A 57,671-nucleotide genomic window follows, 5' to 3' on the forward strand; every position below is an offset into this window, starting at 1 on the left:
GAAGAAAAAACATCTTTTGATGTTGTTTTAACTTCTGCAGGTGCTGCTAAATTACAAGTTGTTAAAGCTGTTAAAGAATTGACAGGTTTAGGCTTGAAAGAAGCAAAAGAATTAGTTGACGGTGCTCCTAAAGCAGTAAAAGAAGGAGTAGCTAAAGACGAAGCAGAGGCGCTTAAAAAGCAACTTGAAGAAGCTGGAGCAGAAGTTGAATTAAAGTAATAAGTTGATCCTGAAAGGGTTAACTGATTTCTGCCCAAGAAATTAGGCCTGGTCCCCGAGAACGATTTTTCGTTTTCGTGGTCAGGTCTTTTCCTGTTTGTACTAATTTATGAAGCAGGATAGTGCTTTTTAGCACTTTTAAGAATTACAAAAACTTTAAATATTCAGAGCCTTGGCTAATATAAATCAATCTGAAAGAATCAATTTCTCGTCAATTAAAACAGTAATTGATTACCCTGATTTCCTTGATGTTCAACTCCAATCTTTCCAGGATTTCTTCCAATTGGAAACTCCCGCTGAAAAACGAGCTGAAGAAGGAATTTTTAAAGTATTTCAAGAAAACTTCCCGATCTCCGATTCCAGAGAGAATTTCGTACTGGAATTTGTTGATTATCTTGTAGATCCACCAAAATATGATATTGATGGATGTATTGATAGGGGGTTAACTTATTCTGTTCCTTTAAAAGCAAAACTACGTTTGATTTGCAATGATGAGGACAATGAAGACTTTGAAACCATTGAGCAAGAGGTATTCTTAGGGAATATCCCTTACATGACCGAAAAAGGCTCATTTATTATTAATGGAGCTGAGCGTGTAATTGTTTCTCAGTTACACAGATCTCCTGGTGTTTTCTTTGCCCAAAGTAAGCACACTAACGGAACGAAATTATATTCTGCAAGAATTATTCCTTTCAAGGGTTCTTGGATTGAATTTGCTACCGATGTGAATAATGTCATGTATGCTTACATCGACAGAAAGAAAAAATTCCCTGTAACTACTTTGTTACGTGCCATCGGTTATGGTTCTGATAAAGATATTTTGGATCTCTTCAACCTTTCTGAGGAAGTTGACGGTACTAAAGCAGCCCTTAAAAAAGTGATCGGTAGAAAACTAGCCGCTAGAGTTCTTAAGACTTGGACTGAGGATTTCGTGGATGAGGATACTGGTGAAGTGGTATCAATCGACAGAAATGAAGTTCTTTTAGAAAGAGATTCTGTTATAGAAGAAGAAGATATAGACTTAATTATAGATGCAGGTGTTAAATCCATCATTCTTCACAGAACTGATGTGAATATCACTGATTATAGCATTGTTTATAATACACTTCAGAAGGATAACTCTAACTCAGAAAAAGAAGCGGTAGAGCAAATTTACCGTCAATTAAGAAATACAGAGGCTCCTGATGAAGCAACAGCTAGAGAAATTATTCAAAATCTTTTCTTCTCAGAGAAAAGATATGACTTAGGTGAAGTTGGTAGATATAGAATCAATAAAAAATTAGGTTTAGATATTGATGCTGAAACTAAGGTATTGACTAAAGTGGATATCATCCACATCGTGAAATACCTTATCGGTTTGATTAACTCTAAAGCCATTGTTGATGATATCGATCACTTAAGTAATAGAAGAGTTAGAACAGTAGGGGAGCAGTTATATGCTCAGTTTGGTGTTGGTTTAGCTAGAATGGCTAGAACAATCCGTGAAAGAATGAATGTAAGAGATAATGAGGACTTCAAGCCTGTTGATTTGATCAATGCTAGAACATTGTCCTCAGTGATTAATTCATTCTTCGGAACCAACCAGCTATCTCAGTTCATGGATCAAACGAATCCATTATCTGAGGTAACGCATAAAAGAAGAATGTCAGCCTTAGGGCCAGGTGGTCTTTCCAGAGAGCGTGCAGGTTTTGAGGTTCGTGATGTTCATTACACTCACTATGGTAGATTATGTACCATTGAAACACCAGAAGGACCAAACATTGGTTTGATTTCTTCATTGTGTGTACACGCCAAGGTTAACGGTATGGGATTCATTGAAACTCCATACAGAAAAGTTGAAGGTGGTAAAGTGGATATGAGTGGTAATGTATTATACCTTACTGCAGAGGAAGAAGATGACCATAACATTGCACAGGCAAATGCACCTATCGATGATTCTGGTAAATATCTTAACGATAGAGTAAAAGCAAGATTTGAAGGTGACTTCCCAGTATTAGAGCCAAAAGAGCTTTCTTACATGGATATTGCACCTAACCAAATTGTATCGGTTGCAGCTTCTATGATTCCTTTCTTGGAGCATGATGATGCAAACAGGGCTTTGATGGGATCAAACATGCAGCGTCAAGCTGTTCCTTTGTTAAGACCAGAGGCACCAATTGTAGGTACTGGTCTTGAAGGAAGAGTTGCCAGAGACTCTAGATCAATGATAGTAGCGGAAAAAGACGGAGTTGTAACTTTTGTTGATGCTACAAAAATTGTCATCAAGTATGACATGAATGATGAAGAGGAATTGGTTTCTTTTGATGATGACGAAAGAGTATATGACTTAATCAAATTCAGAAGAACTAACCAAAACACCACTATCAACCTTAGACCACTGGTTTATAAGAATGATAGAGTTAAAAAGGGTCAAATCCTTTGTGATGGTTATGCAACAGAGAAAGGTGAATTAGCTATTGGTCGTAACATGAAAGTGGCATTTATGCCATGGCAAGGTTACAACTTTGAGGATGCGATTGTAATCTCTGAAAGAGTTGTTAGAGAAGATATATTTACTTCTATTCATATTGAAGAATTTGAACTAGAAGTTAGAGATACTAAGCGTGGAGAGGAAGAATTAACTTCTGAAATTCCAAACGTTAGTGAAGAAGCAGTTAAAAACCTTGATGAAAACGGTATCATTAGAACGGGTACTGAAATCAAAGAAGGTGATATCCTAATTGGTAAAATTACTCCTAAAGGTGAAACTGATCCAACTCCTGAAGAAAAACTATTAAGAGCTATCTTTGGTGATAAAGCGGGTGATGTTAAAGATGCTTCTATGAAAGCTTCTCCATCTTTAAGAGGTGTTGTAATTGATACCAAGCTTTTTGCTAGACACAAAAAAGATAAGGACGGAAGAGCTGATGCTAAGAAAGAAGTTGTTGTTTTAGCTAAAGAATATAGCCGTCAATTATTGAAATTAAGAAATCTTAAAATCGAGAAATTAGCTACTTTACTTGAAGGTAAAACTTGTCAAGGAATCAAGCATAAGTTTGGTGACGAGATCATGAGTAAAGGTGTTAAATTCACTCAGAACAACATTGAAAAGAACTTATTCCCTGAGAAAAACATTTACAGAGATGAAAGTAACTACAATGTTCCAGAAGAAGTGAATTTGATTTCTGATTTGATTTTGGATAATTGGACTAATGATGATAACACGAATAAGCTTATCGTTGATTTAGTTAGAAATTATAACAAGAGAAGAAACGAAATCGCAGGTAAATTCAAGAGAGAAAGATTCACTATTGAAGTGGGAGATGAATTACCAGCAGGAATCGTTCAACTTGCTAAAGTTTATGTTGCTAAAAAACGTAAACTGAAAGTAGGGGATAAAATGGCGGGTCGTCACGGAAACAAAGGTGTAGTAGCCAAAATTGTTCGTGATGAAGATATGCCATTCCTAGAAGATGGAACACCAGTAGATATCGTATTGAATCCATTAGGTGTACCTTCAAGGATGAATATTGGTCAGATTTATGAAACAGTATTAGGCTGGGCAGGATTAAAATTAGGAAGAAAGTATGCTACTCCAATTTTTGATGGTGCATCTTCTGATGAAGTTTCTGCAGAATTAGCTGAAGCTGGATTACCTGAATTTGGTAGAACTCATCTTTATGACGGTTTAACTGGTGATATTTTTGATCAGAAAGTTACCGTTGGGGTGATTTATATGCTGAAATTAGGTCACTTAATTGATGACAAAATGCATGCTCGTTCTATCGGACCATACTCATTAATTACACAACAACCATTGGGTGGTAAAGCTCAGTTTGGTGGTCAGCGTTTTGGTGAGATGGAGGTTTGGGCATTGGAGGCCTTTGGTGCTTCCCATGTTCTTCAAGAGATTCTTACAATCAAATCGGATGATGTGATTGGAAGAGCTAAAGCCTATGAAGCTATTGTTAAAGGTGAAAATATGGGTAAACCAAATATTCCTGAATCATTCAATGTATTGGTTCACGAATTAAGAGGTTTGGCATTAGAAATCACTTTAGACTAATTTCAATTGTTTTATCGGGGCTTTAACCGGCCCCATTTAGATACATTTATTATGGCGTTCAAAAAAAATAAAAAAATTAACACTGACTTTTCAAAAATCACCATTAGTTTGGCTTCTCCAGAATCTATTTTGGAAAGCTCTCATGGTGAAGTCACTCAGCCTGAAACCATTAACTACCGTACTTATAAGCCGGAGATGGGTGGTCTATTCTGTGAAAGAATATTGGGCCTGTTAAAGACTGGGAATGTCATTGTGGAAAATATAAAAGAATCAGGTATAAAGGCATCATTTGCGATAGATGTGGTGTTGAAGTAACTGAAAAGAAGGTACGTAGAGAAAGAATGGGCCATATCGAGTTGGTTGTGCCTGTTGCTCATATCTGGTACTTCAAATCTCTTCCTAACAAAATTGGCTATCTATTAGGCTTACCAACTAAAAAGCTTGATCAGATTATCTATTACGAAAGATATGTAGTTATCCAGCCAGGTACTAAAGAGGAAGACGGAATAGCGTACATGGATTTCTTAACGGAAGATGAGTACTTAGATATTCTTGACAAACTTCCAAGAGAGAACCAGCAATTGGATGATGACGATCCAAACAAATTCATAGCCAAAATGGGTGCTGAAGCATTGGATATGTTATTAGCTAGAATCCAACTGGATGAGCTTTCTTATGAACTAAGACATCAGGCGGCTACTGATACTTCTCAGCAAAGAAAAGCAGAAGCTTTAAAAAGATTGAGAGTAGTAGAGGCTTTCCGTGATGCTAGAACAAGAATTGAAAACCGTCCTGAATGGATGATTATCAGAATGGTACCAGTAATTCCACCTGAATTGAGACCATTAGTGCCTCTTGATGGCGGTAGATTTGCTACTTCTGATTTAAATGATTTATACAGAAGAGTTATCATCAGAAACAACCGTTTGAAAAGGTTGATTGATATCAAAGCTCCTGAAGTAATCCTTAGAAATGAAAAAAGGATGTTACAGGAAGCGGTAGATTCATTATTCGATAACTCTCGTAAGGTAAACGCTGTAAGATCTGATGGAAACAGAGCCTTGAAATCACTTTCTGATATGTTGAAAGGTAAGCAAGGTAGATTCCGTCAAAACTTATTAGGTAAAAGGGTTGATTATTCTGGTCGTTCAGTAATTGTTGTTGGACCTGAATTGAAAATGCACGAATGTGGTTTGCCTAAGAATATGGCAGCTGAGCTTTTCAAACCTTTTATCATTAGAAAATTAATCGAAAGGGGAATTGTTAAAACTGTTAAATCTGCTAAGAAGATTGTTGACAGAAAAGACCCTGTGGTTTGGGATATTTTGGAGAATGTGATGAAAGGACATCCTGTATTATTAAACAGGGCGCCAACGCTTCACAGATTAGGTATCCAGGCTTTTCAACCAAAATTGATTGAAGGTAAAGCAATTCAGTTACACCCATTAGCGTGTACTGCATTTAATGCCGATTTTGATGGTGACCAAATGGCGGTTCACGTTCCTTTAGGACATGAAGCTATTTTAGAAGCCTCAACTTTAATGCTTTCTTCTCATAATATTTTGAACCCTGCAAATGGTGCTCCTATCACTGTACCTTCTCAGGATATGGTATTAGGTCTTTATTATGTATCTAAAGGTAGAAAATCTACTAAAGAAGAGCCAGTAGTAGGAGAAGGAAAGAGATTCTACAGCGCAGAAGAAGTTATTATTGCAATCAATGAGAAAAAACTTTCAAAGCATGCCAATATTAAGTTAAGAACTAAAGTTCGAAATGCTGATGGTGAGCTTGAAACTAAAATTATTGATACTGTTGCTGGTCGAGTAATATTCAATGAAAGCGTTCCTGAAGAGGTGGGTTACATTGATCAATTATTGACCAAGAAGAACTTACAAGGTATAATTGCTCATGTTTATAAGTTAGCAGGTTCTGCTAAAACAGCTAATTTCTTAGATAACATCAAAGAATTAGGTTTCCAAATGGCTTATAAAGGTGGTCTTTCAATGGGACTTGGCGATATTATGGTTCCTGAAGTTAAGGATACTCTAGTCGAGCAAGCCAAAGAAGAAGTAGATGCAGTTTGGAACAACTACTTGATGGGTCTTATCACAGATAATGAGCGTTATAATCAGGTAATTGATATTTGGACTAGAATTAACTCTCAATTGACTAATACCTTGATGCAACAATTGGAAGAGGACAATCAAGGATTTAACTCTATCTATATGATGATGCACTCAGGAGCTCGTGGTTCAAGAGAGCAGATTCGTCAGTTGGGTGGTATGAGAGGTTTGATGGCTAAGCCACAGAAAAACCTAGCAGGTTCAGTAGGAGGTATTATTGAAAACCCAATTCTATCTAACTTCCGTGAGGGATTAGATGTTATTGAGTACTTTATCTCGACTCACGGTGCTAGAAAAGGTCTTGCCGATACTGCATTGAAAACTGCCGATGCTGGTTACTTAACCAGAAGGCTTGTTGATGTAGCGCAAGATGTTGTAGTCAATGATGTGGATTGTGGAACTTTAAGAGGATTGAATGTTTCGGCATTAAAAGATAATGATGAAGTTGTTGAGTCACTTTATGAGCGTATTCTTGGTAGAGTGAGTGTACATGACGTTTATCATCCACAAACAGAAGAATTGATAGTAGAATCAGGTGAAACTATCACTGATGATATTTGTGATAAAATTGATGAAGCTTTAATTGAAGAAGTTGAAATAAGATCTGTATTAACTTGTGAAACTCGTCAAGGAGTATGTAGCAAGTGTTATGGTAGAAACTTAGCAACATCTAAGATTGCTCAAAAAGGTGATTCAGTTGGTGTAATTGCGGCACAATCTATTGGTGAGCCGGGTACTCAGTTAACATTGAGAACCTTCCACGTTGGGGGTACTGCATCTAACATTGCTGTTGAAGCTACTATCAAAGCTAAAACGGCTGGTATAGTAGAATTCGAAGACTTAAGAGCTATTCAATCTACGGATGATGAAGGCGAATCAAGAACTGTTGTGATGGGAAGATCTGGTGAGATTAAAATCATCGATCCGAAAAGCAAAAAAGTATTGATGAGTAATCACGTTCCTTATAGTGCTACTCTTAAGGTTAAAGAAGGAGAAAAAGTTGAAAAAGATCAGGAACTATGTTTCTGGGATCCATATAATGCTGTAATCCTTTCTGAATTTGAAGGTGTTACTGAATTCGAGAGTATCGAAGAAGGTATTACTTATAAAGAGGAATCTGATGAACAAACAGGACACAGAGAGAAAGTTATTATCGATACTAAAGATAAAACTAAGAACCCTGCTGTTATTGTAAATACAAAAGGTCAGGATCCAAAAACTTACAATATTCCGGTTGGAGCTCACTTGTCAGTAGATGAGGGTGCTAAAATTAAACCAGGACAGATTTTGGCTAAAATTCCAAGGTCAACAAGTAAATCTAAAGATATTACAGGGGGTCTACCTCGAGTAACCGAGCTGTTTGAAGCAAGAAACCCTTCAAACCCTGCAGTAGTATCTGAGATTGACGGTGTTGTAACTTTTGGAGGCATCAAAAGAGGTAACAGAGAAATATACATCGAATCTAAAGATGGTGTTAAGAAAAGATACTTAGTATCTCTATCTAAACACATCTTGGTTCAGGATAATGACTTTGTGAAAGCAGGTTATGCATTATCTGATGGTGCTACTACGCCTTCTGATATCTTGTCAATTAAAGGTCCAACTGCTGTTCAGGAATATATCGTGAATGAAATTCAGGAAGTTTACCGATTACAAGGTGTGAAAATCAATGATAAACACATTGAAGTAATCGTAAGACAAATGATGCAGAAAGTTCAGGTATTAGAATCAGGAGATACTACATTCTTGCCTAATCAAGTCGTTGATAGATTTGTTTTCAGAGAAGAAAACGACAGAGTATTAGATATGAAAGTGGTTACTGATTCAGGTGATTCACCTAATTTGAAACCAGGTCAAATCATTTCAGCTAGAAAATTAAGAGATGAAAATTCTACACTGAAAAGAAAAGACTTGAAATTGGTGAAAACTAGAGATGCTGAACCAGCTGTTTCTAAACCAACATTGCAAGGTATCACGCAGTCATCTTTAGGAACTGAAAGCTTTATTTCAGCTGCATCATTCCAAGAGACTACTAAAGTGCTAAGCGAAGCTTCTATTAGAGGTAAAGCTGATCATTTGAATGGTCTTAAAGAGAATGTAATTGTAGGGCATTTAATCCCTGCTGGTACTGGACTGAGCGATTGGAGTGAAATGATTGTAGGGTCTCAAGACGAGCTTGACAGTATGAAAGAAAGTAAAGTAACAGAAGAAAAGACTGAAGCTTAATTCAGTCTTTCTTTCAATATAAATCCAATTCATAATATGGAGGATAAGAAAGAGAATAAGAAACAACAAAACCAGATTAACATTGAACTTCCTGAAGATGTAGCGGAAGGAGTTTATGCAAATTTGGCAATGGTTGCGCACTCAAACAGTGAATTTGTGATTGACTTTATTCGTTTGATGCCAGGAGTACCAAAAGCAAAGGTGAAATCTAGAGTTGTAGTTACTCCGGAACACGCAAAAAGGCTTTTGAATGCTCTAAAGGATAACATTAACAAGTATGAAAGTAATTTTGGTCCGATAAAACAATCGGATGAATCACCAAAATTTCCGATGAATTTCGGATCAAATGTTGGAGAAGCCTAAGCTTATTCCTTATAAATTAGGACTTTGTGAAAATAATTAATCAGATGTGTTTGGATAATGCATCTGATTTTTTACCTTTGCAGTCCTAAAAATCTCAAGTAGTAATAGAAGATAAAGTTATAATAAATGCCTACTATACAACAATTAGTTAAAAAGGGTAGAAAGAAATTGACTTCAAAGTCAAAATCTCCTGCTTTGGATTCTTGCCCACAAAGAAGGGGTGTATGTACTCGTGTTTATACCACCACTCCAAAAAAGCCAAACTCAGCAATGAGAAAAGTGGCTAGGGTTAGGTTGACCAATCAAAAAGAAGTAAACGCTTATATCCCTGGTGAAGGTCATAACCTTCAAGAGCACTCTATAGTGTTAATCAGGGGTGGTAGAGTTAAAGATTTGCCCGGTGTGAGATATCACATCATTAGGGGTGCATTGGATACAGCTGGTGTAAACGGCCGTACTCAAAGAAGATCGAAATATGGAGCAAAAAGACCTAAGAAATAAAAAACGATGAGGAAAGCAAAACCTAAAAAAAGATATATTCTTCCAGATCCTAAATTTGGAGATACCTTAGTTACAAAATTTGTTAACTATTTAATGGTAGATGGTAAGAAAAGTATTGCCTACAACATCTTTTATGAAGCCTTAGAAATGGCTGAAGAAAAGACTAAGGAAAATGGATTAGAAGTTTGGAAAAAAGCTTTAGCTAACATTTCTCCTGCCGTTGAGGTGAAAAGTAGAAGAGTTGGTGGAGCAACATTCCAAGTACCTCTTGAAGTTCGTCCAGAAAGAAAAACTTCTCTTGGTATCAAGTGGATGATTACATTCGCTAGAAAAAGAGGTGAAAAAACCATGACCGAACGTTTAGCTGGTGAAATCATCGCTGCTTCCAAAGGTGAAGGAGCTGCTATCAAAAAGAAAGATGATACGCACCGTATGGCTGAAGCAAATAAAGCATTTTCTCATTTTAGATTTTAAAAGCTAGTATAATGGCAAGAGATCTCAGACTAACACGTAATATAGGTATCGCAGCACACATCGATGCCGGAAAAACTACTACTACTGAAAGGATTTTATACTATACAGGTGTAAGTCATAAATTAGGTGAAGTTCATGATGGTGCAGCTACAATGGACTGGATGGAGCAAGAGCAGGAAAGAGGTATTACTATTACCTCCGCAGCTACTACTGTATTCTGGCCTTATAAAGATGAAGAATATCATATTAATATTATCGATACTCCAGGTCACGTTGATTTTACTGTTGAGGTAAATAGATCATTAAGAGTATTAGATGGTTTAGTTTTCTTGTTTAGTGCTGTTGATGGTGTTGAACCTCAATCAGAAACTAACTGGAGACTAGCTGATAATTATAATGTTTCCAGACTTGGTTTCGTTAACAAAATGGACCGAGATGGGGCTGATTTCTTAAACGTGTGTAAACAGGTTAAAGAAATGTTAGGTACTAAGTCAGTACCATTGCAATTGCCTATCGGTGCAGAAGGTAATTTCAAGGGAGTAGTTGATTTAGTGGAAATGAAAGCCTTTGTTTGGAACGAAGAAGATCAAGGTATGACTTGGGAAGAGGTAGAGATACCTGCTGACATGCAAGATGAAGTAAGCGAATATCGTGAGCACTTATTAGAGTCAGTTGCAGAGTATGACGAATCTTTAATGGAGAAATACTTTGAAGATCCTGAGTCTATAAGCAAAGATGAAGTGATTGCTGCATTAAGAGCTGCTACTTTAGATTTGGCATTTGTTCCGATGTTGTGTGGTTCTGCCTTTAAAAACAAGGGTGTTCAAACTTTATTGAACTATGTGATGGAACTTTTACCTTCTCCATTAGATAGAGATAAAATTGTTGGAACCAACCCTGATACTGACGAGCCAACCTCTAGAAAGCCAACGTCAGATGATCCGTTTGCAGCATTAGCATTTAAAATCGCTACTGATCCATTTGTAGGTCGTTTATGCTTTGTTAGATCTTATTCAGGAACATTAGATTCAGGTTCTTATGTATTCAATACAAGAACTAACAAGAAAGAAAGAATTTCTAGAATCTTTCAAATGCACGCTAATAAACAAAACCAAATTGATACACTTCATGCTGGTGATATTGCTGCAGTTGTAGGATTTAAAGATATAAAAACAGGGGATACACTTTGTAACGAGAAACATAAAATTATTCTTGAATCAATGAATTTCCCTGAGCCAGTTATTGGCTATGCTATTGAGCCTAAAACTCAAGCAGATGTTGACAAGATGGGTATGGCGATTGCTAAATTAGTGGAAGAGGATCCAACTCTTTTAGTAAACACTGATGAAGAAACTGGTCAAACAATCCTAAGAGGTATGGGAGAGTTGCACTTAGATATCATCATGGATCGTTTGAAAAGAGAGTTCAAGGTTGATATTAACCAAGGGGCGCCACAGGTAGCGTACAAAGAAGCAATAAGTACTTTGGTTGACCATAAGGAGGTTTATAAAAAGCAATCTGGTGGTAAAGGTAAATTTGCAGACATCGTCTTTAAGTTGTCTCCAGCAGAACCTAATGAAAAGGGTGAGATTGAACCTGGATTACAATTTGATAATAAAATTACTGGTGGTGTAATCCCTAAGGAATTTATACCGGCAATTCAAAAAGGATTCACAGAGGCTATGTCAAATGGTCCTTTAGCTGGATATCCAATTGAAGCAATGAAAGTTGAATTATATCATGGAAGTTTCCACGATGTCGATTCAGATGCATTATCTTTTGAATTAGCGGCAAGAATTGGTTTTAAAGAGGCTGCGAAAAAAGCTGGCCCCCAATTGTTAGAGCCTGTTATGAAAGTAGAAGTACTTACTCCAGAAGAATATACTGGTTCAGTTACTGGTGATTTGAATAAGAGAAGAGGATTAATGAAGGGAATGGATCCTAAAGGTGCAGCGCAAGTAATTAGAGCTGACGTTCCATTGTCTGAATTATTTGGATATGTTACTGACTTAAGAACAATTAGTTCTGGTAGAGCAACTGCATCCTTAACTTTTTCACACTATGACCCAGTTCCTCGAAATATTGCGGAAGAAGTAATTGCAAAATCTAAAGGGGAGACTGTTAAATAATTAGGAATCATGAATCAGAAAATTAGAATAAAGTTAAAATCATACGATCACAATTTAGTAGACAAGTCTTCTGAGAAAATTGTGAGAGCTGTAAAAACAACAGGTGCAGTAGTGAGTGGTCCAATTCCTTTGCCTACTGAGAAAGAAATTTTTACAGTATTGCGTTCTCCGCACGTGAATAAAAAATCTCGTGAACAATATCAACTATGTACGTTCAAAAGACTAGTAGATATTTATTCAAATAGCGCTAAAACAGTTGATGCTTTAATGAAACTTGAGCTTCCTAGTGGAGTTGATGTTGAGATAAAGGTGTAATTGAATATTATTTAAAATTAGAAAAACCAATGGTCTGGATATCATTGGTTTTTCTTTTTTATAATTTTGTATTTTTTAATGTTGTAAGTTTTGTAGCTTATAATATTTTACTAACTTTGCAGTCCTTTCGGGAAAAGCTACGGTAAAACCCGTTAAAAGGTTGTTAATCAAATTAATAATGTCAGGAATAATAGGAAAGAAAATCGGAATGACTAGCATCTACGGTGTCGATGGACGAAATGTCGCATGCACGGTGATAGAGGCTGGTCCTTGTGTGGTTACACAAGTAAAAAAAGAGGAAACCGATGGTTATTCTGCTATTCAATTGGGCTATGAAGAGCGCAAGGAGAAGAATACACCAAAAGCATTGCAAGGGCACTTTAAAAATGCTCAAACAACGCCTAAGAAAAAGCTAGCTGAGTTTCGTGAATACGAAGGTTATGACACTTTCGTAGATAACTACAGTCTGGGTCAAACCGTGACTATCAGTGATGTTTTTGAAGAAGGTGATTATGTAGATGTTGCAGGTTCTTCAAAAGGTAAAGGATTCCAAGGTGTTGTAAAACGTCATGGTTTCGGTGGAGTTGGTCAAGCAACTCATGGTCAGCATAATAGACAAAGAGCGCCTGGTTCAATAGGTGGTGCTTCTTATCCGGCAAGAGTATTTCCGGGTATGCGTATGGCTGGTAGAACAGGAGGGGAAAGAGTTAAAAATACTAACTTAAGAGTATTGAAACTTATCCCTGAGAAAAACTTACTATTAGTGAGTGGATCAATACCGGGTGCTAAAAATTCATTTGTAATAATAGAGAAATAAAGATGGAGCTTTCAATTTTAAAACATACAGGCGAAGACACCGGAAGAAAAGTTTCTTTATCGGATGCCATCTTTGATATAGAGCCTAATGATCACGCTATTTACTTAGATGTGAAACAGAAAATGGCTAATGCGAGACAAGGAACGCATAAATCTAAAGAGAGAGCAGAAATTTCTGGTTCAACTAGAAAGATCAAAAAGCAAAAAGGTACTGGTACAGCCCGTGCGGGTAGTATTAAGTCTCCGATTTTTAAAGGTGGTGGTAGAGTATTTGGTCCAAGACCAAAAGACTACAGCTTTAAATTAAATAAGAAGTTAAAGGTAGTTGCTAGAAAATCTGCTTTAACTTATAAAGCAAAAGATCAGATGATATCTGTGCTTGAAGGCTTTACTTTTGACGAAGTAAAAACTAAAAGCTATTTAGAAATGCTGACTAAGTTGTCTTTAAATGATAAAAAGACACTTTTAGTTCTTCCAGAAATCGATAAGAACGTTGTTCTTTCTGGTAGAAATGTTAAAAATACGCAAGTAACTACAGTTGATTCATTAAATACGTATGATGTACTTCATGCTGATCAGTTGCTATTCGTTGAAGGTTCTATAGAGAAAATTGAAAACTTATTTAAGTAAAAGATATGAGCGTTTTAATAAAACCACTTGTAACGGAAAAAGTCTCAGCCCTCAACGAAACAGGTAAATATGGATTTGTTGTAGATATTAATGCAAACAAAATCCAAATTAAAGCTGAGGTTGAAAAAACTTACGGTGTAAACGTAGAGAGCATCAATACTATGAAGTATTTAGGCAAACAAAAATCTCGTTACACTAAGTCTAGGATTCTTACTGGTAGAAAACCTAGTTTCAAAAAAGCAATTGTAACTGTAGCAGAAGGAGAGGTAATCGATTTCTACAGCGAAATTTAATGATCTGAAAAATGGCAGTTAAAAAATTAAGACCAGTTACAGCTGGACAAAGATATAGGTTAGCACCGGTTTATACTGAGCTAAGTAAAGTGGCTCCTGAAAAGTCATTGCTTGCTCCAAGTAAGAAATCAGGTGGAAGAAACAATTCCGGACGTATGACTATGCGCTACTTAGGTGGTGGTCATAAACAAAGTTTGAGAATTGTTGACTTTAAGAGAAACAAATTTAACATCCCTGCTAAAGTTGCTACTTTGGAGTATGATCCGGGAAGAACAGCTTTTATTGCTTTATTGCATTATGCTGACGGTGAAAAAAGATACATTTTAGCACCAAATGGTTTGAAAGTTGGTGAAACTATTGTGTCTGGTAAGGGCATCGCTCCTGAAGTAGGAAATGCATTGCCACTATCTGATATACCATTAGGAACAATAGTGCATAATATTGAAATCAAGCCTGGTGCAGGTGGAGCTATGTCAAGAAGCGCTGGTTCTTATGCACAGTTATTGGCTAGAGATGGTAAATACGCAACATTGAAATTACCCTCTGGCGAGATGAGATTAGTATTGGCAACTTGCATGGCAACGGTTGGTACTGTTTCAAATGCCGATCACATGATTGTGAAGTTAGGTAAGGCAGGCCGTAAGCGTTGGTTAGGTCGTAGACCTAGAACAAGAGCGGTTGTTATGAACCCAGTTGATCACCCAATGGGTGGTGGTGAAGGTAAGTCTTCAGGAGGTCACCCAAGATCAAGAAAAGGTTTATTGGCGAAAGGTTTAAAAACCAGAACGCCTAAGAAATATTCCAATAAATTAATTATCGGTAAAAAGAAATAATAGATGGCTAGATCGTTAAAAAAAGGACCTTATATCGACTTTCGTCTTGAAAAGAAAGTTGATAATATGAATGACTCCGGTAAGAAATCGGTTATCAAAACTTGGTCAAGAAGATCTATGATTTCTCCTGATTTTGTTGGTCATACTTTTGCAGTTCACAACGGGAATAAGTTTATCCCTGTTTATGTAACTGAAAACATGGTAGGACATAAGCTAGGTGAGTTTTCTCCTACTAGAAACTTCAGGGGTCATATAAACAAAAAAGATAAAGGTAAGAGATAATGGAAGCAATAGCTAAATTAAATAACGTACCTACGTCTCCTCGAAAAATGAGGATGGTAGTGGATCTTATCAGAGGTGAAAAAGTGAACCGTGCTTTAAATATTCTTAAGTTTGAATCTAAGCATGGAGCAGCTAGAGTTGAAAAATTATTGCTTTCTGCAATTGCCAACTGGCAACAAGCTAATCCAGAATTAGATCTTGAAGATGCAGATTTATATGTGAAATCTGTACAAGTTGACGGTGGTAGAGTTTTAAAAAGATTAAGACCTGCACCTCAAGGTAGAGCTCATAGAATTAGAAAAAGATCAAACCATGTAACTTTGATTGTTGACAGTGCTGCGGATCAAGCGGTATTGGCTGAAACTGATAACGCTGAAAATAAATAACAATGGGACAGAAAGTTAATCCAATAGGTTTTCGTTTAGGTATCGTTCGCGGTTGGGAATCCAACTGGTACGGAGGAAAAGGTTTATCTTTTTCTGATAAGCTAATAGAAGATCAAAAAATCAGAGAATATATATTAGCACGTATTCCAAAAGGTGGAATCTCTAAAATTGTTATCGAAAGAACTTTAAAAAGAATCACATTGACCGTACATACTGCTAGACCAGGTGTTGTTATCGGTAAAGGTGGTAGTGAAGTTGATAAATTAAAAGAGGAGCTTAAGAAGTTGACAGGTAAAGATGTTCAAATTAATATTTTTGAGATCAAAAGACCTGAGTTAGACGCCAAATTAATTGGGGAGTCTATCGCACAACAATTGAAAGCGAGAATTTCCTACAGAAGAGCAATGAAGCAAGCAATTGCTTCCGCTATGAGAGTAGGAGCTCAAGGTATAAAAATTAAAGTTTCAGGTCGTTTAGGCGGGGCTGAAATGGCACGAACTGAGATGTATAAAGAAGGTAGAATTCCTTTGCATACATTGAGGGCAGATATCGACTATGAAATAACTGCTGCACATACAATATATGGTACTATTGGTGTGAAAGTATGGGTTTTCAAAGGAGAGGTTTTCGGCAAGAGAGACTTGTCGCTTAATGTTGGGGCAGGCGCACCTGGTAATAAAGGTGGTGGCCCGGCTAATAATAGAAGAAGTGAACGTCCTAAAAGAAAGCGTAAATAAGCGCTTTCTTGGTAAAAGATTTTTAAAAAATGTTACAGCCAAAAAGAACAAAATTTAGGAAAAAGCAAAAAGGTAGAGTAAAAGGAATTGCTCAAAGAGGGCATAGAATTGCCTTTGGAAGTTTTGCTTTAAAGTCACTGGAGCCGGGTTGGATTACCAGTAGACAGATAGAGGCAGCAAGGATTGCCATGACTAGAGCTATGAAAAGGCAAGGTCAGGTTTGGATCAGAATTTTCCCTGATAAACCAATTACAAAAAAGCCTGCTGAAGTAAGGATGGGTAAAGGTAAAGGTGCTCCTGAGTATTGGGTAGCAACTGTTAAGCCTGGAACCATTATGTTTGAAGCTGGTGGTGTATCTATGGCGGATGCTAAAGAAGCACTTAGACTAGCTGCGCAAAAATTGCCTGTGAAAACCAAGTTTTCAGTTAGAAGGGATTACTCAGAAAATATAGTATCATGAAAAACACTGATATTAAAAAATTATCCATTGACGAGCTCAATGAGAATATTAAAGTTGAAGGACAAAAACTTCACAAGTTAAAGTTTGCGCACGCAATTTCTCCTATTGAGAATCCTATGCAAATCAGAGATACTCGTAAGAATATTGCTCGTTTGCAGACTGAACTAAGAAGTAAAGTACTTGCTAAATAATTGCTAAGATGGAAAGAAACCTTAGAAAGGAAAGAGTAGGGTTAGTTGTTAGTAACAAAATGGATAAGTCCATTACCGTTTCTGTAGAAAGAAAGGTTAAACACCCTATGTATGGTAAATTCGTAAAGAAAAATACCAAATTCATGGCTCATGATGAGGCTAATGATTGTACGATTGGCGATACCGTCAGAATACAAGAAACTAGACCCTTGAGCAAGAATAAAAAATGGAGATTAGTAGAAATCGTAGAAAGAGCTAAATAACCATGATACAACAAGAATCAAGATTAAGTGTAGCGGATAATAGTGGTGCCAAAGAGGTATTGTGTATCCGTGTATTGGGCGGTACTAAGAAAAGGTATGCTTCCATTGGTGACAAAGTGATTGTAACTGTTAAGTCTGCTCTTTCTTCAAGTAGTTTGAAAAAAGGTACCGTTTCTAGAGCTGTAATTGTACGTACTAGAAAAGAGGTAAGAAGAAAAGATGGTTCATATATTCGCTTTGAAGATAATGCAGCTGTATTATTGAACCCTAATGATGAGCCAAGAGGTACTCGTATTTTCGGACCTGTTGCTAGAGAATTGCGTGAAAAGCAATTCATGAAAATTGTTTCTTTAGCACCTGAAGTATTATAATATTATGGAGAGGAGAAAAAACAAACAAAAGAAATTTCATATCCGCAAGGGTGACACTGTTAAAGTTATTGCTGGTAATGCTAAAGGCAAAACAGGCAAAGTGTTAGAAATGATAGGCGAGAAAGATAGAGCGATAGTTGAAGGAGCTAATGTTGTAACAAAACATAATAAACCTTCTGCTAATAGCCCTCAAGGTGGTATTGATAAAGTGGAAGCACCAATCCACATCAGTAATTTGATGTTGGTTGATCCTGCAACAGGTGATGCTACTAGAACTGGTCGTAAACTTGACGATAAAGGTAAATTGCAAAGATATTCAAAAAAAACGGGGGAGGTAATCAACAATGGCTAATCCAAGAATAAAAGAATTATACCTGGGTGAAATAATTCCCGCTTTGAAAGAAAAGTTTCAATATAGCTCTGCTATGGAAGTTCCTAAGCTTACAAAAATTGTAATTAATAAAGGTATCGGAGCAGCTACAGCTGATAAGAAACTTGTTGATACTGGCGTTGAGGAATTGACGATGATAACAGGTCAAAAAGCTGTACCTACTTACGCAAAAAATTCAATTTCGAATTTTAAGTTAAGAGAAGGAATGCCGATTGGAGCTAAAGTTACACTAAGAGGTGAAAGAATGTATGAATTCTTAGACAGATTATTGTCTGTTTCTTTACCACGTGTACGTGACTTCCAAGGAGTAAAAGATAAAGGTTTTGACGGAAGAGGTAATTATACTCTTGGTGTTAAAGAACAAATTATTTTCCCGGAAATTAGTATTGATAAAGTATCAACAATCTCCGGTATGGATATTACATTTGTAACCACTGCAAATTCGGATGAAGAAAGCTATGAGTTATTGAAAGCTTTCGGAATGCCATTTGCCAGTAAAAACAATAAATAATTATGGCTAGAAAAGCAGTAATTGCCAGAGAAAAGAAAAGAGAAAGATTAGTCGCTAAATATGCAGCCAAAAGAGCTGAGCTAAAAGCAAATGGCGACTATGAGGCTTTAGATAAATTACCTAAAAATGCATCTCCAGTAAGATTACATAACAGATGTAAATTAACTGGTCGTCCAAAAGGATATATGCGTAAATTTGGAATCTCAAGGGTGACTTTCCGTGAAATGGCTTCACAGGGAAAAATACCAGGGGTAACCAAAGCAAGTTGGTGATTTTTAAAATTTTATTTTTATAAACAAATTAATTTCTTAACTTTGCACGCCTGTTTCGGCAGGGCAAATAGAAATTATAATTAATTAAGAGATGGTAACTGATCCAATAGCTGATTTTCTTACAAGGGTTCGTAATGCTATAAAAGCAAGACACCGAATCGTAGAAGTACCGGCATCAAACTTGAAAAAGAGTATGACCAAAGTACTTCATGAAAAAGGTTATATCCTGAATTATAAATTTGAGGAAGATAACGCACAAGGTAACATTAAAATTGCCTTGAAATATGATCCTGAAACAAAAACTCCAGCTATTTCTAACTTGGAGAGAGTATCAAAACCAGGGCTAAGGAAATACTCTGATTCTGAAAACTTGCCAAGAGTTTTAAATGGTTTGGGTGTTGCAATTATGTCAACCTCAAAAGGAGTAATCACTGATAAAGAAGCAAGAACGCTTAAAATTGGTGGTGAAGTATTGTGCTACGTATATTAAAGAATAGAAATGTCACGAATAGGTAAAAGTCTTATAAATCTACCTCAAGATGTAACACTTGAAATTGCTAAGGATAACTTAGTAACGGTAAAGGGTTCTAAAGGTACTTTAACACAGCAAGTTGATTCTGCTATTTCTGTTAAAAATACAGAAGGTGTAATACAGCTAGAAAGAGCTACAGAATCTAAAAGACATAAAGCTATGCACGGTTTGTACAGAGCTTTATTGAATAATATGGTTACTGGAGTATCTGAAGGCTACAAAAAGCAATTAGAACTTGTAGGTGTAGGTTACAAAGCTACAGTTCAAGGAAATATTTTAGAGTTAAACTTAGGTTATTCTCATAGTATATTTTTAGGATTGCCTGAAGAGGTGAAAGCTACTGCTGAAACGGTTAAAGGACAAAATCCTATCGTTACTTTAGAAAGCTTTGATAAACAATTAATTGGACAAGTAGCTGCTAAAATCAAGTCCTTACGTACAGTTGAACCGTACAAAGGAAAAGGAATTAGATTTGTTGGTGAACAAGTTAGACGTAAAGCAGGTAAAACTGCCGCTAAATAATATTAAAAATGGCTATTAGTAAACAAGATAGACGAGCTCGAATTAAATTAGGAATTCGTAGAAAGATTTCCGGAACTGCTGAAACACCTCGTTTGACGGTATTTAAAAGTAACCGTGCCATTTATGCACAAGTAATCGATGATTTGAAAGGTCATACTTTGGTTGCAGCTAATTCATTAGAATTAGGAGCTAAAAGTAACGCTGACATCGACACTGCTTCTAAGGTTGGAGAAACTCTAGCTGAAAGAGCTAAGGATGCTGGTATCAAAGCAATTGTTTTTGATAGAGGTGGTTACAGATTTCATGGTAGAGTAAAAGCATTGGCTGACGGTGCTCGTAAAGGTGGCTTAAAATTCTAAAAATATGTCTCAGAGTAATATAAAATCTGTTAGAGCAAGCGAAATCGAACTGAAAGAGAAAGTAGTAGCCATTAAAAGGGTTGCTAAGGTTGTGAAAGGTGGTAGAAGATTTAGCTTCTCTGCAATCGTGGTTGTAGGAGATGGTAATGGTGTAGTAGGGTACGGATTGGGTAAAGCCAATGAAGTAACTGATGCGATTACTAAAGGAATTGATGATGCTAAAAAGAATTTGGTAAAAGTACCTATTCTTAAAGGTACTGTTCCGCATGAACAAATTGGTAAATATAGTGGCGGTTTCGTATTAGTGAAACCAGCTTCACCAGGTACTGGTGTAATTGCTGGTGGTGCAATGCGTGCTGTTTTCGAAAGTGCTGGTGTTCATAACGTTTTAGCAAAATCTAAAGGTTCTTCTAACCCACATAACGTAGTGAAAGCTACTTTTGATGCGCTACTTAAATTAAGAGATCCTTATACTGTAGCGAAAGATAGAGGAATTGCACTTTCTAATGTATTTAATGGGTAATTACAATGGCTAAGAAAATTAAGGTAACACAAACCAGAAGTGTAATAGGAAGACCTAAAAACCAGAAGCTTACAATTGAGGCTTTAGGTTTAGGAAGAATTAATAAAACAGTGACTAAAGATTCAACTCCTCAAATCGAAGGAATGTTGAGAAAAGTAGCTCACTTAGTTAATGTAACTGAAGGATAAGATGAAATTACATACATTAAAACCAGCAGAAGGTTCTATTAAAGATAGAAAGCGTATTGGTAGAGGTCAGGGTTCTGGTGCTGCCGGTACTGCAGGAAGAGGTCATAAAGGAGCTAAATCTAGAAGTGGATATTCTTCAAAACAAGGTTTTGAAGGTGGACAAATGCCATTGCAAAGAAGAGTTCCTAAGTTTGGTTTCAATAACATCAATAGAGTTAACTACAAAGCTATTAACTTGAGTGATTTACAAACGCTTCAAGAAAAATATAGTGTTGACACTATTGATCTAGATTTATTGAAAAGCAAAGGACTTGTTGCTAAAAATGACTTGGTTAAAATTTTAGGAAACGGAACCTTGAAGGCTAAATTGAATGTTACTGCTAATGCATTTTCGAAAACTGCATTAGAGGCAATCGAGAAAGCTGGAGGAACTGCATCAAAAATATAATATGAATCGTTTTTTTTCTACCATAAAGAATATTTTCTCCATAGAGGAGCTTAGAGATAGAATTTTAAATACCATTGGGTTTTTAATTATATTCCGTTTAGGCTCTTTCGTGGTTTTACCTGGTGTGGATCCTTCTAAGTTGTCAGGAGATGCCCAAGGTATTTTTGGCCTTTTAGATACCATTTTAGGTGGGGCATTTTCAAATGCATCCATCTTTGCATTAGGTATTATGCCATATATCTCTGCTAGTATCGTTATACAGCTTTTAACAGTAGCTGTTCCTTACTTTCAGAAAATGCAAAAAGAAGGTGAGTCTGGTAGGAAGAAAATTACACAAATTACTAGAGTATTGACCATCGCCATCACCTTCGTTCAAGGTGTAAGTTATGTAGCTGGAACTATTCCAAGTGAAGCTATTATGATGAGTCAGACGTTCTTTACTTTCACTTCTGTTATTGTCTTAACCGCAGGTACAATTTTTTGTATGTGGTTGGGTGAGAAAATCACAGATAAGGGTATTGGAAACGGTATTTCTATGCTAATTATGATAGGAATTATTTCTCGATTCCCTGGGTCAATAGTTGCTGAAGCAATTACTTTAGGAATGAGTGGTTTATTATTCTTCATTCTTGAAATTGTAGCTTTATTCTTCGTGGTTATGGTAACAGTAATGTTAGTTCAGGCTACAAGAAGAATACCAGTACAATACGCAAAGCAAGTCGTAGGAGGAAGAGTATATGGTGGTCAACGTCAGTACATTCCTTTAAAAGTGAATGCATCAGGTGTAATGCCGATTATATTTGCACAGTCTTTAATGTTCTTACCTGCTTTGTTAGCAAACCTATGGGCAGATGATAGTGATACTGCTGCTTATATTGGTAATGTATTCTCTGATTTCCAGAGCTGGCAATATAACTTGACATTTGCTTTATTAATTATAGTATTTACTTTCTTATATACAGCTATTACGATTAATCCTAGTCAAATAGCTGATGATATGAAAAGAAATGGTGGTTTCGTTCCGGGTATTAAACCAGGTAAAGAAACTTCTGATTTTATAGATAATATTTTAACTAAAATAACTTTACCAGGCTCCATATATTTAGCACTTATTGCAATTTTACCTGCATTCGTTGCTAGAGCTGGAGTAGGTACTCAGTTCTCTCAATTCTTTGGTGGAACATCCCTAATCATTATGGTTGGTGTGATCCTAGATACCTTACAACAAATTGAGAGTTATTTATTGATGCGTCATTATGAAGGAATGATGAAATCTGGTAAAGTAAAAGGTAGTTCATCACAAAGAACAGCAGTAGCTTAATTTATTAATTATGGCAAAACAAAGTTCAATAGAGCAAGATGGAACAATAACGGAAGCGTTATCAAACGCTATGTTTCGTGTTGAATTAAGTAATGGTCATGAGGTAATAGCTCATATTTCGGGGAAAATGAGAATGAATTATATTAAAATTCTTCCTGGAGATAAAGTAAAGTTAGAGATGTCACCTTATGATTTAACAAAAGGTAGAATAGTATACAGATACAAATAAAAAGATTATGAAAGTTAAAGCTTCAATCAAAAAGAGAAGTGTTGATTGTAAAGTAGTCCGAAGAAACGGTAAGCTTTATGTGATCAACAAGAAGAATCCACGTTTCAAACAAAGACAAGGGTAATTATGGCAAGAGTTTCCGGAGTAGATATTCCTGATAATAAAAGGGGAGTTATATCATTGACCTACATATTTGGTCTAGGTAGAAGTTCATCAGCAAAGATTTTAGAAATGGCTGGTGTTGACGCTGATAAAAAAGTAAGTGATTGGACTGATGACGAAGCGAATAGCGTAAGAACTGTCATTAGTGAAAACTTCAAAACTGAAGGTGTTTTAAAGTCTGAAGTTCAAATGAGCATCAAGCGATTATTGGACATTGGATGTTACAGAGGTTTACGTCACAGAAAAGGGCTTCCATTAAGAGGACAGAGAACTAAAAATAACTCTCGTACTCGTAAAGGAAAGAGGAAGACTATTGCAAATAAAAAGAAAGCTACTAAGTAATCATTAGATCATGGCTCAAAAGAGAAAAGATAAAGCTAAAAAAAGAGTTGTTAATGTTGAAGCTATCGGACAAGCACACATCAGAGCTTCGTTCAATAACATCATCATTTCATTGACAAACTCTACAGGTCAAGTTATTTCCTGGGCATCTGCCGGAAAGATGGGATTTAAGGGTTCTAAAAAGAACACTCCATATGCTGGACAAGTAGCAGCTCAAAATGCTGCGCAGACTGCCTATGATTTAGGTCTTAGGAAAGTTGAAGTATATGTAAAAGGACCTGGAGCAGGTAGAGATTCTGCTATCAGAACTATACAGAATACTGGTATTGAAGTAACGGTGATTAAAGATGTTACTCCATTACCACATAATGGATGTCGTCCACCTAAAAGACGTAGGGTTTAATTCATCGCTTAAGTAATTAAAGAAAATGGCTAGATATAAAGGACCAAAATCCAAAATAGCAAGAAGGTTTAATGAACCAATTTTTGGTGCAAGTAAAGCATTATCCAAAAAAGCTTATCCTCCTGGGCAACATGGCAGAGGAAGACGTAGAAAACAGTCTGAATATGCTGTACAGCTTATGGAAAAGCAAAAGGCTAAATACACTTATGGTGTATTAGAAAAGCAATTTGCTAACTTATTTGATAAAGCTTCTAGAAAGAAAGGTATTACTGGTGAGGTATTACTTCAATTGTTGGAAAGCAGATTAGATAATGTTGTTTTCAGATTAGGTATAGCACCTACTAGAAGAGCAGCAAGACAATTGGTAGGTCATAAACATATTTTGGTAAATGGTGAGATATTAAATATCCCATCTTACCAAGTAAAAGAAAGTGATGTGATTGGTGTTAGAGAGAAGTCAAAATCTTTAGAGGCTATTACTGATAGTCTTTCATCTAATACAGCATCAAAGTATTCTTGGTTAGAATTTGATAAGTCTTCAATGTCAGGAAAATTTGTTAATATTCCTCAAAGAGAAGATATTCCAGAGAATATTAATGAGCAACTAATTGTCGAGTTGTACTCAAAATAAACAGTTAATTTAAAGAAATTTTATAATATGTCCATTTTAGCATTCCAAATGCCTGAAAAGGTTGCAATGGAAAAAGCAGATGATTTTCACGGGCTTTTTACATTCAAACCATTAGAAAAAGGATATGGTGTTACTGTAGGTAATGCCCTAAGAAGAATTTTGTTATCTTCACTTGAAGGTTATGCTATAACAGGTATTAAAATTCCTGGTGTATTGCATGAGTTCTCTGCAGTGGAAGGTGTAGTTGAGGATGTTTCTGAACTAATTCTAAATCTTAAAATGGTAAGATTTAAGAAAATAGCTGAAACTGCTGATAACAAAATTAACATTTCTCTAAAAAATACTAAGGAATTCAAAGCTGGTGATATAAATAAATTCACAACTTCTTTTGAAATCTTAAATCCAGATTTATTGATTTGCCATATGGATGAATCAATCAATTTTGAGATAGAACTAACTATCGAAAAGGGTAGAGGATATGTTTCTTCTGAAGAAAACAATGTTGTTGATCAAGCTACGGACTATATTGCGATTGATTCAATTTTTACCCCGATTAAAAACGTTAAGTATAGCGTTGAGAATACAAGGGTAGAGCAAAAAACTGATTACGAACAATTAGTTTTGGATATTGAAACTGATGGTAGTATTCATCCGGAAGTAGCATTGAAAGGTGCAGCAAATATCCTGATTAAACACTTCATGTTGTTTTCTGATCAAAACATGGTATTGGATGCTGGTGGATCTGATGAGCCTGAAGCTGTAGATGAGGAAATGTTGCATATGCGCAAATTGCTTAAAACAGCTTTAAATGACTTAGATCTTTCCGTTAGAGCTTACAATTGCTTGAAAGCTGCTGATGTTAAATCATTAGGAGACTTAGTAGCACTTGAAATCTCCGATATGATGAAATTCAGGAATTTCGGTAAGAAATCTTTAGCTGAATTAGAGCAATTGGTAGCTGATAAAGGTTTAACCTTTGGAATGGATTTATCCAAATACAAACTTGACGAAGAATAAGGACAATGAGACACGGTAAGAAATTTAATCATTTAAGTAGAACTGCTTCCCATAGAAATGCGATGTTATCTAACATGGCAGGTTCTTTAATCCTTTCTAAAAGGATTACAACCACTGTTGCGAAAGCAAAAGCATTAAGGAAGTATGTTGAGCCTTTATTGACGAAGTCTAAAGAGGATACTACTCACAATAGAAGAATCGTTTTCTCTTCTTTGAAAAATAAAGAAGTACTTAAAGAGCTTTTTGACGAAGTAGCTACTAAAATTGCAAACAGACCTGGAGGTTATACTAGAATTATCAAGTTGGGATCTAGATTAGGTGATGATGCTGAAATGGCATTAATCGAATTGGTAGATTACAACGAGATGTTATTAGGTGGAGAGAAGAAGGAGAAGAAAACTACTAGAAGAAGCCGTAGAGGTGGTGGTTCTAAATCTGCTTCTGCAAAATCTGAAAGCACTTCAACTGAAGCAAAAGAAACTAAAGAAGCAGCTCCTAAGAAAGAAGCCAAAAAAGAAGAGACTCCAAAAGCTGAAGCTAAAGAGGAAGAAGCTCCTAAGGCTGAAACTAAAAAGGCTGAAGCTAAGAAAGAGGAAGCTCCTAAAGCTGAGAAAAAAGAAACTAAATCTGACGATAAAGCAGATGAGAAAAAGGGAGATGAATAATCTTTCTACTAATAGATTTAATAAAAGGGATTGGATATTTATTCAATCCCTTTTTTTTATTTATTTTTGTCTCACAATAAAAATAGCTCCATTTCATTTTCAATTTCAGAATGATATCTGATGAAGTATAAAAACAAAAACAAAGCAATTTTACTTTTAGAAGACGGAACTGTCTTCCACGGCAAATCAATCGGTTTTTCAGGTACTAAGGGTGGTGAAATCTGTTTCAATACAGGAATGACAGGTTATCAAGAAGTATATACCGATCCATCATATTATGGTCAGATCATGGTAAATACTAATGCACACATAGGTAACTATGGTGTTCATCCTGATGAGTCTGAATCTGATAGTCCCAAAATATTTGGGGTGGTTATCAATGCCTTTTCTGATGATTACAGCAGAGGTCAAGCAGTTGATAATCTCAATAATTATCTGATTAAGCATGAAATTCCTGGGATTTGCGATGTGGATACACGAAAGATTGTGAGGCATATCCGTAACAAAGGAGCAATGAATGCTATTATTTCTTCTGAAATATCTGATATAGATGAATTGAAGAGGGAATTAGCCAAAGTCCCTTCAATGGAAGGATTAGAACTTTCCTCTTATGTTTCTACCAAAGAGCCTTATGAAATGGGGCTAGAAGGGGGTATTAAATTAGCTGTGATGGATTACGGTATAAAAAGTAGCATCCTAAAGCAGTTAATCCAAAGAGGATTTAGGTGTAAAGTATTTCCATCGAATGCTACTTTCAAAGATACGGAGGAATGGAATCCTCAAGCCTACTTTTTGTCAAATGGCCCAGGTGATCCGGGCGTGATGACAGATGCTATTAATAATAGTAAGCAAATAATTGAAAGCGGTAAGCCTTTATTTGGTATTTGTTTAGGACATCAGTTAATTGCATTAGCAAATGGAATTAAGACCTTTAAAATGCATAATGGGCATAGAGGTTTGAATCAACCAGTGTTGAATACAGAATCTGGCAGAAGTGAGATTACTTCTCAAAATCATGGGTTTAGTATAGTAACTGAAGATGTAGAAAAATCTTCCTTAGTAGTAGCCACGCATTTAAATCTAAATGATAACACAGTGGAAGGACTAAGAATGAAGGATAAGAAAGTGTTTTCAGTACAATACCATCCGGAATCTTCTCCAGGCCCCCATGACTCCAGGTATTTATTCGACCAATTTATTTCACTAATCAACTAATAAAACTATGAGTATAATAGAAAACATTCACGCAAGACAAATATTGGATTCAAGAGGAAATCCAACAGTAGAAGTTGAAGTATTTACAACTAATGGAGGTTTTGGAAGAGCAGCAGTTCCATCTGGTGCAAGTACTGGTATACACGAAGCTGTTGAATTAAGAGATAAAGATAAATCCATTTTCATGGGAAAAGGGGTTTTGAAAGCTGTTGATAATGTAAATGGCGCCATTGCAGAAGAGCTAATAGGTTTTTCTGTATTTGAGCAAAATCTTATCGACAAAATCATGATTGAATTAGATGGTACTGAAAACAAAGCTAAATTAGGTGCTAACGCTATATTAGGTGTTTCCATGGCATGTGCTAAAGCTGCAGCTCAGCTTTCAGGTCAGTCTTTGTATAGATATATCGGTGGGGTAAATGCTAATACATTACCAGTTCCTATGATGAATATCTTGAACGGAGGTAGTCATGCGGATAATAAAATTGATTTTCAGGAATTTATGGTAATGCCTGTTAATGCTGAATCATTTTCTGAAGCTTTAAGAATGGGGACTACAGTGTTCCATCACTTGAAAGAAGTATTGAAAAGCAAAGGCTTGTCTACCAATGTTGGAGATGAAGGTGGTTTCGCACCAAATATCGAATCCAATGATCAGGCTATCGAGGTGGTATTAACCGCTATTGAAAAAGCTGGTTTCAAGCCAGGTGAAGATATCTTTATTGCATTAGATGCAGCAGCTTCTGAATTTTATGATGAAGGCAAAAAGAAATATGTGTTTGAAAGTACTGGTGAAGAGCTGACTTCTGATGAGATGGTAGCTTATTGGAAAAACTGGTGCGATAAATACCCTATTCTTTCAATTGAGGACGGAATGCAAGAAGACGATTGGGAAGGTTGGGAAAAACTAACCCGTGAAATCGGTAGAACTGTTCAGTTGGTAGGAGATGATCTTTTCGTTACTAACACAAAGAGATTACAAAGAGGTATTGACGAGAAAATCGGAAATTCAATTCTGATTAAAGTAAACCAAATTGGTACTTTAACCGAAACTATCAATGCCATCAGAATGGCGGACAAAGCCTCTTATAAAAATATCATTTCTCACCGTTCTGGGGAGACAGAAGATACTTTTATTGCTGATTTAGCAGTAGCTATGGGTTCAGGTCAAATTAAGACTGGTTCTGCTTCTCGTTCTGATAGAATGGCGAAGTACAATCAATTATTAAGAATTGAAGAAGAATTAGGTGAAATGGCTTATTTCCCTGGTATTAACTTCTAAAATTATACATTTTCATTAAAAGGCTATTGGTGTATTCGCCAATAGCCTTTTTTACTTTTAGGCGAAATCATTTTTTTATATTACTTTTAATGTATCAATAGCAATGAGTATCATGGATAGGATTCCAAAAATATTTAAGAATTTTTATTTCATAGCAGGAGCTGTATTTCTGATCTGGATGTTATTCATTGATGGCAATGACTTAATTTCTCAATGGAAACTTGCTTCCAGGTATAGTGATTTGCAAAAAGAGAAAGAGTATTATCAGGAGATGATAAAAGATGTTGAACAGGATAGAGAAGGCCTCTTAAGTGATGATGAATTACTAGAAAAATTTGCCAGAGAAAGATACCTCATGAAAAAAGAATCCGAAGATCTTTTCGTTATTGTTGAAAAAGAATAATCCTTGAAAAAGCAAACCTTAATATTTCTTATAAGCCTAATCCTAGGGGCATTATCAGTTGAAAATGCAGCAGCACAAAAGTATGTGGACGAAGGTTCTGGATTTGTAGACCGACTATACTTTGGAGGAAATTTCGGCCTTCAGTTTGGTACTTTTACTCATATAGAAGCTTCCCCAATTGTGGGTTATATGATTAATGACAAGCTTTCAGTTGGTGTTGGAGCAATTTATCAGTATTTTAGAGTAAGGGGAGGCAATAGGGTTGCTGATTATGAAACCAATATTTATGGTGGTAAGTTATTTGGGAGATATAATTTTTCCCAACAATTTTTCGGGTATACTGAATATGAGAACATCAACCTTGATGTGATTTTTAACACCTCAAATGGCTATGAATTTGGAAGAGCTTGGGTACCAGCTTATTTTATAGGAGCAGGTTATTTCCAACCCATTGGAAATAGAGCAGGAGTAACTGTCATGGCTTTGTACAATTTACTTTATGATGTTTCTCGCTCACCTTATAATTCTCCTTTTGTTTTAAGGGTAGGCTTTACGATATAGATTTTTGGACAGAGAAAGGTAGCCAAAGGCTACTAATACTTTAACCACAGAGTGACACAGAGGCTTTCACTAAGGGTACAAAAATAAAACAGTAAAGCTGATTAGTTCTTAGAAATATTCTCTAGATGTTTTGGGAAAAGTTAAGAAAGCCTCTGGGTAACATTGTGGTTTAACTTTGTTTCTTTGTATGTCTACATTCATTAATAAATATAGTATTATTAATTGAGCAATTTAGTAAGACAAGGACTCATCAACAGCTTTAGCTGTTACTTTGCGCCCTTTGTGAAATTCTTAGAGAAACTTTGTGGTTAAAAGAAAGCAGCCTTTGGCTGTCCTATTTTAATCTATTGTTATTGTGGTGAAGTAAAGTAGTCTTGAAACTTCAAGCCGAATTTTTTGCCAATTTCACCTAAATTCTCAACCACTGGAGGCAATAATGGAATTCCATTTGCTTTCCTATCTGCACTCATTTCCCTTTCCGGATCTCCTGGAATTAATACCTTGTCATTTTCACTGGTCGTTTCAGATTTTCGGAATGTATCAATCCAATTATCCATATGGGATTTAAAATCTTCCGCAGGTCTAAAAGCATCAATTCGCATAGCGCCTAAGAAATGACCTAAGCCTTCACCTACAGGATTTTCCTTTAAAGGTAAAAAGCTAACGAAAGGAGGAGCCCAAGGACCATAATTTGCACCCGAGAGTACTGCTGAGAAGATATCGACTATAGATCCAAGAATATAACCTTTATGACCTGAGTGTTCTCTAGAACCTCCTAATGGCAACATGCTACCACCTTTTTTCAAGGCATCTACATCGGTTGTTCCTTTTCCATCTTTATCTTGTACCCAGCCTAAAGGAGCCTCTTCATTTTTTCTTTTTAAAACTTCCAATTTGCCATTCGCAACAGTAGTAGTGGCAAAATCCGCTACATAAGGAGGTTGGTTTTTAGTAGGAATAGCAATGGAAATCGGGTTAGTACCCAATAATCTTTCTTTGGAGAAAGTAGGGGAAACTAAAGGGCTTGCATTCGTCATAGACCATCCAATCATGTCCTTATCCAATGCCATCATGCTGTGATGACCAGCTATGCCATAGTGATTAGAATTTTTAACCGATACCCAACCTGAGCCTACTTTTTCTGCTTTTTCCATGGCGATTCGCATGGCAAAAGGCGCTACTACCAAGCCCAATCCTTTATCGCCATCAACAACTGCAGTGCTGGGCGTTTCATGAATAATTTTAATATCAGGCTTTGCATTAATTCTTCCTTCTTCCCATAATCTGATATAGCCGTGTAATCGGGCTACTCCGTGAGAGTCAACTCCACGTAAATCAGCATTCACTAAAACTTCCGCAGCTTCTTCAGCCTCATTTGAAGGACAACCCATTTGAATGAATACATCCTTAACGAAATTTTGTAAAGCTTTGTAATCAAATAAACCCATTAGGATAATTTTATTTCATCTGATATAATGGCATCCAATAAACCTTCCTTCAAAGCATAAGTGGATACTTTAATGTCAATAAATTCATTGTTTTCAATCAGGAATTGAATCAAACAAACGGCTACCACTATCATATCCACTCGCATTTCTATCATGCCTGGAATAGCCATTCTTTCATCTCTGGTTTTGTGGATTATTTCATTGAACATACGATCGAAATCTTCCAGGGATAGAGAATAAGAAACATCATCAGGCTTTTCAATTTCTTTTTCCTGATAATTGATATCTATCAAGGTGTCAAAAGTTCCGGAAGAACCAATCAGGTGGTGTGGTTGATAAATATCCATTTTTACTTTGAGCTCGGCTAGCTCTTTTCTCAAAAAGTCATCAAGTTTCTCTATGTCTTTAGGTAAAATAGGATCGTGTTTATGAAATTTATCCAAGAGTCTTTGAGCGCCAATCTCAAAACTTTGCATCCAGAAGACTTCAATATGGTTGCAAATGATAAACTCAACGCTGCCACCTCCAATATCCATGATTAAGGCAGGCTCAGGGCCAATTTCTAAAGCTTTTTTAACTCCTTTATGAATGAATTTAGCTTCATCCATACCAGAAATCAATTGTATGGATATACCTGTGACATCATAAATTCTTTGAATCACCTCTTTTCCATTGCTAGCATTTCGCATAGCAGATGTGGCACTAGCAAAAACTTGATCTACCTTTTCTTCATTGATCTTATCTTTGAAATAGAGCATAGTCTTTATTGCACGCTCCTCAGCAGCTTTGCTGATGTTGCCTTCGCTTATTCCACCTTCACCTAGCTTAACAGCTATTTTCTCCTTGTGAATAATTTTCTCTTCTCCATCTTTAACTTCTACAATGAGTAAGTGAAAAGTATTCGTGCCTAAATCTATAATGGCTATTTTATCCATAGTTATATACCTGCCTAAAAACAATGCGCAATATACTATTTAGCGGGCAATTGGCAATTCAAATTGTCTTAATGGTTTGTAATTATGGAATCATTACAGGATCTAACTCTAAAAGTAGCGACTGGTAATCCTTATTGACTTTTTTGAAGATATGAGCAACTGTTTGTCTGCTTGAACCTGTTAAGTCAGCAATGTCTTTCTGGGAGAATAGGCTAAAAATATTAACGGACTTACCATCCGCATCTTTGATTTTTACATTGAACTCTCGATAAAGTCTTTTTATCCTTACAGAGGTTTCTTCAGAAATTACAGTGAAAAACCTTGTCTCCGCTCTGGACCATCTGCGGACAATATATTTAGTAAATAATTCAGAAATGTGAATATCAGTAAAGATTAATTTCTTGATATAGGCTAAATCATATTCTCTTACTTTTACACTAGTAAGTGGTTTGGCAAATTCTTGGAAATTACCATCCAATAAACGGTAATTTCCAAAAAAGTCGCCTGGTTTTAAGATGTCATAGCAATGTTCGGTTCCGTCAATGGCATAGTTGCCTACTTTTACGGTTCCTGAAATGACTTCATAAATAATATGGGGTTCTTCTGATGGCTTATAAATGTATTCGCCTTTTTTAAATTTAGCTATGCTTATATGCTTTTGGAAGCAGTTTTTGTACTGCTCATGCTGATTTAAATAGTCGAATAATTCAAAAGTTTTAGCCATAATTATTTCTATTTTTTTAGTATCCCAGGATATAATATCCCTTCTGTGTTTTCTAGTTTTAAACCAAGAATCTCAGCTATAACAGGAGCCACATCAGTTAAATACATTTCTTTTAGCACGGTCTTTTCTTCGGCTTTTCCACCAAATGCAATAAAGCCTGTATAGATGTTTTTGTGTTCAGGGAAGAATCCATGTGTACCACCACTTCCTTTTCTTATTAATTCCCCATCAGACTTAGAAGTCATACTAAGGCCTTCATTTGGTGCAATGGCAAGCATGGCATTAGGGTCAGCACCAATTTTATTTAATTCCTCCTTTTCTACTATTCTGAAAAGCTTTTGCTGATTTGCGGGCAATGCTTCTAAAAGTTGTTTTACTTTTTTTACTGATTCCATATCATCTGGATTTTCCAAATGAAGAAAAGCTGCAGCTCCAGAAGTATGGAATTTGGCAGTCCATTTTTTTCCATCTTCAGCGATTAACCCATTTTCTTTTAGTAAAACATTGGGTGCCATAGTAGAATGAATATCCACAAAGCCATGGTCACCTGTTATGATAAAAGTGGTCGTTTCTAGTTTACCTAATCTTTCCACAGTTTCTAAAATTTGACCTATGGCAGCATCAACTGCGCTTACTGCTCTTTTAGGCATAAAGCCTTCTCTTCCATCGGTATGTTGGAAATGGTCAGCTGAGAGTAAATGAACAGCTAATAAATCAGGATTGTATTTTTCAAATATGTAAGAAGCAGCAGAAGCAAACTTTTGCTCTCGGGCAAAATAGCCTTCATTTCCAAAATTCGAAACATTTATTTTTCCTGTTGCATGGGTCTCAATTTCCTCCACAAAACCCTTTGGAGTTGCATTCTTTTTCATAGGAGCAAATCGATCTTCTCCTTCTTTAAGAGACCATATCTCAGGAATATTATAATCAATAGGAGCACCAACGGTCACTGGCCATGAAATAGAGGCTGAAGTTAAGCCTGCATTTTTGCATAAAGAAAAAAGGGTAGGGACTTTGATGCTTTCATGTTCCCAATACCATTTGCCGGTTGCTCCATCAGGTTCAAATGGAGTATTATAATAAATACCATGTTCTGAAGGGGGCATTCCACTCACGATAGTAGTATGAGATGGATAAGTAACGGATGGGAACATTCCTTTTACAGCTTCTGCATGAGTACCGTTTTCAGCCATATGTTGAAGAATAGGGGCTGGCCAATCATTATCTAAATAGAAATCTGGTCTTAATCCATCAATTGAAATTAATATGACTTGTTGTTTTTGAGCTAAAACTGAAAAGCTTAAGAAAATTGAAATGAAAATAAATGAAATTTTATAAATGCGAGTCATGTCTTATTATTTAAGAGTTGTGAAGTTAGTCTGTTATTGTAAAAAAAAAGTTAAGAGAACATTATGCTTATGTTCCCCTAACTTTAAAATCAAAAAAAATGAAGAAAAAATTAACCCGAAAATTCATGTGAATTTTCGTCCAAAGGACAGACAATTTATAAAAACCAAGTTATTAGATAATTACATTGTGTAATTCACATTAAAACTTGAATTTTAAAAACACCCAAATTTGGGCTAAAAGGTTTTTATAAATTATCGAGGTTAACCCTTGAGTAATTAATTGATAATCAGTTAATTTAAATTAATTATTTTCATTATTCATAACTTTCTCACGAATAATGCGGGTTAAAATGAATAACGCAAGCCTACTTGCAATCTCCATGGTGTTCCGTTAATAGGAAGTGCACCAACATTGCTCTCAACGTTATACTGATAGTTCTGACTACTTGGATCAAAACCTGCTATTCTTAATAGGTTTCTGTTCCCGAAATTATTGTTTACGCCCCATTCAGGATTCAGTAAATTAGCTAAATTGAAAAGGTCAGCTGATAATTCGAAATTATGTCTGTTGATAATGGTGAAATTCTTGATCATCCTTAAATCAATGGTGTAGAAGAAAGGATTGACTCCTCCATTTCTTTCCGCAATCTGGCCTAAATTATTATTGATATAATCTTTCACACTTTGCGATGTTTCAGGATCATTCAAAATTCCATTGATGCCTTCCCTAATGTTAGCTGGAGTGTTCGGGTCATTAGGATCATAAACATATGCTAAGTCATTTCTTAAGTTAAAATCACCATTAAGACTTCCGTTTGTCGTTAAGAATGAATAGCGAGTTCCACCAATTCCATTTAATGTTGCACCAAATGTGAATCCAGCAAATGAGGGAGAAACACCATTTACTACTACTTTATCAGAAAAATGATTATCTGAATATCCATAATTCAATTCTCTTGGATCATCTTCAATAGGAAGGAAAGTAGAAGTATTAGCTACACAGCAATTGTAAGAGGAATTGTCTTTCGCTTGGTTTCTGGTGTAGCTAACATTCAAACTACCGTCCTTTCCTAATCTTAAGCTGGCATCTATAACAGCAGCATATTGAGTCAATTCTCCGTCAGATTGAAGTACTAAAGCACGACCAACTTCATTTGATTTTCGTGAATCTAACCAGCTTGATTGTCCATTTTCTGGATTTATGGCTGAGGCTGGAACAAAAACGCCTCTATCATTTTCATTGCTTAATCTGAAATATGGATTGTCAACCAGATTAGCCTCTTGGTAGACATAGTTGTTAAAGGTTTTGCTGTATAATAAATTAACACCAACTCTTAATCTATCTCCAAAGAACTTATTGTAGTTGACATTAGCTTTCAAAGTATTAGGTACCTTAAAATCTTCACCTACCGCATTAATGGTAGCTATACCAGCTGTAGCTCCTTCAGGTATTCCAGGAACAGATGATGGATCCTCTCGGTATCTAACAAAATCCGGAGTTGGAATTAAGTTAGGATCTGTTACATCAATGGAAGCAAGCATTTGACCACTATTCTGGATATTGTTCACCTGTGCATAGTAATGAGGCTGAGCTGAAAATAAACCTGCACCAAATTTGATGATATCTTTATTTTCCCCTTTTACATTCCACAACGCTTGGAATCTTGGTTGAAGATTAAAGAAGTCTGATGGCTTTCTATCTGTTTTGATTCCTAACTCTTCATCTACTGTCGGATTGTATTGAGCAGGAGTGGAGAAAATAGTGGCATCATATCTTAGTCCAAAAGTGGTGTTGAAATTTGGAAGCATTTCAAAATCCACTTGACCAAATAATGAAACATCATAAACGGTTTGTTTCACTATTGGTAATCCTTGAGTCGGTACTTCTCTTGCGTATCTTATCGGAGTCATATTTTCTAAATCTTGCAGACTGTTAAAGAAAAACCGTCCGTTTTGCTCATTGGAAAGTAAGGTTTCTAAATAAGTCACCATATTATCAGTTCCGAAAGTAAAGTTGTATTTGCCTTGAGTCAAATAGGTGGTGTTTACCAAATGAAGCTGTCTTTCCAGATTAGTTTCAGGAGTATAGCGTTGACCACCAAATTGTAATGAGCGTGATTGGGTTGCATTCGGGTTGCTTTCCGTAGGAAAAGGGCTTTGCACCTGAACAATCGCTCTTGGTATATTCTGACTTGGTAGTTGTGGATTCGTTCCAAATTCTCTTTCAGCATGCTGAAATTGAGCTTTCAACTCATTGGTTAAATTAGGACTTACCGCAGTTCTTAAGGATAGCAATAAACTATTTTCTCTAGATGAGAAGCTTCCCCAAGTTTCTGCTAATTCAATATTGGAATTATCGCTGATGCTCAATGGGTTATTCCAGTCTGTGTAATTGTTCCTTAATGTTAATCGATTTTTTTCATTTAACTGCCAATCAACACGAGTGAAAAGTGTATTGGCTACAGAGGTTCTTTGAAATTCACCTACTTGTTGCTCATCACTTACCCCATACAAATCCCTGGCAATTTGAATGGCTTTATCCAAAGTATCTTTTCTGATGCCTAATCTTCTTTCGTCAGCCTCATTATTAATGTCGCCAATAAAGACAGGTTGACCTGAGTCTTGTCGGTCATAAGCCATGTAAAAGTGAACTTTATCCTTTATAATAGGGCCTCCCAAACTGAATCCCCATTGATAATTGGAAAACTCCTGATCTCTTTCATTTCCTCTAATGTCCAACTGGCTTGCTAATTGGTCATTTCTGTGGTACATAAATGCAGAGCCTTCAAACTCATTCGTTCCTGATTTAGTTACTGCATTCAAAGCACCACCTGCTTGGCGACCTTGCGTTACATCATAAGAATTGGTTACTACTTCAAATTCCCTGATGGCTTCCATAGAAATGGTGTAAGGACCTCTTCCTATTTCTCCAGCAGTTAATTGATTTCTTGCATTTACTCCATCAACCGTAACATTGGTTGAAGTTCTTCTTTGACCACCAAGGTTGATACCTCCGCCTCCTTGCAACGGTGAAAGAGCCGTTAAATTCGTGAAATTTCTACCTTCATTTGGCAGGTTTTTCATTTTTTCGGAATTGATGGCGATACCAGAGCCTGCCCTGTCTGCTCTTTTAGCAAAGCTATTGGCACTCACTACTATCTCTTGCAGTTCTTCGGTAGAAGGATTTAAATCTACATCAAGATTGACTTTATCTCCCTGGTTTAATTGGATATCCTGCACCTGATATTTTTGATAGCCAATAAATGAAATGCTTAATTGATAAGGACCTCCCAATGGAAGCTGCTTCAATAAAAATTTACCATCAAGGGCTGTAATTGTACCAGTTTCAAATCCTGTTGATTCATTTTTAAGCATAACATTTGCTCCTGGTAATCCCTTTCCATCGCTATCTTTCACTATCCCACTTATGGCGGCATCCGTTGATTGCCCATAAGTAAGGCTCTGCACAGAAAACACTGCAATCAAAATTGCAATGCAGTTGAACATCATTTTTTTGGTAATTCTTTGTCTCATAATTTATGATTTTAGTGATTTATTTATCATAAAATTAGACTGCTTTACTAGGGTGGGAATGTTAAAATTTAACATCCATAAAGAACTTAAAGAAATGGTAAAATAGGGTTAATATTGAAGGTACTTATTATGACTTCAAGATTAGATGTATTGTTATATTTAAGAGGTTCTTAAATTTTTAGCTATCTTTCAGTTTGCTATCAAACCTTCCATAAGCTTTAATATTATTTATAACTTTGCATTAGTATTAAGCGCTTTAAGCTTTTTTCAATCAGATATATGCGTCAACTTTTATTTTTTCTTATCACCATTACAGCAGCTTTGTTTTTTTACGGATGTGCTTATAAAGTATTGAAGGCAGATAAGTTTTTGGAGAAAAATGAATTGGGAAAGGCTAAAAAACGGATTGATAAAGCGATAGAAAAAAATCCTGAAAATCCTGCCGCACAATATATGTTGGCCAAATATTATAGCCATCCTGTTTGGTCATTTGATGCAGTGGATTCAGCTCATCTTTATATTCAGTTAGTTAGTGATACTTTTCCTGAATTGGAGTCTAAAACAATCGAAAAACTAGCAAAAAAAGATTTAGATAGTCTCGCCATTGTTGAGCAATCCTTAATAATAGATAGTTTGGCATTTGAAAAAGCATTAGCTGAGAATAGCGAAGAAGCTTATAATGAATACCTCAATAATTATCAATATTTAACTTTTGAAGAGAAAGCTATTGAATTAAGAAATCAGGTGGCCTATGATGACGCCATTGCCAAAAATACCACTCAGGCAGTAAGTGATTTTTTCAAGAAGTATCCCGATGCACCTCAAGCCCAAAAAGCAAGAAATGTTTTTGAAACGCTTTACTATGAAAAGAAAACTCAAAATGAAGCTTTAGAGGAGTATAGGGAGTATGTGAAAGAAAGGCCTCAAACAGAGTTTGCTGAAGAAGCATCTTCTAAGATTCTGAATATTATTAGTGCAGGTGCAGAATCATCAGATTATCAGCAATTCATCAATCAATATGGAGAATTTAAAGCCGCTAAAATTGCTCAATCAATTCTCGATGGACTTAACTATGATACCAATACTGCGGAGTTATTAACACATAAAAAAGATAGCCTTTTCTATTTCTATAATTTAGATGATGAAAAGTTATTGTCATTTCAATTTAATGAAGTAATTCCAGATTCCTGTTCTTTTATAGTAGAACCATTTATTATAAGTAATGAAGCCAATTCCAAGCAAGTTTATTTAAAAAATGGTGAGAAGATTCCAGATTTAAATATTAAAACTATTGAATATTTAGAAAGTGGATTTTTTCAAATCAATGATTATGGCCGTGAAGAAAACATAATTCATTTTAGCTTGAATGATGTATTGAAACTAAAGTCACTTGATTTTAAAGCCTTGGATGAATTTCATTTTGCTAAAAAGGAAGAGGATGGTTGGCATTTGATTTCCATTTTGGGGGAGCCTATTTTAAAACAGTCTGTAGACAGTATTTGGAAGGAAAGAGATGTTTTCTTTTTCAAAAGAGGAAATGATATGGCGGTTGCTTCTTCGGTTGATTTCAAAAAAACGGCTAAGAATGATTTAAAATCTTTAAGCTTTCTTTATGATGATTATGAATGGTTGGGTGATCAATATCTCCGATTATATTCTAATGATTATGAAACCATATTAGATCATAAGGCTCAAGTTATTTTCCCATTGGAAAAAGCAAAGATTGAATTTTATGATGATTTTTGGGTCAAAAATAAGGAGGGTAGTTTTAGTGTTTTAGGTCTTAAAAATGCCCCGCTTTTTGAAGAAGAATTTGATGATTATCAATTTAAATCAGGGGTTCTAGCATTAAAAAAAGATAGCTTATGGTCAGTTTTTAATGATGGTTTAGAAGACTTCCCAAATTTTCAATATGATTCCATTCGGATATTTAACAGTTGGTTAACTTATACCATTTTAGATTCATCTGAATATTTGCTTTTTCAATCAGGCAAAAAAGTTCAATTGGAGGAAGGGGAGTCCTATAGACTTTTGAAAAATTACAATATAGCTTTTTCAGAAATATCCGATCAAATACGCTTTTTGGAGATATCGAATGAGAAGAGTTATTTTAAACTTTATAATGGTTTTGGCAGAAAGATAAAAGAAGGCGAAAGGCTCGACATCAATATTTTGACCCCAAAATTCATCCAAATTCATCAGAACAAAAAGAAGGAGTTGATTGATTCTGCTGGAAATGAAATCAAAATCAAAAATGTGGAAGCTTTTGGTGCGTATCAGGATGGTTTAATTCCCATTTTGCAAAAGAAAAAGTTTGGTGCTTTGAGAGTGGACAGTTTACAACTAATTCCTGCTCACTCGGAAAATAAATTGGATGTATTTGTGAAGGACTCTCTATTTATTTTCAAGGAAGATAATTTGCTGGGAATTAGCAATACCAAAGCTGAAGTTATACTGGAGGCAGATTTTGAAGCCATCGATTTTTTCAATGATTCCACCGCTATAGTGGAGGAAGAAGGAGAAATTGGTATTTTAAATATTTATCAAAATGAATATTTACATGAGGGTATTGATACTTGGAAAAAAGTGTTTTTTATGGATGAAAACTACTTTATAGTACGTAAAAATGCGGGTTATGGCGTTGTCAATCAACAAGGAGAGGAAATCATTCCTTTTATTTTCAATGAATTGCAAGCCCATGAAAGCAAGGATAAGCTTTACTGGTTAGCAGAGCGCAGGCTATCTGAAATCAATTATATTGTAATAGCATATTTTGATAAAAATGGTCGAGTTTTATTTAAAGAAGGCCTGAACTTTGATGAATATTTAGAGACTGCTTGTGATTAGCCCCCATTAAATCTCTCGCAAAGACGCAAAGGCGCAAAGTTTTCGCAAAGAAATTTTTTTGACACCTCCTATGTTCTCAGTCATTAATCAATTTGGTGTTTTTAATTGTGTGATTTAGCAAGGCAAAAATCCTTCAACAGTTTTAGCCGTAACATTGCGCTCTTTCCCGATGAATGCGGGACAAGTTGTGAAATCTTCAAGAATCTTTGTGGTTAGAATAAAACAACCTTAGGCTGAGAAAAGGGTGTTTAATTTTTTAATCACATAACCTTAACCTAAAATTCCTATCAATAGTCAGTTCAAATTTTTAATTTGCAAAAAATTATAATTCAATTTCAATGAAGAGATATTTAAGCGGAGCTTTGGCTCTAATGATTTTATTTTCTTGCCAACCGGCACAAAAGCAAGAACAAAAAGTGAAAAAGCCTAAATTGGTAGTGGGTATAGTAATTGATCAATTACGCCACGATTACTTCGAACGTTATGCCGATAATTTCGGGGAAAATGGTTTTAAAAGATTGATTTCTGAAGGCTTTTATAACCATAACACGCATTACAATTATATTCCAACCTTTACTGGGCCTGGTCACGCATCAGTTTATACGGGAACAACTCCAGCTACCCACGGGATTATCGCCAATAATTGGTACGATAAGAATATCAGAACTTCGGTTTATTGTGCTGAAGATACTTCAGTTTATACCATTGGCTCCACTTCTGACGCTGGTTTAATGTCTCCACACCGTATGTTGAGTTCAACTATAACCGATGAGTTGGGCTTAGCTACCAATTTTAAGTCAAAAGTGGTGGGGATTTCTATTAAAGACAGAGGTTCCATTTTACCTGCAGGGCATAATCCAACAGGTTCTTTCTGGTATGATAAAAGCAACGGCCATTTTGTGAGCAGTAGCTATTATGGAAATGAAGAATTACCTAACTGGCTGCAAGAATTTAATAATCGCAATTTGGCGGATGAATATCTAAACCAAACTTGGGAGCTTTCCATGCCTTTAGAAGAGTATAAAGAATCTACAGCAGATGATATGCCTTATGAAATGACCGTAAGAGGAAAAGATAAACCTGTTTTTCCCTATGATTTAAAGGCTCTAAGAGCAGAAAATGGTAACTTTGGATTATTGCCAAATACTGCTTTTGGAAATACGATTTTAGCAGATTTAGCTATAGCCACTATGGATGGTGAGCAAATGGGACAGGATGAAATTACTGATTTTCTTGCTTTAAGCTTTTCTTCCACCGATTATATCGGTCATGGATTTGGGCCACGTTCAGTGGAGGTGCAGGATACCTACATCAAATTAGATCAAGAGATTGCCCGATTATTCAAACATTTGGATGAAAAAGTGGGCAAAGGTAATTACCTGATTTTTGTGACTTCTGATCATGGATGTGCGGAAGTTCCAGAATATCTGCAAGCCAATAAAATACCAGCTGATCATTATGATGGGAAAGCTTATGTGAAAAACATGAGTAATGCATTAAATCAAAAATTTGGTGAAGGCGAATGGATAGAAGATTTTTCCAATGAACAGTTTTTCTTAAACCATAAGTTGATAGCAGAAAAAAATGTTGAGTTGGATGCCATCAGAAAGTTTATGGTCAATGAAGCCTTAAAGTTAGAAGGAGTAGCAGAGGCTTATTCTGCTACTGATATGCAATCAAATGAATTTACAGAACACAAAGCAGCTTCTTTGCAGATGGGCTATAATTTCAAACGCTCAGGAGATGTATTGTTGATTTTAGAGCCAGGCTGGTTCTACCAAACCCGTTCTGCCACTACCCATGGAACTGGCTATGCTTATGACACCCATGTGCCTTTAATTTGGTACGGTTCAGGCATTAAAAACGGGACTTCATACAAAAGACAAAATATAGACGACATAGCAGTAACCCTTGCTCATATTTTAGGAACCTCACTTCCTAATGGAGCAACAGGAGAACCGATTCAAGAGATTTTGGAATAAGATTTTCTGTTGAGTTATACGTTTAATTCTACGGGTAAAGCCTTTCAAATTGGTCTTAAGCCAATTTGAAAGGCTTTTTTATTAACTATTAATTCAGTAGATTGCTTGACATAAAGCATATATAGTCACCAGGGGGTTACTATATTCAAATGTTACCTATTATTCTCTTCTAAAACATGAAGTACTGGAAATTCAAATCAGGGAATTTTTATTTATTCTTCTTGTTTACCGACAACCAACAACTCTTGTTTGGAAGGTACACAGAGAAGAAAGTCAATGAATATATTTCTTCCATTGAAAAACTTAAAAAGGCACCTAAAACGCTTAAAGGATTAAATATCGCAAGCCTCGAAACGGTAGATATTGGAAAACTTAACAAAACAATCCTATTAACCTATAAAAGTGGTAATACAGAGCTTATCGAATTCAATAATGCGAAAGATAGAAATATAATTTTCGAGGAATTAAAAACAAGATTTGGCAAATTTGAACAAATGGAACTTGATCTTAATTATACTCACAAAAAACGCTTTGCAATTAATTGTTTAAGACTATGTGTCTTTGTAGCCATATTATGGCTATTTTTTATTTCCATTGATTCATACTACAATGGATTATCAAGTATAACAGCAAGAGGGGCCATTATTGGCGGACTAATTCAAATTGTCCTTATTTTATTTCAAGAAGCTGGAATTTTCGCAATAGCAATCATAGTATTAGTTTATATGTCTAGTAAACTTTATTACCATTTAAAAAAGGATTCGAAAATTATAAGGCTAAGACTAAAATAACAATAGGTAACATTGCATAAAAACCCATTTGCTCACCACCTTGTAGGAAATTGAGTGCTAAATAGCCCGTAATTTATGCTTGCTTTTCATAGCTAGCCATCAAAGGTATTGCCCTAGGTAAGTATGGTGCTTAATTATTCTAAAGTTTTGCAATTAATGAAGTATATCAGTTTGCGGAGAAAACATAAATTACTACTTTCAGTATTTCATAGACCAGTATAACAAACGGGTTTTATACGGTCGTTACCTATCATTTATGAGAGCACTGCTAATCATTTTCATAACTCTTATCTCGTTTAAGGCCTCATCACAAGAAGTTATAAACGACTGGAAAGAGCTTTCAGAAAAGACTATTCTATTAGAATATATAGAGAATCAAGGATATTCACATTTGAACTTCCAGCCAACTGACCATGACACGACAAAAAATTCTGGAGTTAAAATTTCTCAGAGTTCAACTAATACTAAATTATTGATTCGAGACAAAGCCAGCTTTAGTGGCCCAGATAAACCATTAATCGTTATTAACGGCTATCCAGTTGAATTTAAAGAGATTTTAACAGCAAGCACATTAGCTGATATAAAAAATGTCTCTATGCTGAAGTCGACTGTTCAATCTAGTGCTGTTTATGGTGTGCGGGGACAGCATGGTGTAATACTTATCGAAATGAATAAGCGCAAGTGGAAAAAGCTCAAGAAAGAATACTACAATTGGTAACATTTGCTAAAAATGAATTTGCTTACTGCTTCTAGCAAAGTAAGAAGGTAATTCTCCACAAAGCCAAACTTAATATTTCATTTAGATTCAGGACAAGCATTCAGTATGGTTCTCTTCTTTTCTCTTTCAATAATTGTGGATATGGTTTGGCTTCGCTACTTTAGTATTTCATCAGCGAAGTTTAGCAAACGCATTTTAACTTCGTGTTAATTGTTATTATGAGTAAATTTTTTATTCCTTTTTGTTTACTACTCACACTTTGTAGTTGCTCAAATACTAGTGATAAACATGTATTAACAGCAGATATCATGGGTCACTATGAAGAAGTTTATAATTGGAATCAAGTGATTGGACTACCAACTTTCAAAGCATGCGATGATAATGATAAACATCATCTTGATTATCTGCGGAAATCGTCCGATAAAGATGACCTTTTTTATATGCTTAACGACACAAGTTCTGTTGCTTTTAAAGTATTCTTGATTCAAGAGATTCATAAAAAATATCCAGAATATGATAGTTTGATAATCAAGAAATATGGCTCAGACACAACAGTAATTGAATTTGTATCAAGCTGTGTCGGTATTACCTACGAAAGGACATTAGGCGAAACCTCACAGCATATCGTATCAGACTACCAAAATGATCCTCTATTATTGAGAAACATAAAATTCCAAAAATAGAAAATACAGTTAACATCATATAAAAACCCCATTCACCCACCACCTTCTACCAAAACGAATGCAAAATAGCTCGTAATTGATACTTGCTGTCCATATCTAGCAGCCAAAGATATTGAGTTAGTCAATTATAGTGCATAATTATTTTAAGCCTTCACAATTAATGAAGTGTATCAGTCTGCGAAGAAAGCATCAATTGCGACTTTAAAAGAAAAAATACTTCATTATTCCAATCGATAGATCACTTTATTATTAAGTGCTTTTTCTAAATCTGAATACTTTAGCTTAGGATTTTCACTCATTCCGCTTGTGCTAAACATATCTTCCGGTACGCCTTTGCCCAGTAAATAAGCTTTTATGGCATCGGCACGTTTGTGTGTTAAATCATTATGGTAGATAGTCACTATTTCTTGCCTCGGTTCCTTCGCTGAAGCTGTGCTATCTACCTCGGTAGCTATGCTAGCTTCTGTTGCAAGAGTATCTATCGGATCGGATGCTATTAAAAGTGTGTCGTTACGAGTTTCAGGCAAACTATCGGCATATTGTTCCGACTCGGTGATGCTTTGCTGATATACTTCCAGCTTAAAATGGAAGGCTCGGTTTTGCTTCATAAGTGTGACCAAGCGGGCAAACTCTTCTTCAGCACCTGCAGCAAATTCGGTAGAATGTTCTTGGAACGCTATGGACAGCGGATATTGTTTTCCACCTTGCAAGGTAGGCAGGGTAATCTCTTTTACCACCTTTTTAGATGAGTTCATGTTTTGCAGATCCAAAAATTCACTGTAATAGCCAAAGCCCGTCTCTTTTGTTTCAATATAAAAATCCACTAAATGGCCTTCTGGTAAATAGACTCCAAAAGTCTTTTCCTCTGGATCGAGAATTAAACGAGCTAGTTCTTCACCGGAGTCTATATCGGTCGCCTTAACCAATGCCTTAGCGGGCAAATTGGTGACCGTTCCTTCCAAATAATATACTCTGGCTGGCTGAAACTCCTCTGGTACTTTTACCATATATAAATCATAGCTGCGTTCATCTTTTTCATGGATGTAGGTCACATCGCCTAAAGCGGTGACGCCTATATAGCGGTCATGCGCATCGGTATTAAGAAAGCCCATTGCTACTGGTTTGCTCCAGTTATCACCATCTTTACGGCTCATATAAAAATCGTAATTCTCATTGCTGTTTAGTGCAGCAAAATAAAGGGTTTTATTATCGGGTAAAATCACTGGATTAACGAAGGATGAAGAGGCTATATCTAGCTGTATCTCTTGAGGTTCTTTCCAGTAACCATTGCCCAAATATTCTGATGCAAAGATTTTACAGTTGCCGCCAGTTGGATCCAGCGTTTCGCAACGGCTAAAGTATAAAGTTTTGCCATCTGCCGAAAGAGTGGGATCCATCTCATTTAAGGTAGAATTTAGAGGCTTGCCAGGGTTGATGTGGGTAGTCCAGCTGCTGCCCTTTTTTTGCTGAAAAAGAATATCATAGCCCCCAATTTTAGGTCCTTTTCGAGAAGCATATATCAGTTGCTCACCATCATAAGATAGGTTGTAGGCACCAAAAGGAATCATATCTTTATTGGGGATGTCTACAGGCATTCCCCTTTTCCAGTTATTACCTGTGGCGGTGCTCATAAATATTTCTGGTTCCCCTGAATCTGTATTATCAGACATATATAGAATTGTGCGACCGTCAGCAGTTAATTTTGGTGCATATTCGTTGTTGTCCCAGCTAGAAATAACAGGTGGGAGCTTCCGCTTTTGTGCCATGACTACAGTGGTGAAGCTCAGTAACAACAAGCCGATCAATATTTTTTGCATAATCTCTATTTTAAACTGAATATACAGAAAGTTGCAACTAATAGAAATAATTTCGATAGTTATATTTATAAGTGATACTGAGTTGGATAGTTGAGGATTTAAAGTGATAAAGGGAGCTGCAAAGGTTTTTTATTTTTTTAGTGTTGAGTTATAAGTTTACTTCAACGGGTAAAGCCTTTTATAATTGTTAAAGTACCTATGAAGGTCTTTTTTGTTAACTATTAATTCAGTAGATTGCTTGAAAAAATGAGGTAGGTAAGTGTTCTGGGACACTTAGTGAATTTTTTGGCTCAATTAGTATATCTCAAATTATATTAAATGGCATCTTGGATTTTCATCATCCTCATTTATTTACTAATTATAATCGGACTGCCTTATTTAGCATATCGATTGTCTAAAAATAGGGGTAAAAAGACTCTAGGAATAATTTTAGCCAGCATAACATTCATAATAGTCACGTTTCCAATCACCTCCGTTTTGATTGAAGACTACTGGTTTTTTAAATCTGATGTGACCAAAACATTAGTGAAACATGAATTTTATTTAACGGATGATTTTGAAATTGTTGAGCATGAAATCTCTGGACTGATGGACTATTATGAATATTTCAGAATACAGATAAGTAACGAAGACAAAATTGCTCTGATAAATAAAATAAAAAATGCTGATAATTTTGAGGATCGGACTATTGAAACTGATAAACCCATAGATGAGGAGGATGCAAAAGTACTTCCTAGATATTCAAATGATCAATCGGAAGTCTACACTTGGAACTATCTAACCGAAAAAGATTACATTTTTAAATATTATAAACCAAGACCACGTGGTGAAACTCCGATAGACGAAACCATTTCAATTTCAATAAATAAAAAAGAGCTTAAATATGAGATAATTCTTGACTAATAGACCATTCGGTATGAAATCATGGCTGGATGTTAGGTGATTGTTCCTTTAGCTCTTAGTGGAGAGCCCGTCTATCCGCAGGATTGCCTCGGTAGTTAACTGAAATTTTTATACTTTTAATCTGCCACGAATTTATACAGTGGCGTTGTAAGCAAGCTGGGTACTGTGCAACTAAAAAAACAGACTGCTGTAAATCAAACTTTGATATTTTGACAAAACTGACCTTGATGAGACACAAGCTGACCCGATTGTTTTAAAAATTTTCCCATCTGAAAAAATAATTTTCCCGACCCACGACAGAATATTGAAAATAATTTGAAATAAGTGATGACAAATCAAAAATCTCTTTCTATTTTTGACATATTATGTCAACAGGATTTGTGTCAATAGAAACAATAGGGAAAAAGTTAAGACAGATTCGAGAGGAAAAGGAACTTCCATTGCGGAAAGTTGCTGCTTTACTCGATATTGATGTAGCGATTTTGAGCAAGATGGAGCGTGGGGAAAGGAAAATTACAAAAGAAGTAGTTCTGAAACTTGCTGACATATACGGTTACAGCGCAGACGAACTTTTGGTTTCTTTTCTAAGCGATAAAATTTTTAATGAAATTCAAAATGAGGAGCATGGCTTAAAAGCATTAAAAGTAGCAGAAGAAAGAGTAAAGTATTTAAGAGAGAATAAGAAGAATTAATATTACAAGAGTGGCTTTACCAATAAACATAAATGAACTTTTACACGGTAATACGATAGAGTGGGATCGTATTGAATTAAAAAAAGGATGGAATCCAGAAGATATTATTCATTCTCTTTGTGCTTATGCTAATGATATTAATAATTGGGATGGCGGATATATCATTATTGGTGTTGAAGAAGAAAACGGAAAAGCCTTACTTCCTCCCTTTGGATTGAAGCCTGAACAAATGGATTCCTTTCAAAAGAAATTAATTGAATTATCGCATAAAATTTCACCCAGTTATATTCCCTTTACACAACCTTTTACTTTAGATGAGAAGCATATATTAATTATATGGGCTCCAGCTGGTGATAATCGTCCTTATAAAGCACCTGTTAGTCTTGCTAATAAGAAATCAGAAAAAGCTTGGTACATTAAACGAGGATCCAAAACCATTAAAGTGAAAGAAGGTTCAGATGATGAAAGAAGATTACTTGAACTTACTGCTCGCATTCCGTTTGATGATAGAATTAATCAACAAGCCTCTTTAGATGATTTAAGCTTACACTTAATTCAGGAGCATTTGAAAGAAATTATGAGCTCTCTGTATGTGGAAAGCACAAAAATGACTTTTTCTGATTTGTGTAAACAAATGAATATAGCTAAAGGACCTGATGAATATTTGAGACCTACAAATGCTGGATTGCTGCTGTTCAATGAACATCCAGAACGGTTTTTCACTGGTGCTAAAATTGAATTAGTGATTCATAAAGGAGATATAGGTAAGGATTATACAGAAAAAATCTTCACGGGTTCTCTTGTAAAACAGCTTCGAGATGTTCTTAATTTTATTGAAACCAATATTATTCAAGAAGATGTTTCAAAAGCTCCAAATCGTGCAGAAGCAGTAAGATATTATAATTATCCTTTTCAAGCTATTGAGGAAGCTGTGGTAAATGCAGTATATCACAAAAGTTATGAACGTGAAAACCCTGTTGAGATTCAAATACATAAAGATAAAATTGAAATATTGAGTTTCCCTGGCCCTATGCCACCTATTAACCAAGCGATGCTGAAAAAACAAAGAGTCGTAGCGCGAGATTATAGAAACCGTAAGATAGGTGGCTTTTTAAAGGAGTTGAAACTTACAGAAGGTAGAGGAACAGGATTGCCTATTATTCACAAAAGTTTAGAAGAAAATGGTTCACCTCCACCCATTTTTGAAACGGATGAAAATAACACTTATTTTTTGTGTATTCTGCCTGTACATCCGCTTACCGAATCCATCTTAGGCTCTCAAGAAGATATAAGAAGAGACGAAGATAAGTCTCTTAAAATCAGTAATTTAATAGATATAAACCCTTATCTTAGTCTCCCTGTCTCTGAATTGGGAGACGAAGATAGAAATGCTATTAAGGATAGGGTCAGCACTTCAATTATTAAGGTGCTTCAATATTGTAAAAAACCCAAATCGAGTGATGAAATCTTTGAAGAAATAAGTCTTTATAAAAACACCAAAAATCATAATCATCATATAAAACCTCTCATTGAAGTGGACTGGTTAAACCTAACATTGCCAAACAAGCCTACCAGTAAAAATCAAAAATATTACACTACTAATTTAGGTAAAAAATTGCTTACCATAATTTCAATAGATAGTAGTTCAGGAATTAAAAGAATACCTGTAGATTCTTCTAATATTGCCTCGGTAGGCTATGACGCAGAAAATAAGATTTTGGAAATTGAATTTCATTACGGAGCAATTTATCAATTTAATGATGTGCCAAAAGAAGTATTTGAGGGATTGATAAGTGCAAGTTCAGTAGGAAGTTACTATATGAATGAGGTGAAAAGTAAATTTGAATATCAAAAAAAGTAAACCCTAAAAATAGTATTTGGAAGAAGGTTTCGACTGGGAAACTAAATAGGAATACAAACATTCACAACATATCCAATACTTAGCAGACAGACATGAAAACCTGATAATGAAAATTCGTTTTGTACTTAATCCATTTTCATTTGTATTTCTGCTCTCAGGAGAGCAACATTATTTTATTGTTTTGGAAACTTTGGACACAGAAGAAGCGACTTACATTTGGCATACCCCTAAAAATAAAGCATCCTTAATTGAAGAAGTAAAACAAATTGACAACCAGTTAGGCATTATTAGAGAAAAAGGAAGACAGGCTTTTTTAGAAAACAGTCCTGAAAACTTTACTAAAATTATACACGATTATTCAGATAACAAAAAAGGATTTATATTATGGAAATCTGCTTTGGAAGAAATAATTTAATTCAGTCCATCCTGATGGCAATAGGGGTAAAACAGCCGACACATAAGCAAGACAAAGAACAACTAAAATGACTAATAAAACAAAGACATACCACGACTGGAAAAGAAAGCCAGCTTAACATTGTATAAGCGTAATGCAGGCTGAATCACTAAAATAAGGTATTTTTGCTACTGAGAAATACTACGATAGTCTGATAGTGAATAGTTCTGAAGTTTCACACTTCCACGCCTACACTTAACATTATGAAAAAGACACTACAATACATATCAATAGGGCTGATTTTCCTGATATCTTGTCAAGATAAAACTGGATTTTCTGGTTTTCAAAATGGAGATATTATTTTCCAGACTTCAAAATCAGGACAAAGTAGAGCTATTCAGATTGCGACTGGTTCAAATTACAGTCATATGGGAATTGTTTATAAGCAAGAAAATGAATTTTTTGTTTACGAGGCCGTTCAGCCTGTGAAATTGACACCTTTGAACGACTGGATTAATCGAGGAAAAAATGCACATTATGTTGTTAAGCGGATTAAAAATTCAGAGAAATTATTGACTCCTGAAGCTTTAACAAAAATGAAACAGGTGGGAGAGAAATACGCTGGTAAAGATTATGATTTGTATTTTGAGTGGTCTGATTCGAGAATTTATTGTTCTGAATTGGTTTGGAAAATTTACAAGGAAGCAGTCGGGCTTGAAATTGGTGAACTTGAAGAATTGAGCGATTTCAACTTAACAAATGAAACTGTAAAACAAAAATTAATGGAAAGATATGGAGACAATATCCCGAAAGAGGAATTAGTGATTTCTCCTGAGTCAATGTTTAATTCTGATAAATTGATTACAATCTTTGAGAATTAATAAATTTAAAATGAAGGATATAACTATAGTTGAAGCTAGTTCATCAGATATAAAAGAAATAACACAATTATTTTATAATACTATTCAAGCAATTAATTCAAAGGATTATCCCAAAGATGAAATTGATGATTGGTCATCGTGGCATACTGATATTGATAAGTGGAAAAAAAGAGTAAATGAACAATACTTCATTGTTGCGAAATTAGATGATAAAATCGTTGGTTTTTCATCACTGGCAACTGATGGTTATTTGGATTTAATGTTTGTGCACAAAGACTTTCAAGGTCATGGAATTGCGAAAGCTTTGTTAACTGATATTAAGAATAAAGCTTCGATACAGCAAAATGATTTAATATACTCAGATGTAAGCATTACCGCAAAGGGATTTTTTGAAAAACACGGATTTGAAGTTGAGAAACAGCAATTGAAGAAATCTAAGAAGAAGGAACTGGTTAACTATAGAATGACAAAAACAACTAATATAAAAACATAGTGGAAACGATAAACAAAAGAATCGATAAAGCAGTAATTGACGAGTTGTTTGTGGCTATTCCGGCAGGAGCGGTTGACATGAGAGACGACCGAACAAAAGAAACTTGGTCGGTTGACATAGATTCCTTTAAACTCAGTAAGTTCCCAATAACACAAGAAATTTTCAAAGCAGTAACGGACGAGAATCCTTCGACATTCATTGGTAACAAATTACCAGTAGAAACTGTATCTTGGATTGATGCTGTAAATTTTTGCAATCAACTATCTGAATCTTTAGGAATAGAAAAATGCTATACTATTGATTTGGAAATTGAAAAAGTAAACATGAATTCAAAAGCAAATGGATTCCGATTACCAACAGAAGCTGAATGGCAGTATGCTTGTCAGGCGGGAACTAAAGACATTAGACACGGAAAGTTGAGTGAAATTGCTTGGTTCAAAGGGAATTCCAATAATCAAACTCAACAAGTTGGACAAAAGAAACCTAACGAATGGGGACTTTATGATATGCTGGGAAATGTTTGGGAATGGTGTTCAGATATGTATGACGAAACTGTTTACGGAACTTACCGTGTTTTCCGTGGTGGCGGTTGGTGCGACCAAGAAAGGAGTGTAATGGCAACAACTAGAAGGAGAAGCCATCCTTTCTCCTTTAAAATAGATGACTTAGGATTCAGAATAGTTAAGAATATAAATGAATAAAACTACAACTAGTAATATAAGAATTAGGGAGCACAGTAGTTTGCTAAGACTTCCACTTCGAAACTATTTTTGTCACAGTTGGACATAATAAAACTTCAAATGACATACAAACAAATAATTATAAGTGTTTTTGCAATAGTGAGCTTTGCTTGTAATCCAAAGACAGAAGACATGGCAGATAATGTTAAAATAGAAAATTTCAAAATTATTGGAATATCTATCAATACTACTAATCAACAAGGAAAAGCCATGTCAGACATGGGGCAGCTTTGGGACAATTTTTATTCGCAGAATATACTTTCAGCTATACCAAATAAGACAAGTGATGATGTTTATTCCCTTTACACTGATTATGAGTCTGATTTTAAAGGAGGATATACAGCAATAATCGGATGTAGAGTAAATTCACTCGATAGCATTCCCGAAGGTCTAATTGGACGAGAATTTAAAGGTGGGCAATTTGAAAAGTACATTGCAAAAGGAAAAATGCCTGATGCCGTTATCAATAAATGGCAAAAAATATGGGATAAAGATTCGGAGATAAATAGGAAATATACTGTAGACTTTGAAGTTTATGGAGAGAAATCCCAAAACCCTGAAAATCCCGAAGTTGAAATATACATAGCAGTTGATTAAAACTTTAAATCACGCAATCCTACAGAAGGTCATGAATTATAAATCAAGGCAATTTTAACCCATCTGTTTAGTTCCTCTATCAATTCTCCTAATAAACTTCTGTCAGCGTGGTAAACTATAGTTCAACCAAAATTTATGAATATATTAAAATATAGAATCATGATAAGCGCATAATTATTGTAGGGATTTTCGAAAAATGCTTTAGAAAGATTCTGATACTCATTACATTTATTCTCAAAATTATTTACTTAAATATCAACATAGCGAACAAGGGGATTGATAGGATGACAATAGCTCGTTCATGGCTTATATTGCTTATATTCATCACATGTGCTACAAAGGATTCTTTAGCCCAAACAGATTCCATAGAAGTGGATACAGCTCAGCAGGAACCCCTTTTCTCAATCGGGTTAGGAATGCAATATGGGTTTATTTTCGCACATTCGGTAGATGTCCAAAACACCAGCGGAGCACGACCATTTGGAGTAGAAGCCAATTTAAGCTGGCAACGTAATGATTCTGCTTCTTTTGCGCTTTGTCATTGCTATCCTCGACAGGGACTATTGCTTGCTTATTACGATTATGATGTTGGGCTACTGGGTAAGAGTGGCACTGCAGCCTATTTTTTAGAACCCACATATAGAATAGGCGAGCGAGTTCTTTTATCCATGAAAGGTGCAGCAGGACTTTCTTATTTAAATAATCCTTACGACAGCATTAGCAACCCAAGCAACCAATCCTATAGCACTAATGTGAGCATATATTTGTTGGTAGGTGTTGGCGCATGGATTCGTTTGTCTGAATCCTGGTGGTTGAACCCCACAATAAATTATCAGCATATTTCAAATGGAGGAATGCGCCAACCTAATAAAGGTATCAATTGGCCTACAGCTGGTATTTCGGTTAGTTACCAGCCTAATTTTCGTCCTTGGTATAACAGCAGCCGATCCACTGAAAAATTTTGGAAGGATTACAGTAATCGATATGATTTTTCATTTTTGGGTACTATGATTCGAGGGAATAATGCAGCAGCTAATCGAAATAGGTTTGTGGTGGGAGGTATTGCTTTGCAAGCAGGAAGGCAAGTAGGGCGGCTCAGTATGCTTACACTTGGAGCCGAAGTCTATTACGATGAGAAGCTAAAAAACCGACTCCAAAGAGAAGGCCTTGATGCCAGCCCATTTAAAACAGGCCTATTGTTTGGGCATGAATTTTTGCTTGGCAGGTTTCAATTTAGTCAGCGCTTGGGAGTGTACATTTTCGATCAGACACCTTATTACGATAGAATTTTTCATCGTTGGGGAATTATGTATGCTATAAATTCTCACCTTAGCGCAGGAATTAATCTTTTAGCTCATCGTCAGAAAGCAGAATTTATAGACTTCCGACTTTCCTATACTTTTCAACGGCTGTATAAGAAGTGATCAGATGAGAAATTTTTTATATCAATTTAACATTAAACAGCCTTTCTAATCACTAAAAAAAACAATGAATCACAACCTTAAAACTATCAAGAATACTATTTACGATAAATGTGGCCTCCAATTTTCAGACTTTAAAACCGAAGCTGAAAGCCTAGAATATGATGCTTGTCGGTTTAAATTAAATGGGCTAAATGTTATCAGCAGAAGCTCAAAAATAACACCTAAAAAGACGGGCCAATTTGTAACATTTTGGAAGCGAAATGAAGACGGGCCAATTGAACCTTTTCACGAAACAGACCCAATTGATTTCTTTGTAGTGAATGTTCAGTCTGAGGATAAAATTGGTCAATTTGTTTTCCCAAAATCAATATTGATTTTAAAGGGAGTTGTCAGCACCAACAAGAAAGAAGGGAAAAGAGCTATTCGTGTTTATCCTATATGGGATATAGCCAACAATAAACAAGCAGAACGAAACCAAAAATGGCAACTAGATTATTTTTACGAAATAGGAGAGAAGATTGATTTTGAAAAGGTGAAAGAGTTGTATGGGTAAAATCCGTGAAAATTACTTCTATAGGCCAATCAAATTATCTTCTGATAAATTCAGGGAAAAATAACTTAAGAAAGTAGGAAGAATAGTAGGAAAATAAATAATTTAGGATACACTAATCAGTTGTTATATACTTTTCTTGAAATAAAAATTCTAACTTTTTTATATAAGTTCTAGAAAAATAAAATTCAGAAAAATGGAAAAAGTAAATCTTAATCAGAAATTCTCTTTGTTTTCAGAGCATTGGTCACCCAAAATTGTGGGGGAATTGAATGGGCAACACGTGAAACTTGCCAAGCTTAAAGGCGAGTTTGTTTGGCATAAACATGATGAGGAAGACGAGCTCTTTTTTGTGGTAAAAGGCAATCTTAAAATGGAGTATCGAGATAGAACAGTGGAAATAAAGGAGAATGAATTTCTGATAATCCCAAGAGGAGTAGAGCACAAACCCGTGGCAGAGGAGGAAGTATGGGTAATGCTGTTTGAACCTGCTTCAACCCTAAATACAGGCGACACTGAAAGTGAAATGACCAAAAAAGATTTGGATAAGATTTAGAGAGTACGCATTTTGTTTCGCAATGAGTGCTAGGGTATTAAATCTTAAATGATTAAAGAACATGAAAAAATTTCGCCTTCCAAGAAAAACAAAGAAAGCTTTAAAGGGAAATTTATGGCTTTATCCTGGGGATGAAAAAGGTAATTCACTAATGGCTCATCCTACAAAATACCAGAAAGATTATACTGCACTAAAGAAAGGAGATGTCAGAAATATTATTGATCCTAAAAATAGTCGTTCTAGAAGAAAAACTTTCAGAGAAAAATTAGATAAGGAAAATATTGTCTCTGATCAAGAATTAAGGAGTTATGTGGATGATATTATTCGCGAAGATTTAAGAAACTCTTCATACAATACCCTAATTGAAGCTAAGCATCACCCCGATGCGGTGAAAGCATATTATAATTTTGTAAATGCCTATCAATTATATGCTGATGGTAAAGATTCCTATGGCAATATTTGTTGTATGGCAATTGACAGAGCGAAAGAATTAATGAAAGAACGTAAAAAGATAAAGAAGTAAAAATAGACTTGGTAATTTTTTTGACAACACAGAAAGTGAATTAAAAATATGCATTTTGGATAAGATTTAGAGAGCATACTTTTTGCATAAAAATCGAGCACTTGTAAACTTTAGCTGCTAATATTTAGCGATTAGACGGTGGAAAACCGTCAAACCGCTTTGCCAACTTTTTAAGGAAAAAACACAACTCAAGCATTTAAGTAGAAGCGGTGTTTGGAATTTTGTCAATTGCATATTGTCAACTGCCAATTCCCCCATCGGGGGTTAGGAGGCTAATAATCCCCAAACTTCACACTCACCATGCTATTATATTCCATACCAAGCAGTTCCGCAGCATTCCCCTGCTTGATGCCAATTTCCAAAACCCCTTGATTGTTGAAAATGGCAAAAGCTTCACCACCCTGACTTTCATGGTAATGCTTTTGAACTCCCGTTAAAGAATAATTTCTGAACTTAATTTGGACGCTTTTTCCTTTACTTAAAATATCATAATCATATTTCAGAATATCTGTAATCAAATTTCCATAATCATCAATATGCACTACATGGCCTTGGATGATTTCCCTTGTCGCTTTAACTTTAGGTGTGATGAATTTCTTAAAATCTTCTGCGGCCATAGGTTCTCCAATCCCCTCTAAATCACCAGATTTCAGTATTTTCACTGCTGCTGAGGCTAGCATATCTTTAACTGGAAAATTCCCTTTAATTTCTTCTTCTGTGGAGATTTTTATGATTTTATCGGGATCTTTCTCCCTTATCAAACTTAAAAGGCCATTATTGCTTCCCAGAAAAAAATGATTTTTGATTTCGGTGGCAATCATGGCCTCATTAGGTTCAGAGCGGGAATTCACAGCCACCAAATGAACACTTCCTTCAGGAAAATCCTTATAAACCGATTTTAAAACATAAGCAGCATGAATGATATCGTGCTTAGTGATGTTATGAGATATGTCAACCACTTGAAGACTAGCATCTTCACTCAGTATTTTGGCTTTCACCGCTGCCACATAATGGTCGCGCCAACCGAAATCTGATAGAAAAGTGATCAAAGGCATACAAAAAATCGAATTATTGTTAAATTTGTTAAAAACAAAACTACATAAATTTCAGTACTAACACATTGAGACATCATAAATAAGAAAATCATTTGGTAGAAAAAGTTATTACTTTAGAAAATGTATCCCTTGTGGATTTTTTAGGCGTAGAAAATCGTAATATCAACGAGCTTTCTTCGGCTTTTCCTAAATCTAAAATTATCTCACGAGGAAATGAAATAAGAATACAGGGAAGCACTCCGGAAATTATCCGCATCAATCAGATTGTGCATTCATTGGTAACGCATTATCACAAATTTGGAAAGATCACCGAGGAAAGTGTGAAAACCTATTTGAATGAGGAGCATGAAGAAAGCCAGAAAAAGCTGGATGTTAATGCAGATGAAACCTTGGTTTTCGGCACTAAGGGCTATGCCATAAAAGCCAAAACCCCCAATCAAATAAAACTTGTTGAAGCGGTAAGGAGAAATGATTTGGTTTTTGCCATCGGGCCAGCAGGTACTGGGAAAACCTATGTTTCCGTTGCCATGGCGGTGCAG

At 35.6% G+C, this 57,671-nt stretch carries 64 protein-coding genes and 1 pseudogene (2 of these 65 running past the window's edge); 58 read left to right on the plus strand and 7 right to left on the minus strand.

What is annotated here, in order from left to right:
- The 40 genes and pseudogenes from rplL to ABWH96_RS06525 all read left to right on the plus strand — a co-directional run.
- Positions 1–219: the 3' portion of a 50S ribosomal protein L7/L12 gene (gene rplL / locus ABWH96_RS06330; RefSeq protein ID WP_013455143.1), read on the plus strand. 159 nt of this gene lie to the left of the window's left edge; only the last 219 of its 378 coding nucleotides appear in the window; its start codon lies beyond the left edge, outside the window; it ends in the stop codon at positions 217–219.
- Between the two features lie 172 nt (positions 220–391).
- Positions 392–4,264 carry a DNA-directed RNA polymerase subunit beta gene (gene rpoB / locus ABWH96_RS06335; RefSeq protein WP_375580639.1) on the plus strand — a complete coding sequence of 1,291 codons (3,873 nt, stop codon included), beginning with the start codon at positions 392–394 and terminating at the stop codon, positions 4,262–4,264.
- A gap of 51 nt (positions 4,265–4,315) precedes the next feature.
- Positions 4,316–8,613: pseudogene (rpoC, locus tag ABWH96_RS06340) on the plus strand (DNA-directed RNA polymerase subunit beta').
- A 36-nt stretch (positions 8,614–8,649) separates the two neighbouring features.
- Positions 8,650–8,976: a DUF3467 domain-containing protein gene (locus tag ABWH96_RS06345; protein ID WP_375580640.1), complete on the plus strand. Its 327-nt coding sequence runs from the start codon at positions 8,650–8,652 to the stop codon at positions 8,974–8,976.
- A gap of 126 nt (positions 8,977–9,102) precedes the next feature.
- Positions 9,103–9,477 (plus strand): 30S ribosomal protein S12, encoded by a 375-nt coding sequence (gene rpsL, locus ABWH96_RS06350; protein WP_013455147.1) that lies wholly within the window; start codon positions 9,103–9,105, stop codon positions 9,475–9,477.
- Positions 9,478–9,483: 6 nt separating this feature from the next.
- Positions 9,484–9,951, plus strand: coding sequence for a 30S ribosomal protein S7 (gene rpsG / locus ABWH96_RS06355; RefSeq protein ID WP_375580641.1), 468 nt, complete (start codon positions 9,484–9,486; stop codon positions 9,949–9,951).
- A gap of 11 nt (positions 9,952–9,962) precedes the next feature.
- The gene (gene fusA / locus ABWH96_RS06360) at positions 9,963–12,080 is read left to right on the plus strand and encodes an elongation factor G (RefSeq protein ID WP_375580642.1); all 2,118 of its coding nucleotides are present in this window, start codon (positions 9,963–9,965) and stop codon (positions 12,078–12,080) included.
- A 9-nt stretch (positions 12,081–12,089) separates the two neighbouring features.
- Positions 12,090–12,395: a 30S ribosomal protein S10 gene (rpsJ, locus tag ABWH96_RS06365; RefSeq protein WP_013455150.1), complete on the plus strand. Its 306-nt coding sequence runs from the start codon at positions 12,090–12,092 to the stop codon at positions 12,393–12,395.
- A 178-nt stretch (positions 12,396–12,573) separates the two neighbouring features.
- Positions 12,574–13,212, plus strand: a complete 639-nt coding sequence (rplC, locus tag ABWH96_RS06370) for a 50S ribosomal protein L3 (protein ID WP_375580643.1) — start codon at positions 12,574–12,576, stop codon at positions 13,210–13,212.
- Positions 13,213–13,214: 2 nt separating this feature from the next.
- Positions 13,215–13,841 (plus strand): 50S ribosomal protein L4, encoded by a 627-nt coding sequence (gene rplD / locus ABWH96_RS06375; protein ID WP_375580644.1) that lies wholly within the window; start codon positions 13,215–13,217, stop codon positions 13,839–13,841.
- A 5-nt stretch (positions 13,842–13,846) separates the two neighbouring features.
- Entirely contained in the window at positions 13,847–14,134 is a 288-nt protein-coding gene (rplW, locus tag ABWH96_RS06380; protein ID WP_375580645.1) for a 50S ribosomal protein L23, read from the plus strand.
- Positions 14,135–14,145: 11 nt separating this feature from the next.
- A complete protein-coding gene (gene rplB / locus ABWH96_RS06385) occupies positions 14,146–14,967 on the plus strand; it encodes a 50S ribosomal protein L2 (protein WP_375580646.1) in 822 nt (273 codons plus the stop codon).
- A 3-nt stretch (positions 14,968–14,970) separates the two neighbouring features.
- Positions 14,971–15,249, plus strand: coding sequence for a 30S ribosomal protein S19 (rpsS, locus tag ABWH96_RS06390; protein WP_303272012.1), 279 nt, complete (start codon positions 14,971–14,973; stop codon positions 15,247–15,249).
- Positions 15,249–15,635, plus strand: a complete 387-nt coding sequence (rplV, locus tag ABWH96_RS06395; RefSeq protein WP_375580647.1) for a 50S ribosomal protein L22 — start codon at positions 15,249–15,251, stop codon at positions 15,633–15,635. Before rpsS ends, rplV begins: the two co-directional genes overlap by 1 nt.
- A 2-nt stretch (positions 15,636–15,637) precedes the next feature.
- The gene (rpsC, locus tag ABWH96_RS06400; RefSeq protein WP_375580648.1) at positions 15,638–16,372 is read left to right on the plus strand and encodes a 30S ribosomal protein S3; all 735 of its coding nucleotides are present in this window, start codon (positions 15,638–15,640) and stop codon (positions 16,370–16,372) included.
- A gap of 29 nt (positions 16,373–16,401) precedes the next feature.
- Positions 16,402–16,833, plus strand: a complete 432-nt coding sequence (gene rplP / locus ABWH96_RS06405; RefSeq protein ID WP_013455158.1) for a 50S ribosomal protein L16 — start codon at positions 16,402–16,404, stop codon at positions 16,831–16,833.
- Complete coding sequence (gene rpmC / locus ABWH96_RS06410; RefSeq protein ID WP_375580649.1) at positions 16,830–17,024, plus strand: 50S ribosomal protein L29; 195 nt, start codon at positions 16,830–16,832, stop codon at positions 17,022–17,024. The genes rplP and rpmC overlap by 4 nt, the downstream gene beginning before the upstream one ends.
- A gap of 8 nt (positions 17,025–17,032) precedes the next feature.
- Entirely contained in the window at positions 17,033–17,287 is a 255-nt protein-coding gene (rpsQ, locus tag ABWH96_RS06415) for a 30S ribosomal protein S17 (protein ID WP_375580650.1), read from the plus strand.
- A gap of 2 nt (positions 17,288–17,289) precedes the next feature.
- Positions 17,290–17,658, plus strand: a complete 369-nt coding sequence (rplN, locus tag ABWH96_RS06420; RefSeq protein ID WP_375580651.1) for a 50S ribosomal protein L14 — start codon at positions 17,290–17,292, stop codon at positions 17,656–17,658.
- A 4-nt stretch (positions 17,659–17,662) separates the two neighbouring features.
- Positions 17,663–18,010 carry a 50S ribosomal protein L24 gene (gene rplX, locus ABWH96_RS06425; RefSeq protein WP_375580652.1) on the plus strand — a complete coding sequence of 116 codons (348 nt, stop codon included), beginning with the start codon at positions 17,663–17,665 and terminating at the stop codon, positions 18,008–18,010.
- Positions 18,003–18,560 (plus strand): 50S ribosomal protein L5, encoded by a 558-nt coding sequence (gene rplE / locus ABWH96_RS06430; RefSeq protein WP_375580653.1) that lies wholly within the window; start codon positions 18,003–18,005, stop codon positions 18,558–18,560. Before rplX ends, rplE begins: the two co-directional genes overlap by 8 nt.
- A 2-nt stretch (positions 18,561–18,562) precedes the next feature.
- Positions 18,563–18,832, plus strand: coding sequence for a 30S ribosomal protein S14 (gene rpsN / locus ABWH96_RS06435; RefSeq protein WP_013455164.1), 270 nt, complete (start codon positions 18,563–18,565; stop codon positions 18,830–18,832).
- Positions 18,833–18,923: 91 nt separating this feature from the next.
- Positions 18,924–19,322, plus strand: a complete 399-nt coding sequence (gene rpsH / locus ABWH96_RS06440) for a 30S ribosomal protein S8 (RefSeq protein WP_375580654.1) — start codon at positions 18,924–18,926, stop codon at positions 19,320–19,322.
- Positions 19,323–19,331: 9 nt separating this feature from the next.
- Positions 19,332–19,886, plus strand: coding sequence for a 50S ribosomal protein L6 (gene rplF / locus ABWH96_RS06445; RefSeq protein WP_375580655.1), 555 nt, complete (start codon positions 19,332–19,334; stop codon positions 19,884–19,886).
- 8 nt (positions 19,887–19,894) lie between these two features.
- Positions 19,895–20,245: a 50S ribosomal protein L18 gene (gene rplR, locus ABWH96_RS06450; protein WP_375580656.1), complete on the plus strand. Its 351-nt coding sequence runs from the start codon at positions 19,895–19,897 to the stop codon at positions 20,243–20,245.
- Positions 20,246–20,249: 4 nt separating this feature from the next.
- The gene (gene rpsE / locus ABWH96_RS06455; protein WP_013455168.1) at positions 20,250–20,768 is read left to right on the plus strand and encodes a 30S ribosomal protein S5; all 519 of its coding nucleotides are present in this window, start codon (positions 20,250–20,252) and stop codon (positions 20,766–20,768) included.
- Between the two features lie 5 nt (positions 20,769–20,773).
- Positions 20,774–20,956, plus strand: coding sequence for a 50S ribosomal protein L30 (gene rpmD, locus ABWH96_RS06460; protein ID WP_375580657.1), 183 nt, complete (start codon positions 20,774–20,776; stop codon positions 20,954–20,956).
- 1 nt (position 20,957) lies between these two features.
- On the plus strand, positions 20,958–21,404 hold the full coding sequence (gene rplO, locus ABWH96_RS06465) for a 50S ribosomal protein L15 (RefSeq protein WP_375580658.1): 447 nt from the start codon (positions 20,958–20,960) through the stop codon (positions 21,402–21,404).
- Position 21,405: 1 nt separating this feature from the next.
- Entirely contained in the window at positions 21,406–22,725 is a 1,320-nt protein-coding gene (secY, locus tag ABWH96_RS06470; RefSeq protein ID WP_375580659.1) for a preprotein translocase subunit SecY, read from the plus strand.
- A 10-nt stretch (positions 22,726–22,735) separates the two neighbouring features.
- Positions 22,736–22,954 carry a translation initiation factor IF-1 gene (gene infA / locus ABWH96_RS06475; protein ID WP_013455172.1) on the plus strand — a complete coding sequence of 73 codons (219 nt, stop codon included), beginning with the start codon at positions 22,736–22,738 and terminating at the stop codon, positions 22,952–22,954.
- A 7-nt stretch (positions 22,955–22,961) separates the two neighbouring features.
- Complete coding sequence (gene ykgO / locus ABWH96_RS06480; protein WP_013455173.1) at positions 22,962–23,078, plus strand: type B 50S ribosomal protein L36; 117 nt, start codon at positions 22,962–22,964, stop codon at positions 23,076–23,078.
- A gap of 2 nt (positions 23,079–23,080) precedes the next feature.
- Positions 23,081–23,458, plus strand: a complete 378-nt coding sequence (gene rpsM, locus ABWH96_RS06485; protein ID WP_375580660.1) for a 30S ribosomal protein S13 — start codon at positions 23,081–23,083, stop codon at positions 23,456–23,458.
- A 10-nt stretch (positions 23,459–23,468) separates the two neighbouring features.
- Positions 23,469–23,861, plus strand: coding sequence for a 30S ribosomal protein S11 (gene rpsK / locus ABWH96_RS06490; protein ID WP_013455175.1), 393 nt, complete (start codon positions 23,469–23,471; stop codon positions 23,859–23,861).
- Positions 23,862–23,886: 25 nt separating this feature from the next.
- Positions 23,887–24,492 carry a 30S ribosomal protein S4 gene (gene rpsD / locus ABWH96_RS06495; RefSeq protein ID WP_375580661.1) on the plus strand — a complete coding sequence of 202 codons (606 nt, stop codon included), beginning with the start codon at positions 23,887–23,889 and terminating at the stop codon, positions 24,490–24,492.
- A 27-nt stretch (positions 24,493–24,519) separates the two neighbouring features.
- Entirely contained in the window at positions 24,520–25,509 is a 990-nt protein-coding gene (locus tag ABWH96_RS06500) for a DNA-directed RNA polymerase subunit alpha (RefSeq protein ID WP_375580662.1), read from the plus strand.
- 5 nt (positions 25,510–25,514) lie between these two features.
- Positions 25,515–26,174 (plus strand): 50S ribosomal protein L17, encoded by a 660-nt coding sequence (gene rplQ / locus ABWH96_RS06505; RefSeq protein ID WP_375580663.1) that lies wholly within the window; start codon positions 25,515–25,517, stop codon positions 26,172–26,174.
- Positions 26,175–26,294: 120 nt separating this feature from the next.
- Positions 26,295–27,389, plus strand: a complete 1,095-nt coding sequence (carA, locus tag ABWH96_RS06510; RefSeq protein WP_375580664.1) for a glutamine-hydrolyzing carbamoyl-phosphate synthase small subunit — start codon at positions 26,295–26,297, stop codon at positions 27,387–27,389.
- Positions 27,390–27,396: 7 nt separating this feature from the next.
- Positions 27,397–28,671: a phosphopyruvate hydratase gene (gene eno, locus ABWH96_RS06515; RefSeq protein ID WP_375580665.1), complete on the plus strand. Its 1,275-nt coding sequence runs from the start codon at positions 27,397–27,399 to the stop codon at positions 28,669–28,671.
- A gap of 112 nt (positions 28,672–28,783) precedes the next feature.
- On the plus strand, positions 28,784–29,074 hold the full coding sequence (locus tag ABWH96_RS06520; RefSeq protein WP_375580666.1) for a septum formation initiator family protein: 291 nt from the start codon (positions 28,784–28,786) through the stop codon (positions 29,072–29,074).
- Between the two features lie 3 nt (positions 29,075–29,077).
- Positions 29,078–29,635, plus strand: a complete 558-nt coding sequence (locus ABWH96_RS06525) for a hypothetical protein (protein ID WP_375580667.1) — start codon at positions 29,078–29,080, stop codon at positions 29,633–29,635.
- Positions 29,636–29,985: 350 nt separating this feature from the next.
- Here ABWH96_RS06525 and ABWH96_RS06530 read toward each other — a convergent pair whose 3' ends face one another.
- From ABWH96_RS06530 to ABWH96_RS06550, 5 genes are all read right to left on the minus strand, one after another.
- Positions 29,986–31,083: an Ldh family oxidoreductase gene (locus ABWH96_RS06530; protein ID WP_375580668.1), complete on the minus strand. Its 1,098-nt coding sequence runs from the start codon at positions 31,081–31,083 to the stop codon at positions 29,986–29,988.
- A complete protein-coding gene (locus ABWH96_RS06535; protein WP_375580669.1) occupies positions 31,083–32,018 on the minus strand; it encodes an exopolyphosphatase in 936 nt (311 codons plus the stop codon). The genes ABWH96_RS06530 and ABWH96_RS06535 overlap by 1 nt, the downstream gene beginning before the upstream one ends.
- Before the next feature lie 82 nt (positions 32,019–32,100).
- Entirely contained in the window at positions 32,101–32,742 is a 642-nt protein-coding gene (locus tag ABWH96_RS06540) for a Crp/Fnr family transcriptional regulator (protein WP_375580670.1), read from the minus strand.
- 8 nt (positions 32,743–32,750) lie between these two features.
- Positions 32,751–34,091: an alkaline phosphatase family protein gene (locus tag ABWH96_RS06545; protein WP_375580671.1), complete on the minus strand. Its 1,341-nt coding sequence runs from the start codon at positions 34,089–34,091 to the stop codon at positions 32,751–32,753.
- A 345-nt stretch (positions 34,092–34,436) separates the two neighbouring features.
- On the minus strand, positions 34,437–37,625 hold the full coding sequence (locus ABWH96_RS06550) for a carboxypeptidase regulatory-like domain-containing protein (protein WP_375580672.1): 3,189 nt from the start codon (positions 37,623–37,625) through the stop codon (positions 34,437–34,439).
- A gap of 279 nt (positions 37,626–37,904) precedes the next feature.
- On the opposite strand from ABWH96_RS06550, the gene ABWH96_RS06555 reads away from it, so the two are divergent.
- From ABWH96_RS06555 to ABWH96_RS06575, 5 genes are all read left to right on the plus strand, one after another.
- Positions 37,905–40,472, plus strand: a complete 2,568-nt coding sequence (locus ABWH96_RS06555; protein WP_375580673.1) for a WG repeat-containing protein — start codon at positions 37,905–37,907, stop codon at positions 40,470–40,472.
- 338 nt (positions 40,473–40,810) lie between these two features.
- Positions 40,811–42,454 carry an alkaline phosphatase PafA gene (gene pafA / locus ABWH96_RS06560; protein ID WP_375580674.1) on the plus strand — a complete coding sequence of 548 codons (1,644 nt, stop codon included), beginning with the start codon at positions 40,811–40,813 and terminating at the stop codon, positions 42,452–42,454.
- Positions 42,455–42,630: 176 nt separating this feature from the next.
- On the plus strand, positions 42,631–43,245 hold the full coding sequence (locus ABWH96_RS06565; protein WP_375580675.1) for a hypothetical protein: 615 nt from the start codon (positions 42,631–42,633) through the stop codon (positions 43,243–43,245).
- A 256-nt stretch (positions 43,246–43,501) separates the two neighbouring features.
- A complete protein-coding gene (locus tag ABWH96_RS06570; protein WP_375580676.1) occupies positions 43,502–43,963 on the plus strand; it encodes a hypothetical protein in 462 nt (153 codons plus the stop codon).
- Between the two features lie 218 nt (positions 43,964–44,181).
- Complete coding sequence (locus ABWH96_RS06575; RefSeq protein ID WP_375580677.1) at positions 44,182–44,646, plus strand: hypothetical protein; 465 nt, start codon at positions 44,182–44,184, stop codon at positions 44,644–44,646.
- A gap of 221 nt (positions 44,647–44,867) precedes the next feature.
- Here ABWH96_RS06575 and ABWH96_RS06580 read toward each other — a convergent pair whose 3' ends face one another.
- Positions 44,868–46,412 carry a hypothetical protein gene (locus tag ABWH96_RS06580; RefSeq protein ID WP_375580678.1) on the minus strand — a complete coding sequence of 515 codons (1,545 nt, stop codon included), beginning with the start codon at positions 46,410–46,412 and terminating at the stop codon, positions 44,868–44,870.
- Positions 46,413–46,781: 369 nt separating this feature from the next.
- On the opposite strand from ABWH96_RS06580, the gene ABWH96_RS06585 reads away from it, so the two are divergent.
- From ABWH96_RS06585 to ABWH96_RS06640, 12 genes are all read left to right on the plus strand, one after another.
- Positions 46,782–47,366: a hypothetical protein gene (locus ABWH96_RS06585; RefSeq protein ID WP_375580679.1), complete on the plus strand. Its 585-nt coding sequence runs from the start codon at positions 46,782–46,784 to the stop codon at positions 47,364–47,366.
- 365 nt (positions 47,367–47,731) lie between these two features.
- Positions 47,732–48,058: a helix-turn-helix domain-containing protein gene (locus ABWH96_RS06590; RefSeq protein ID WP_375580680.1), complete on the plus strand. Its 327-nt coding sequence runs from the start codon at positions 47,732–47,734 to the stop codon at positions 48,056–48,058.
- Positions 48,059–48,068: 10 nt separating this feature from the next.
- A complete protein-coding gene (locus tag ABWH96_RS06595; RefSeq protein ID WP_375580681.1) occupies positions 48,069–49,919 on the plus strand; it encodes a KTSC domain-containing protein in 1,851 nt (616 codons plus the stop codon).
- A 106-nt stretch (positions 49,920–50,025) separates the two neighbouring features.
- Complete coding sequence (locus ABWH96_RS06600) at positions 50,026–50,334, plus strand: hypothetical protein (protein ID WP_375580682.1); 309 nt, start codon at positions 50,026–50,028, stop codon at positions 50,332–50,334.
- A 242-nt stretch (positions 50,335–50,576) separates the two neighbouring features.
- Positions 50,577–51,194, plus strand: a complete 618-nt coding sequence (locus ABWH96_RS06605; protein ID WP_375580683.1) for a YiiX family permuted papain-like enzyme — start codon at positions 50,577–50,579, stop codon at positions 51,192–51,194.
- A 10-nt stretch (positions 51,195–51,204) separates the two neighbouring features.
- Positions 51,205–51,687: a GNAT family N-acetyltransferase gene (locus ABWH96_RS06610; RefSeq protein ID WP_375580684.1), complete on the plus strand. Its 483-nt coding sequence runs from the start codon at positions 51,205–51,207 to the stop codon at positions 51,685–51,687.
- On the plus strand, positions 51,687–52,388 hold the full coding sequence (locus ABWH96_RS06615) for a formylglycine-generating enzyme family protein (RefSeq protein WP_375580685.1): 702 nt from the start codon (positions 51,687–51,689) through the stop codon (positions 52,386–52,388). The genes ABWH96_RS06610 and ABWH96_RS06615 overlap by 1 nt, the downstream gene beginning before the upstream one ends.
- A 99-nt stretch (positions 52,389–52,487) precedes the next feature.
- Complete coding sequence (locus ABWH96_RS06620) at positions 52,488–53,024, plus strand: GyrI-like domain-containing protein (RefSeq protein WP_375580686.1); 537 nt, start codon at positions 52,488–52,490, stop codon at positions 53,022–53,024.
- 284 nt (positions 53,025–53,308) lie between these two features.
- The gene (locus tag ABWH96_RS06625; protein ID WP_375580687.1) at positions 53,309–54,448 is read left to right on the plus strand and encodes an acyloxyacyl hydrolase; all 1,140 of its coding nucleotides are present in this window, start codon (positions 53,309–53,311) and stop codon (positions 54,446–54,448) included.
- 64 nt (positions 54,449–54,512) lie between these two features.
- A complete protein-coding gene (locus tag ABWH96_RS06630; RefSeq protein ID WP_375580688.1) occupies positions 54,513–55,001 on the plus strand; it encodes a MepB family protein in 489 nt (162 codons plus the stop codon).
- Between the two features lie 193 nt (positions 55,002–55,194).
- Positions 55,195–55,554, plus strand: a complete 360-nt coding sequence (locus ABWH96_RS06635) for a cupin domain-containing protein (RefSeq protein ID WP_375580689.1) — start codon at positions 55,195–55,197, stop codon at positions 55,552–55,554.
- 61 nt (positions 55,555–55,615) lie between these two features.
- The gene (locus tag ABWH96_RS06640; RefSeq protein WP_375580690.1) at positions 55,616–56,077 is read left to right on the plus strand and encodes a hypothetical protein; all 462 of its coding nucleotides are present in this window, start codon (positions 55,616–55,618) and stop codon (positions 56,075–56,077) included.
- 272 nt (positions 56,078–56,349) lie between these two features.
- On the opposite strand, the gene ABWH96_RS06645 is transcribed toward ABWH96_RS06640, so the two are convergent.
- Positions 56,350–57,132, minus strand: a complete 783-nt coding sequence (locus ABWH96_RS06645; protein WP_375580691.1) for an S-adenosyl-l-methionine hydroxide adenosyltransferase family protein — start codon at positions 57,130–57,132, stop codon at positions 56,350–56,352.
- A 92-nt stretch (positions 57,133–57,224) separates the two neighbouring features.
- Here ABWH96_RS06645 and ABWH96_RS06650 point away from each other — a divergent pair, with 92 nt between their 5' ends.
- Positions 57,225–57,671, plus strand: partial view of a PhoH family protein gene (locus tag ABWH96_RS06650; protein ID WP_375580692.1) — the 5' end (the start) only. 525 nt of this gene lie beyond the right edge of the window; the window shows 447 of its 972 coding nt (coding positions 1–447); its start codon is at positions 57,225–57,227; the stop codon falls past the right edge of the window.

It is taken from the genome of Marivirga tractuosa (assembly GCF_042140215.1).
Classification (GTDB): domain Bacteria; phylum Bacteroidota; class Bacteroidia; order Cytophagales; family Cyclobacteriaceae; genus Marivirga; species Marivirga tractuosa_A.

Excerpts from the sequence above, each read along its gene's own strand:
- rplD (WP_375580644.1), top strand. The coding sequence starts at position 13,215 with ATGGAGCTTTCAATTTTAAAACATACAGGCGAAGACACCGGAAGAAAA.
- ABWH96_RS06605 (WP_375580683.1), top strand. The coding sequence starts at position 50,577 with ATGAAAAAGACACTACAATACATATCAATAGGGCTGATTTTCCTGATA.
- ABWH96_RS06540 (WP_375580670.1), bottom strand. The coding sequence starts at position 32,742 with ATGGCTAAAACTTTTGAATTATTCGACTATTTAAATCAGCATGAGCAG.
- rpsS (WP_303272012.1), top strand. The coding sequence starts at position 14,971 with ATGGCTAGATCGTTAAAAAAAGGACCTTATATCGACTTTCGTCTTGAA.
- secY (WP_375580659.1), top strand. The coding sequence starts at position 21,406 with ATGAATCGTTTTTTTTCTACCATAAAGAATATTTTCTCCATAGAGGAG.
- rplW (WP_375580645.1), top strand. The coding sequence starts at position 13,847 with ATGAGCGTTTTAATAAAACCACTTGTAACGGAAAAAGTCTCAGCCCTC.
- ABWH96_RS06345 (WP_375580640.1), top strand. The coding sequence starts at position 8,650 with ATGGAGGATAAGAAAGAGAATAAGAAACAACAAAACCAGATTAACATT.
- rpsG (WP_375580641.1), top strand. The coding sequence starts at position 9,484 with ATGAGGAAAGCAAAACCTAAAAAAAGATATATTCTTCCAGATCCTAAA.
- carA (WP_375580664.1), top strand. The coding sequence starts at position 26,295 with ATGAAGTATAAAAACAAAAACAAAGCAATTTTACTTTTAGAAGACGGA.
- ABWH96_RS06625 (WP_375580687.1), top strand. The coding sequence starts at position 53,309 with ATGACAATAGCTCGTTCATGGCTTATATTGCTTATATTCATCACATGT.
- ABWH96_RS06565 (WP_375580675.1), top strand. The coding sequence starts at position 42,631 with ATGAAGTACTGGAAATTCAAATCAGGGAATTTTTATTTATTCTTCTTG.
- ABWH96_RS06500 (WP_375580662.1), top strand. The coding sequence starts at position 24,520 with ATGTCCATTTTAGCATTCCAAATGCCTGAAAAGGTTGCAATGGAAAAA.
- rplQ (WP_375580663.1), top strand. The coding sequence starts at position 25,515 with ATGAGACACGGTAAGAAATTTAATCATTTAAGTAGAACTGCTTCCCAT.
- ABWH96_RS06610 (WP_375580684.1), top strand. The coding sequence starts at position 51,205 with ATGAAGGATATAACTATAGTTGAAGCTAGTTCATCAGATATAAAAGAA.
- ABWH96_RS06545 (WP_375580671.1), bottom strand. The coding sequence starts at position 34,091 with ATGACTCGCATTTATAAAATTTCATTTATTTTCATTTCAATTTTCTTA.
- ABWH96_RS06585 (WP_375580679.1), top strand. The coding sequence starts at position 46,782 with ATGGCATCTTGGATTTTCATCATCCTCATTTATTTACTAATTATAATC.
- rplF (WP_375580655.1), top strand. The coding sequence starts at position 19,332 with ATGTCACGAATAGGTAAAAGTCTTATAAATCTACCTCAAGATGTAACA.
- ABWH96_RS06645 (WP_375580691.1), bottom strand. The coding sequence starts at position 57,132 with ATGCCTTTGATCACTTTTCTATCAGATTTCGGTTGGCGCGACCATTAT.
- pafA (WP_375580674.1), top strand. The coding sequence starts at position 40,811 with ATGAAGAGATATTTAAGCGGAGCTTTGGCTCTAATGATTTTATTTTCT.
- rpmC (WP_375580649.1), top strand. The coding sequence starts at position 16,830 with ATGAAAAACACTGATATTAAAAAATTATCCATTGACGAGCTCAATGAG.
- ABWH96_RS06535 (WP_375580669.1), bottom strand. The coding sequence starts at position 32,018 with ATGGATAAAATAGCCATTATAGATTTAGGCACGAATACTTTTCACTTA.
- rpsE (WP_013455168.1), top strand. The coding sequence starts at position 20,250 with ATGTCTCAGAGTAATATAAAATCTGTTAGAGCAAGCGAAATCGAACTG.
- rplX (WP_375580652.1), top strand. The coding sequence starts at position 17,663 with ATGGAGAGGAGAAAAAACAAACAAAAGAAATTTCATATCCGCAAGGGT.
- rplP (WP_013455158.1), top strand. The coding sequence starts at position 16,402 with ATGTTACAGCCAAAAAGAACAAAATTTAGGAAAAAGCAAAAAGGTAGA.
- rplN (WP_375580651.1), top strand. The coding sequence starts at position 17,290 with ATGATACAACAAGAATCAAGATTAAGTGTAGCGGATAATAGTGGTGCC.
- ABWH96_RS06530 (WP_375580668.1), bottom strand. The coding sequence starts at position 31,083 with ATGGGTTTATTTGATTACAAAGCTTTACAAAATTTCGTTAAGGATGTA.
- fusA (WP_375580642.1), top strand. The coding sequence starts at position 9,963 with ATGGCAAGAGATCTCAGACTAACACGTAATATAGGTATCGCAGCACAC.
- eno (WP_375580665.1), top strand. The coding sequence starts at position 27,397 with ATGAGTATAATAGAAAACATTCACGCAAGACAAATATTGGATTCAAGA.
- rplO (WP_375580658.1), top strand. The coding sequence starts at position 20,958 with ATGAAATTACATACATTAAAACCAGCAGAAGGTTCTATTAAAGATAGA.
- rpsM (WP_375580660.1), top strand. The coding sequence starts at position 23,081 with ATGGCAAGAGTTTCCGGAGTAGATATTCCTGATAATAAAAGGGGAGTT.
- ABWH96_RS06640 (WP_375580690.1), top strand. The coding sequence starts at position 55,616 with ATGAAAAAATTTCGCCTTCCAAGAAAAACAAAGAAAGCTTTAAAGGGA.
- rpsH (WP_375580654.1), top strand. The coding sequence starts at position 18,924 with ATGGTAACTGATCCAATAGCTGATTTTCTTACAAGGGTTCGTAATGCT.
- ABWH96_RS06600 (WP_375580682.1), top strand. The coding sequence starts at position 50,026 with ATGAAAATTCGTTTTGTACTTAATCCATTTTCATTTGTATTTCTGCTC.
- ABWH96_RS06635 (WP_375580689.1), top strand. The coding sequence starts at position 55,195 with ATGGAAAAAGTAAATCTTAATCAGAAATTCTCTTTGTTTTCAGAGCAT.
- rplB (WP_375580646.1), top strand. The coding sequence starts at position 14,146 with ATGGCAGTTAAAAAATTAAGACCAGTTACAGCTGGACAAAGATATAGG.
- ABWH96_RS06520 (WP_375580666.1), top strand. The coding sequence starts at position 28,784 with ATGGATAGGATTCCAAAAATATTTAAGAATTTTTATTTCATAGCAGGA.
- rpsJ (WP_013455150.1), top strand. The coding sequence starts at position 12,090 with ATGAATCAGAAAATTAGAATAAAGTTAAAATCATACGATCACAATTTA.
- ABWH96_RS06580 (WP_375580678.1), bottom strand. The coding sequence starts at position 46,412 with ATGGCACAAAAGCGGAAGCTCCCACCTGTTATTTCTAGCTGGGACAAC.
- ABWH96_RS06575 (WP_375580677.1), top strand. The coding sequence starts at position 44,182 with ATGAGTAAATTTTTTATTCCTTTTTGTTTACTACTCACACTTTGTAGT.
- rplV (WP_375580647.1), top strand. The coding sequence starts at position 15,249 with ATGGAAGCAATAGCTAAATTAAATAACGTACCTACGTCTCCTCGAAAA.
- rpsL (WP_013455147.1), top strand. The coding sequence starts at position 9,103 with ATGCCTACTATACAACAATTAGTTAAAAAGGGTAGAAAGAAATTGACT.
- ABWH96_RS06570 (WP_375580676.1), top strand. The coding sequence starts at position 43,502 with ATGAGAGCACTGCTAATCATTTTCATAACTCTTATCTCGTTTAAGGCC.
- rpsK (WP_013455175.1), top strand. The coding sequence starts at position 23,469 with ATGGCTCAAAAGAGAAAAGATAAAGCTAAAAAAAGAGTTGTTAATGTT.
- ABWH96_RS06550 (WP_375580672.1), bottom strand. The coding sequence starts at position 37,625 with ATGAGACAAAGAATTACCAAAAAAATGATGTTCAACTGCATTGCAATT.
- rpsQ (WP_375580650.1), top strand. The coding sequence starts at position 17,033 with ATGGAAAGAAACCTTAGAAAGGAAAGAGTAGGGTTAGTTGTTAGTAAC.
- ABWH96_RS06620 (WP_375580686.1), top strand. The coding sequence starts at position 52,488 with ATGACATACAAACAAATAATTATAAGTGTTTTTGCAATAGTGAGCTTT.
- rpsC (WP_375580648.1), top strand. The coding sequence starts at position 15,638 with ATGGGACAGAAAGTTAATCCAATAGGTTTTCGTTTAGGTATCGTTCGC.
- rplR (WP_375580656.1), top strand. The coding sequence starts at position 19,895 with ATGGCTATTAGTAAACAAGATAGACGAGCTCGAATTAAATTAGGAATT.
- rplC (WP_375580643.1), top strand. The coding sequence starts at position 12,574 with ATGTCAGGAATAATAGGAAAGAAAATCGGAATGACTAGCATCTACGGT.
- rpsD (WP_375580661.1), top strand. The coding sequence starts at position 23,887 with ATGGCTAGATATAAAGGACCAAAATCCAAAATAGCAAGAAGGTTTAAT.
- infA (WP_013455172.1), top strand. The coding sequence starts at position 22,736 with ATGGCAAAACAAAGTTCAATAGAGCAAGATGGAACAATAACGGAAGCG.
- rpmD (WP_375580657.1), top strand. The coding sequence starts at position 20,774 with ATGGCTAAGAAAATTAAGGTAACACAAACCAGAAGTGTAATAGGAAGA.
- ABWH96_RS06590 (WP_375580680.1), top strand. The coding sequence starts at position 47,732 with ATGTCAACAGGATTTGTGTCAATAGAAACAATAGGGAAAAAGTTAAGA.
- ABWH96_RS06630 (WP_375580688.1), top strand. The coding sequence starts at position 54,513 with ATGAATCACAACCTTAAAACTATCAAGAATACTATTTACGATAAATGT.
- rplE (WP_375580653.1), top strand. The coding sequence starts at position 18,003 with ATGGCTAATCCAAGAATAAAAGAATTATACCTGGGTGAAATAATTCCC.
- ykgO (WP_013455173.1), top strand. The coding sequence starts at position 22,962 with ATGAAAGTTAAAGCTTCAATCAAAAAGAGAAGTGTTGATTGTAAAGTA.
- ABWH96_RS06555 (WP_375580673.1), top strand. The coding sequence starts at position 37,905 with ATGCGTCAACTTTTATTTTTTCTTATCACCATTACAGCAGCTTTGTTT.
- rpsN (WP_013455164.1), top strand. The coding sequence starts at position 18,563 with ATGGCTAGAAAAGCAGTAATTGCCAGAGAAAAGAAAAGAGAAAGATTA.